The sequence below is a fragment of the Micromonospora inositola genome (genome assembly GCF_900090285.1).
Classification (GTDB): domain Bacteria; phylum Actinomycetota; class Actinomycetes; order Mycobacteriales; family Micromonosporaceae; genus Micromonospora; species Micromonospora inositola.
The window spans coordinates 6,579,497-6,636,237 of record NZ_LT607754.1 but is presented as its reverse complement, the minus strand read 5'-3'; the positions used below and the strand labels follow the sequence as shown (position 1 = coordinate 6,636,237).

General features: G+C 70.4%; 57 protein-coding genes (2 of these 57 running past the window's edge). 43 read left to right on the top strand and 14 right to left on the bottom strand.

Annotated features, from left to right (window positions below; translation table 11 throughout):
- Positions 1–379: the 5' portion of a FadR/GntR family transcriptional regulator gene (locus GA0070613_RS31510; RefSeq protein WP_089015599.1), read on the bottom strand. 317 nt of this gene lie to the left of the window's left edge; only the first 379 of its 696 coding nucleotides appear in the window; the start codon lies at positions 377–379; its stop codon lies beyond the left edge, outside the window.
- Between the two features lie 205 nt (positions 380–584).
- Here GA0070613_RS31510 and GA0070613_RS31505 point away from each other — a divergent pair, with 205 nt between their 5' ends.
- The 3 genes from GA0070613_RS31505 to GA0070613_RS31495 all read left to right on the top strand — a co-directional run bounded on the left by GA0070613_RS31505 (position 585) and on the right by GA0070613_RS31495 (position 4,803).
- On the top strand, positions 585–2,072 hold the full coding sequence (locus tag GA0070613_RS31505) for an acyl-CoA synthetase (protein WP_231929606.1): 1,488 nt from the start codon (positions 585–587) through the stop codon (positions 2,070–2,072).
- The gene (locus tag GA0070613_RS31500; protein WP_172875935.1) at positions 2,065–3,525 is read left to right on the top strand and encodes a carboxyl transferase domain-containing protein; all 1,461 of its coding nucleotides are present in this window, start codon (positions 2,065–2,067) and stop codon (positions 3,523–3,525) included. The genes GA0070613_RS31505 and GA0070613_RS31500 overlap by 8 nt, the downstream gene beginning before the upstream one ends.
- 543 nt (positions 3,526–4,068) lie before the next feature.
- Positions 4,069–4,803, top strand: coding sequence for an IclR family transcriptional regulator (locus GA0070613_RS31495; protein ID WP_172875934.1), 735 nt, complete (start codon positions 4,069–4,071; stop codon positions 4,801–4,803).
- 40 nt (positions 4,804–4,843) lie between these two features.
- On the opposite strand, the gene GA0070613_RS31490 is transcribed toward GA0070613_RS31495, so the two are convergent.
- Positions 4,844–5,863: an LLM class flavin-dependent oxidoreductase gene (locus GA0070613_RS31490; protein WP_157746625.1), complete on the bottom strand. Its 1,020-nt coding sequence runs from the start codon at positions 5,861–5,863 to the stop codon at positions 4,844–4,846.
- Position 5,864: 1 nt separating this feature from the next.
- A complete protein-coding gene (locus GA0070613_RS31485) occupies positions 5,865–6,710 on the bottom strand; it encodes an alpha/beta fold hydrolase (RefSeq protein WP_157746624.1) in 846 nt (281 codons plus the stop codon).
- Positions 6,711–7,138: 428 nt separating this feature from the next.
- Here GA0070613_RS31485 and GA0070613_RS31480 point away from each other — a divergent pair, with 428 nt between their 5' ends.
- The 21 genes from GA0070613_RS31480 to GA0070613_RS32590 all read left to right on the top strand — a co-directional run bounded on the left by GA0070613_RS31480 (position 7,139) and on the right by GA0070613_RS32590 (position 27,802).
- Positions 7,139–8,260 (top strand): ABC transporter ATP-binding protein, encoded by a 1,122-nt coding sequence (locus GA0070613_RS31480; RefSeq protein ID WP_197699024.1) that lies wholly within the window; start codon positions 7,139–7,141, stop codon positions 8,258–8,260.
- Positions 8,261–8,363: 103 nt separating this feature from the next.
- On the top strand, positions 8,364–9,488 hold the full coding sequence (locus GA0070613_RS31475) for an ABC transporter substrate-binding protein (protein WP_089015594.1): 1,125 nt from the start codon (positions 8,364–8,366) through the stop codon (positions 9,486–9,488).
- Between the two features lie 34 nt (positions 9,489–9,522).
- Positions 9,523–10,824: an aromatic ring-hydroxylating oxygenase subunit alpha gene (locus GA0070613_RS31470; protein WP_089015593.1), complete on the top strand. Its 1,302-nt coding sequence runs from the start codon at positions 9,523–9,525 to the stop codon at positions 10,822–10,824.
- Positions 10,821–11,402, top strand: a complete 582-nt coding sequence (locus tag GA0070613_RS31465; protein ID WP_089015592.1) for an aromatic-ring-hydroxylating dioxygenase subunit beta — start codon at positions 10,821–10,823, stop codon at positions 11,400–11,402. The genes GA0070613_RS31470 and GA0070613_RS31465 overlap by 4 nt, the downstream gene beginning before the upstream one ends.
- Before the next feature lie 45 nt (positions 11,403–11,447).
- Positions 11,448–11,732, top strand: coding sequence for a hypothetical protein (locus GA0070613_RS31460; RefSeq protein WP_197699023.1), 285 nt, complete (start codon positions 11,448–11,450; stop codon positions 11,730–11,732).
- Positions 11,733–11,739: 7 nt separating this feature from the next.
- Positions 11,740–13,455 (top strand): ABC transporter permease, encoded by a 1,716-nt coding sequence (locus GA0070613_RS31455; RefSeq protein WP_089015590.1) that lies wholly within the window; start codon positions 11,740–11,742, stop codon positions 13,453–13,455.
- A 16-nt stretch (positions 13,456–13,471) separates the two neighbouring features.
- A complete protein-coding gene (locus GA0070613_RS31450) occupies positions 13,472–14,212 on the top strand; it encodes an SDR family NAD(P)-dependent oxidoreductase (protein ID WP_157746623.1) in 741 nt (246 codons plus the stop codon).
- Between the two features lie 51 nt (positions 14,213–14,263).
- On the top strand, positions 14,264–15,061 hold the full coding sequence (locus GA0070613_RS31445; protein ID WP_331716711.1) for an SDR family NAD(P)-dependent oxidoreductase: 798 nt from the start codon (positions 14,264–14,266) through the stop codon (positions 15,059–15,061).
- A complete protein-coding gene (locus GA0070613_RS31440; protein ID WP_089015587.1) occupies positions 15,061–17,256 on the top strand; it encodes an MFS transporter in 2,196 nt (731 codons plus the stop codon). Before GA0070613_RS31445 ends, GA0070613_RS31440 begins: the two co-directional genes overlap by 1 nt.
- 105 nt (positions 17,257–17,361) lie before the next feature.
- A complete protein-coding gene (locus GA0070613_RS31435) occupies positions 17,362–18,177 on the top strand; it encodes a DODA-type extradiol aromatic ring-opening family dioxygenase (protein WP_157746621.1) in 816 nt (271 codons plus the stop codon).
- A 10-nt stretch (positions 18,178–18,187) separates the two neighbouring features.
- Positions 18,188–18,514, top strand: coding sequence for a hypothetical protein (locus GA0070613_RS31430; RefSeq protein ID WP_157746620.1), 327 nt, complete (start codon positions 18,188–18,190; stop codon positions 18,512–18,514).
- Positions 18,515–18,548: 34 nt separating this feature from the next.
- Positions 18,549–19,385, top strand: a complete 837-nt coding sequence (locus tag GA0070613_RS31425) for a 3-carboxyethylcatechol 2,3-dioxygenase (protein ID WP_089015584.1) — start codon at positions 18,549–18,551, stop codon at positions 19,383–19,385.
- Complete coding sequence (locus GA0070613_RS31420; RefSeq protein ID WP_089015583.1) at positions 19,378–20,580, top strand: CaiB/BaiF CoA transferase family protein; 1,203 nt, start codon at positions 19,378–19,380, stop codon at positions 20,578–20,580. Before GA0070613_RS31425 ends, GA0070613_RS31420 begins: the two co-directional genes overlap by 8 nt.
- Entirely contained in the window at positions 20,577–21,299 is a 723-nt protein-coding gene (locus tag GA0070613_RS31415; RefSeq protein WP_157746618.1) for an enoyl-CoA hydratase/isomerase family protein, read from the top strand. The genes GA0070613_RS31420 and GA0070613_RS31415 overlap by 4 nt, the downstream gene beginning before the upstream one ends.
- A 160-nt stretch (positions 21,300–21,459) precedes the next feature.
- Positions 21,460–22,353: an acetaldehyde dehydrogenase (acetylating) gene (locus GA0070613_RS31410; protein ID WP_089015581.1), complete on the top strand. Its 894-nt coding sequence runs from the start codon at positions 21,460–21,462 to the stop codon at positions 22,351–22,353.
- Positions 22,350–23,363, top strand: coding sequence for a 4-hydroxy-2-oxovalerate aldolase (gene dmpG, locus GA0070613_RS31405; RefSeq protein ID WP_089015580.1), 1,014 nt, complete (start codon positions 22,350–22,352; stop codon positions 23,361–23,363). The genes GA0070613_RS31410 and dmpG overlap by 4 nt, the downstream gene beginning before the upstream one ends.
- A gap of 47 nt (positions 23,364–23,410) precedes the next feature.
- Positions 23,411–24,208 (top strand): 2-keto-4-pentenoate hydratase, encoded by a 798-nt coding sequence (locus GA0070613_RS31400; RefSeq protein WP_089015579.1) that lies wholly within the window; start codon positions 23,411–23,413, stop codon positions 24,206–24,208.
- Positions 24,205–25,560, top strand: coding sequence for an FAD-dependent oxidoreductase (locus GA0070613_RS31395; protein ID WP_231929605.1), 1,356 nt, complete (start codon positions 24,205–24,207; stop codon positions 25,558–25,560). Before GA0070613_RS31400 ends, GA0070613_RS31395 begins: the two co-directional genes overlap by 4 nt.
- A 50-nt stretch (positions 25,561–25,610) precedes the next feature.
- The gene (gene fdxA, locus GA0070613_RS31390; RefSeq protein ID WP_089015578.1) at positions 25,611–25,943 is read left to right on the top strand and encodes a ferredoxin; all 333 of its coding nucleotides are present in this window, start codon (positions 25,611–25,613) and stop codon (positions 25,941–25,943) included.
- A gap of 530 nt (positions 25,944–26,473) precedes the next feature.
- Positions 26,474–26,770: a helix-turn-helix domain-containing protein gene (locus tag GA0070613_RS31385; protein WP_089015577.1), complete on the top strand. Its 297-nt coding sequence runs from the start codon at positions 26,474–26,476 to the stop codon at positions 26,768–26,770.
- Positions 26,771–27,586: 816 nt separating this feature from the next.
- Positions 27,587–27,802 carry a hypothetical protein gene (locus tag GA0070613_RS32590; protein WP_157746617.1) on the top strand — a complete coding sequence of 72 codons (216 nt, stop codon included), beginning with the start codon at positions 27,587–27,589 and terminating at the stop codon, positions 27,800–27,802.
- Positions 27,803–27,842: 40 nt separating this feature from the next.
- Here the strand turns inward: GA0070613_RS32590 and GA0070613_RS31380 are convergent, their stop codons facing one another.
- On the bottom strand, positions 27,843–29,180 hold the full coding sequence (locus GA0070613_RS31380) for an ATP-dependent DNA ligase (RefSeq protein ID WP_231929604.1): 1,338 nt from the start codon (positions 29,178–29,180) through the stop codon (positions 27,843–27,845).
- Between the two features lie 189 nt (positions 29,181–29,369).
- On the opposite strand from GA0070613_RS31380, the gene GA0070613_RS31375 reads away from it, so the two are divergent.
- Positions 29,370–30,044, top strand: a complete 675-nt coding sequence (locus GA0070613_RS31375; protein WP_089015576.1) for an HNH endonuclease family protein — start codon at positions 29,370–29,372, stop codon at positions 30,042–30,044.
- A gap of 72 nt (positions 30,045–30,116) precedes the next feature.
- Here the strand turns inward: GA0070613_RS31375 and GA0070613_RS31370 are convergent, their stop codons facing one another.
- Together GA0070613_RS31370 and recD2 are read right to left on the bottom strand one after the other, a co-directional pair.
- Complete coding sequence (locus tag GA0070613_RS31370; protein WP_157746616.1) at positions 30,117–30,368, bottom strand: hypothetical protein; 252 nt, start codon at positions 30,366–30,368, stop codon at positions 30,117–30,119.
- A gap of 58 nt (positions 30,369–30,426) precedes the next feature.
- On the bottom strand, positions 30,427–32,640 hold the full coding sequence (gene recD2 / locus GA0070613_RS31365) for an SF1B family DNA helicase RecD2 (RefSeq protein WP_089015574.1): 2,214 nt from the start codon (positions 32,638–32,640) through the stop codon (positions 30,427–30,429).
- A gap of 453 nt (positions 32,641–33,093) precedes the next feature.
- Between recD2 and GA0070613_RS31360 the strand changes: the two genes are divergently transcribed.
- Together GA0070613_RS31360 and GA0070613_RS32585 are read left to right on the top strand one after the other, a co-directional pair.
- A complete protein-coding gene (locus GA0070613_RS31360; RefSeq protein WP_157746615.1) occupies positions 33,094–33,717 on the top strand; it encodes a hypothetical protein in 624 nt (207 codons plus the stop codon).
- Between the two features lie 82 nt (positions 33,718–33,799).
- Positions 33,800–34,000 (top strand): hypothetical protein, encoded by a 201-nt coding sequence (locus GA0070613_RS32585; RefSeq protein WP_157746614.1) that lies wholly within the window; start codon positions 33,800–33,802, stop codon positions 33,998–34,000.
- Positions 34,001–34,273: 273 nt separating this feature from the next.
- Here the strand turns inward: GA0070613_RS32585 and GA0070613_RS31350 are convergent, their stop codons facing one another.
- The 3 genes from GA0070613_RS31350 to GA0070613_RS31340 all read right to left on the bottom strand — a co-directional run bounded on the left by GA0070613_RS31350 (position 34,274) and on the right by GA0070613_RS31340 (position 36,177).
- Positions 34,274–35,221, bottom strand: a complete 948-nt coding sequence (locus tag GA0070613_RS31350; protein WP_089016310.1) for an endonuclease/exonuclease/phosphatase family protein — start codon at positions 35,219–35,221, stop codon at positions 34,274–34,276.
- Positions 35,222–35,365: 144 nt separating this feature from the next.
- A complete protein-coding gene (locus GA0070613_RS32580; RefSeq protein WP_157746613.1) occupies positions 35,366–35,767 on the bottom strand; it encodes a DUF6745 domain-containing protein in 402 nt (133 codons plus the stop codon).
- 29 nt (positions 35,768–35,796) lie between these two features.
- Positions 35,797–36,177, bottom strand: coding sequence for a winged helix-turn-helix transcriptional regulator (locus GA0070613_RS31340; RefSeq protein WP_089015570.1), 381 nt, complete (start codon positions 36,175–36,177; stop codon positions 35,797–35,799).
- Between the two features lie 936 nt (positions 36,178–37,113).
- On the opposite strand from GA0070613_RS31340, the gene GA0070613_RS31335 reads away from it, so the two are divergent.
- From GA0070613_RS31335 to GA0070613_RS31280, 12 genes are read left to right on the top strand one after another with little or no spacing between them, the layout of a single operon-like run.
- The gene (locus GA0070613_RS31335; RefSeq protein WP_089015569.1) at positions 37,114–37,482 is read left to right on the top strand and encodes a hypothetical protein; all 369 of its coding nucleotides are present in this window, start codon (positions 37,114–37,116) and stop codon (positions 37,480–37,482) included.
- Positions 37,476–38,336 (top strand): hypothetical protein, encoded by an 861-nt coding sequence (locus GA0070613_RS31330; protein WP_157746612.1) that lies wholly within the window; start codon positions 37,476–37,478, stop codon positions 38,334–38,336. The genes GA0070613_RS31335 and GA0070613_RS31330 overlap by 7 nt, the downstream gene beginning before the upstream one ends.
- Complete coding sequence (locus tag GA0070613_RS31325; RefSeq protein WP_089015567.1) at positions 38,333–39,025, top strand: SAF domain-containing protein; 693 nt, start codon at positions 38,333–38,335, stop codon at positions 39,023–39,025. Before GA0070613_RS31330 ends, GA0070613_RS31325 begins: the two co-directional genes overlap by 4 nt.
- Before the next feature lie 7 nt (positions 39,026–39,032).
- The gene (locus tag GA0070613_RS31320) at positions 39,033–39,776 is read left to right on the top strand and encodes a P-loop NTPase family protein (RefSeq protein WP_089015566.1); all 744 of its coding nucleotides are present in this window, start codon (positions 39,033–39,035) and stop codon (positions 39,774–39,776) included.
- Positions 39,773–41,080: a CpaF family protein gene (locus tag GA0070613_RS31315; protein ID WP_089015565.1), complete on the top strand. Its 1,308-nt coding sequence runs from the start codon at positions 39,773–39,775 to the stop codon at positions 41,078–41,080. Before GA0070613_RS31320 ends, GA0070613_RS31315 begins: the two co-directional genes overlap by 4 nt.
- Positions 41,081–41,082: 2 nt before the next feature.
- Positions 41,083–41,931 (top strand): type II secretion system F family protein, encoded by an 849-nt coding sequence (locus GA0070613_RS31310; RefSeq protein ID WP_089015564.1) that lies wholly within the window; start codon positions 41,083–41,085, stop codon positions 41,929–41,931.
- Entirely contained in the window at positions 41,928–42,800 is an 873-nt protein-coding gene (locus GA0070613_RS31305; RefSeq protein ID WP_089015563.1) for a type II secretion system F family protein, read from the top strand. The genes GA0070613_RS31310 and GA0070613_RS31305 overlap by 4 nt, the downstream gene beginning before the upstream one ends.
- Before the next feature lie 24 nt (positions 42,801–42,824).
- Complete coding sequence (locus GA0070613_RS31300) at positions 42,825–43,025, top strand: hypothetical protein (RefSeq protein ID WP_089015562.1); 201 nt, start codon at positions 42,825–42,827, stop codon at positions 43,023–43,025.
- 7 nt (positions 43,026–43,032) lie between these two features.
- Positions 43,033–43,482 (top strand): TadE/TadG family type IV pilus assembly protein, encoded by a 450-nt coding sequence (locus GA0070613_RS31295; RefSeq protein WP_089015561.1) that lies wholly within the window; start codon positions 43,033–43,035, stop codon positions 43,480–43,482.
- Positions 43,479–43,946, top strand: a complete 468-nt coding sequence (locus tag GA0070613_RS31290) for a hypothetical protein (protein ID WP_089015560.1) — start codon at positions 43,479–43,481, stop codon at positions 43,944–43,946. The genes GA0070613_RS31295 and GA0070613_RS31290 overlap by 4 nt, the downstream gene beginning before the upstream one ends.
- Positions 43,943–44,389: a pilus assembly protein TadG-related protein gene (locus tag GA0070613_RS31285; RefSeq protein WP_089015559.1), complete on the top strand. Its 447-nt coding sequence runs from the start codon at positions 43,943–43,945 to the stop codon at positions 44,387–44,389. The genes GA0070613_RS31290 and GA0070613_RS31285 overlap by 4 nt, the downstream gene beginning before the upstream one ends.
- 31 nt (positions 44,390–44,420) lie before the next feature.
- Entirely contained in the window at positions 44,421–47,627 is a 3,207-nt protein-coding gene (locus GA0070613_RS31280) for a BTAD domain-containing putative transcriptional regulator (RefSeq protein WP_089015558.1), read from the top strand.
- Positions 47,628–47,804: 177 nt separating this feature from the next.
- Here the strand turns inward: GA0070613_RS31280 and GA0070613_RS31275 are convergent, their stop codons facing one another.
- Positions 47,805–48,230, bottom strand: coding sequence for a DUF4262 domain-containing protein (locus tag GA0070613_RS31275; RefSeq protein ID WP_089015557.1), 426 nt, complete (start codon positions 48,228–48,230; stop codon positions 47,805–47,807).
- A 348-nt stretch (positions 48,231–48,578) separates the two neighbouring features.
- On the opposite strand from GA0070613_RS31275, the gene GA0070613_RS31270 reads away from it, so the two are divergent.
- Both GA0070613_RS31270 and GA0070613_RS31265 read left to right on the top strand, forming a co-directional pair.
- Entirely contained in the window at positions 48,579–49,697 is a 1,119-nt protein-coding gene (locus GA0070613_RS31270) for an amidoligase family protein (protein ID WP_157746611.1), read from the top strand.
- 65 nt (positions 49,698–49,762) lie between these two features.
- Positions 49,763–51,157, top strand: coding sequence for a hypothetical protein (locus tag GA0070613_RS31265; RefSeq protein WP_157746610.1), 1,395 nt, complete (start codon positions 49,763–49,765; stop codon positions 51,155–51,157).
- A gap of 265 nt (positions 51,158–51,422) precedes the next feature.
- Here GA0070613_RS31265 and GA0070613_RS31260 read toward each other — a convergent pair whose 3' ends face one another.
- On the bottom strand, positions 51,423–52,364 hold the full coding sequence (locus tag GA0070613_RS31260; protein WP_089015554.1) for a hypothetical protein: 942 nt from the start codon (positions 52,362–52,364) through the stop codon (positions 51,423–51,425).
- A 180-nt stretch (positions 52,365–52,544) separates the two neighbouring features.
- Positions 52,545–53,009 (bottom strand): hypothetical protein, encoded by a 465-nt coding sequence (locus tag GA0070613_RS31255; protein WP_089015553.1) that lies wholly within the window; start codon positions 53,007–53,009, stop codon positions 52,545–52,547.
- Positions 53,010–53,073: 64 nt separating this feature from the next.
- Here GA0070613_RS31255 and GA0070613_RS31250 point away from each other — a divergent pair.
- Together GA0070613_RS31250 and GA0070613_RS32575 are read left to right on the top strand one after the other, a co-directional pair.
- A protein-coding gene (locus tag GA0070613_RS31250) for an IS5 family transposase (RefSeq protein ID WP_172876011.1) occupies positions 53,074–53,873 on the top strand; the annotation gives its coding sequence in 2 pieces (ribosomal slippage) (positions 53,074–53,419 and positions 53,419–53,873; 801 coding nt in all).
- Between the two features lie 251 nt (positions 53,874–54,124).
- Positions 54,125–54,859: a hypothetical protein gene (locus GA0070613_RS32575; RefSeq protein ID WP_157746609.1), complete on the top strand. Its 735-nt coding sequence runs from the start codon at positions 54,125–54,127 to the stop codon at positions 54,857–54,859.
- A 364-nt stretch (positions 54,860–55,223) separates the two neighbouring features.
- Here the strand turns inward: GA0070613_RS32575 and GA0070613_RS31240 are convergent, their stop codons facing one another.
- Complete coding sequence (locus tag GA0070613_RS31240; RefSeq protein WP_172875933.1) at positions 55,224–56,165, bottom strand: phosphotransferase; 942 nt, start codon at positions 56,163–56,165, stop codon at positions 55,224–55,226.
- 64 nt (positions 56,166–56,229) lie between these two features.
- Positions 56,230–56,741, bottom strand: partial view of a Type 1 glutamine amidotransferase-like domain-containing protein gene (locus GA0070613_RS31235; protein WP_231929905.1) — the 3' portion only. It continues 154 nt past the right edge of the window; only the last 512 of its 666 coding nucleotides appear in the window; the start codon falls outside the window, past its right edge; the stop codon is at positions 56,230–56,232.

Here is a 56,741-nt window from a genome sequence, read left to right as displayed (position 1 = left end):
CGATCTCCGCCAGATCGTCCGCGGTGCGCCGCCGCGCCGCGAGTTCGGCCAGCTTGGTCTCGAGCGCCTCCCTCGCTTCCAGCACATCGGGCAACCGGCGCTTGCGGTCCACCAAGGTCTCCACCGGCTCGACCTGCAGACCGTTGCCGCGCAGGTAGGTCCCGCCCCCGTGGCGCACGTCGACCAGCCCTTGCACCTCGAGCACGACGATCGCCTGCTTGATCGACACGCGGCTGACGCCCAGGCGCGCGGCCAACTCACGCTCCGGCGGCAGACGGTTGCCGGCCCCCAGCCCCTGCTCCGTCACGTATTGCCGCAGCTGCTCCACGACCTGCTCGTAGAGCCTCTGCCGGCTGACCGGTCGCAGCACCTCGGACACGCAACCTCCGCTTCGACCGTGGCCTCTCAGCGTACTGATCGGGCGAGCCACCGCGCGTGAGCTCTTGACACCCCACGATCGTAGACGGCAAAGTGGCTAGTCCAGTAGTCCATTATGCCACTCGTCCCCAGCCAGGAGCGTCCGGTGATTCCCGCCAACCGCTCCGCGCCCGGCGCGTCGGCTGATCAACCGTGGAGGCGACCCGGTGAGCGATAGCCCTCCTTACCTGCTGCCGGCCCTGGCGGAATTGGGCGACCGCCCGGCCGTGCTCTTCGGCGACCGCGAGCTGTCCTACCGCGAGTTGGCGGCTGCGGCGCAGGCCGTGTCGACCCGCGTGTCGTCGGCCGAGCGGGTCGCGGTCTGGGCGACATCCACGCTGGAGACCGTCGTCGGTGTGGTGGGGGCGCTCCTCGCCGGCGTCCCGGTCGTGCCGCTGAATCCACGCGCGGGCGAGCGGGAGTTGCTGCACATCCTGGCCGACGCGGACCCGGACCTGGTGTTGCACGGGGCCGGCGACGATCTCCCGGCGGCGGTGCGGGAGCGTCCGGGTTTCCTTGTGGACCCGTCGGTGCGCGACGTTCCCGGCGCGGCGACGCCGATCGCCGAGCCAGCTCCGGAAAGCCCCGCGGTCATCGTCTACACCTCGGGCACGACCGGGCCGCCCAAGGGAGTGGTCCTGCCCCGGCGGGCCATCGCCACCAACCTCGACGCGCTGGCGCAGGCATGGAAATGGACCGGGGACGACGTCGTGGCGCACGCGTTGCCGCTCTTCCACGTACACGGGTTGATCCTCGGCGTCCTCGGTCCGCTGCGGCGCGGCGGCACGGTGTATCACCTCGGCCGGCTCTCGGCGGCCGCGGTCGCCCAGGCGCTGCGCGGCCGGGCCACCGTCCTGTTCGGCGTACCCACCATGTACCACCGGCTGGCCGAGGAGGCGACGGCCGACCCGGCGATCGCCCAGGCGCTCGCCGGCGCCCGCCTGCTGGTGTCCGGCTCGGCCGCGTTGGCCGAGGTCGACCACGAGCGCATCGCGAAAGCGACCGGTCAGCGCGTGGTCGAGCGATACGGCCTGACGGAGACCGTGATGAACTGCGCGGTGCGCGCCGACGGGGAGCGCCGGGCCGGGACGGTCGGGCTGCCGCTGGACGGCGTCGAGATCAAGCTGGTCGACGACGACGGGCAGGCCATCCTCGCGAGCGACGACGAGACCATCGGTGAGATCGCGGTCCGTGGGCCGAACCTGTTCCTGGGTTACCTCAACCGGCCCGACGCGACGGCCGAGGTGATGCGGGACGGCTGGTTCCACACCGGAGACCTGGCGACCAGGGCTGCCGACGGCTACCTGCGCATCGTCGGGCGGCGCGCCACCGATCTCATCAAGAGCGGCGGTTTCAAGATCGGGGCGGGTGAGATCGAAAACGTGCTGCTCGAGCATCCCGGCGTCGCTGAGGCCGCGGTGACCGGCGCACCGGATCCCGACCTGGGCGAGCGGGTGGTGGCCTGGATCGTGCCGGCGGAGGGGCGTCGGCCCGAACCGGACGAGCTGGCCGAGCGCGTCGCGCGCCAGCTGACGCCGCACAAGCGGCCGCGCGAGTTCCACTACCTGGATCGGCTGCCCCGAAACGACATGGGCAAGGTGATGAAGCGGGCGCTGCGCCGGCCGGAGGCGGGCGACGAGGTACGCGGTGGCTAGTGGGCCGGCCGACCACCCTTTCGGGGCGCGCGCCGCGATCTCCCTGGTCGCCGCCGGATTCGAACCCCTACCAGCGGTTGCTGACGCCGCCGACGACGGCGATGGCCCACTGGACTGGCCGGGCTACGCGCGCGACCGCGCTCGGGCGCGCACAGACAGCGGCGAGGACGAATCCGTGCTCTGTGGCACCGCGCGCATCGGCGCGCACGCCGTCGTCGTCATCTCGTTCGACTTCCGCTACATCGGCGGGTCGGTCGGTGAGCGTGCCGGCGCACTGATCTGCCAGGCGCTCGCCGAGGCCCGCCGTCGGCACTGCCCGGTCGTGTCGCTGATCGCCACGGGCGGCAGCCGGATGCAGGAGGGAATGCGTTCGCTGCGGCAACTGCAGCGCATCGCCGCGGAGTGCGCGCGCAACGCCGAGATCGGCGTCCCGCATGTCGCCGTGCTTCGCAACCCCACCGCCGGGGGACTGTGGGCGTCGCTCGGCGCCGGCGCCGACGTCGTCGTCGCGCTCCAGGGCGCCACGGTGGCCTTCGCCGGACGGCGGGTGCGCGGCGACCTCCACGACACCGATGATTTCCGAGCCGAGGGCAAGTACGGTACGGGGCAGGTCGACCTGTTGGTGAGTCCCGCGGATGCGCGTGGCGTCGTGACCGATCTGGTCGACCTGCTCGCTCCGGCGGCCGGCCGGCGCCGTGCCGGCGGCGTTCCGGCCCCGGTCCCGCGCGCGCTGGGCCGCACCGATCTGCCCCCGGACGGCTGGTCGGCGGTGCGGCGTGCACGCGACGCGGACCGGCCACGCGCGCGTGCCTACCTCGACGACTACTTCGACGTACGGGTGGCGATCAGCGGTGACCGTGCCGGTGGCGTGGACACCGGAATGCTGTGCGGCATCGGTCGCCGCGACGGCCGCACGGTGGCGTACGCGGCGCAAACCGGAACGGCCAACACGCCTGCCGGGTTCCGCACCGCGACCCGGCTCGTCCACCTCGCCGACCGGCTCGGCATTCCGGTGCTCACCCTCATCGACACGCCCGGAGCGGCGAACGACGAGTCGGCCGAGCGGGCGGGTGTCGGTCCCGCGATCGCCGGGCTCTTCGCCGCGATCGCCGGTGCCCGGGTGCCGGTGACGACTCTCGTGATCGGAGAGGGCGGGTCGGGCGGAGCGCTCGCGCTCGCCTCTCCCGACCGGCTGTGGATCACCCCGGACGGTTATTTCTCGGTGATCGCGCCGCACGCCGCAGCCGCGATCCTCAAGCGCGCCGAAACCGACGCGCCGGCGCTCGCCGCGCAGTTCCGGCTGCGCCCGCAAGATCTCCTCGAAGACGCACTGGTACGCGGCATCGCCGGCGCAACCGTCGTTTGCCCGACGAGATCGGAGAGTCGGAGCGTCACGGGAACGAGCCACGTCCCCGGCCTCCCCGATAAGACCGTCGTCGCTTCCACGTATTGACCAGGACGTCTCAGAATCCAATTCCCTCAATTGCTTGCCGATAGCGCGCGGCGTTGTCTTGCGCCGCCCGCCCGATATCGACCACCCGACGCTTCGGCGTTCCCGGCCCATTGATCGATGGATCCCGCTGCTGCCGGGAGCCCCTCTCCGCCGCGCTCCTCATTGTGGCCGGTTTGGCGGTCGCATGCCTGCTCCGAAGCGTTGGTCGTGCTCGTGAGCCGCGGCGCGGGCCCCGTTCCACTCAATGGGACGGCCCACCGCTTGTAACCTCCGCGAAACCTTGACGATCTTTGTGGACGCCCCTAGCCTGAGGCTCACCAGTAGCTGCTGGATCGGGTCGTCATCCCGAAATTACCGACAGAGTTGTGCGCACGAGGTGCCGGATCCCAAAGGTGGCCAGCAGATCGCTAGGAGCGCGTTCCGATGTCTCATTCACTGGCACAAACCGAAACGCCGATCCCGCCGTCGCGAGTCTGCAACGGGAGAGGACTGAGTAGCTCGCCGGGGGGCGTCGACGAGCGGCCCAATGAACGGTCCGTTCTGGTGCGAGCCGCGCAGCTGCTCAGCTCCTTCGGCAGTGACCGGCCCGTGATGACGTTGGCCGAGCTCGTGAGCGAGTCCGCGATGCCGAAGTCGACGGTGCATCGGCTCGCGGAGCAGTTGGTGCTGCTGGGTTGGCTGGAGAGGGATCCGAACGGTTACCGGATCGGCATCCGGCTGTTCGAAATCGGTGGCCTGGCCGATCGCTACAAGATTCTGCGCGACTGCGCGATGCCGCATTTGCACGCGCTCAGCGCGCGCACCGGACTCGCGGTTCAGCTCGGTGTGCTACACGAAACAAATGTCGTTTACCTCGAGCGGATCCTCGTTCGCGGGTTCCAACTGCCGACGAGGCAGGGCGGGCGAATGCCGGCGTATTGCACGGCGCTGGGGAAGGCCCTGCTGGCCTTCGGTTCCGCGGCGGACGTCGAGCGACTCATGTCCGTGACCCTGACGGCATTCACGCGGAACACGATGGCGAGTCCGAATGCGCTCCTGCGTGAACTGGCTCAGGCGCGGCAGGCCGGATATGCGCAGGATCGTGAGGAGGCCTACGCCGGCGTCTCCTGCATTTCGGTCCCGCTCAGAGGCTCCGGCCGCGCCGTGGCCGCCTTCTCCCTCTGCGGCAGACCCTCACAGGTCTCGGTCAGCGAGCACCTACCCCAGATGGAGAGAGTGGCCGCCGCCGTCTGGGCCGACGTCATTGGCCACGGCAGTCAGCCCGGTTCGTTCAGCTGACCGTGACGACCCCTCGCTCCACTCCTGCCTCCCGTTGCCGTCAGTCGCGCGGCGTACGCAGATGCGGAAGCACCTCCGAGGTGAGCAGGTCGATGGTCCGCAGTGAGTCCGCCATCGTCATGCCGGCCCAGTTGACGCGGAGGATGAGGTGGTCGGCGCCGACGCGCTCGACGATGCGGCCGAGGTCGTCGAGACACTGGGCGGGGGAGCCCACGACGAAGCGACCCCGTGCCAGCTCCTCGTACGGCGCTTCGAAGTCACGGTCGGTTCGCGGCAGCGCCTTGTCCTGCCCCCACCCGGTGTAGCTCTTGTACTTCTCCCCGAGGTGTGCGGCGGCCAGTCGCGCGGCGGTCGCCGAGTCGGGCGCGCAGATCGCCTCCCGCACGATGGGTGTCGTGGTCGGCGCCGGGAGTCCCGCTTCCTCCCGCGCGTGCAGGAACAGCTCGTGCTGCCGCGCGATCGTCGGCAGCGTCGCGTGCGGGTTGATCAGCCACGCGTCGCCCACCCGGGCAGCGCGTCGCACGGCGGCGTCGCTGTTGGCCGCGATCCACACCGGGGGGTGCGGACGCTGGATCGGCGGAAGCGTCAGCTGCACCTGGTTGATCCGGCACCATGGCAGGTCCACGTCGACGGGGTCGCCGGACCAGAGCTGCTTCACCACCGACAGGTTTTCCTCGAAGCGGCGTACGCCGTCGGATCGATCGAGCCCGAAGGCCTGGTACTCGACATCCCGGTAGCCGAGCCCGGCGCTGTAGACGAACCGGCCACCGCTCAGCACGTCCAGGTTGGCTGTCTCCTCCGCGACGGCGACCGGGTTCTGCAGGGACAGGAGCTGGATGCAGGTGCCGAGCGTCATGCCGTGCGCCTCAGCGGCGAAGCGCGCCAGCAGCGGCACGGGCTGCATGCCGGCGAGCCCCGTCTGCAGGTAGTGCTGACCGGCCCACACGGAGTCCCAGCCGCCGTCGCGGGCGTGCCGGACCATCTCCAGGTGACCGTGCATGATCGCCTGGATGTCCTCGCCGGGGTGGTGCTGCGTGGTGAGCAGTAGTCCGAAGCGCATTCTACACCGTCCCCGCGCTCTGGCGCGCCCGCGCGCTCTCTCCGGCGTCCCCATAGCCGCGGAGAAACGCCGTGAGCTGGCTTTCGAACATGTCGGCCTGCTCGACCTGCACCCAGTGTCCGCACCCGCTGACGACCACCGACACCACGTCCGGGATCAGCGCGGCCATGGCGTACGTGTGGTCGACCGGGATCACCTTGTCCTCGCGTCCGTGGACGATGAGGGTGCGAACCGCCAGGCTCCGGAGGTCGTCGTCGCTGAGCGGGAGATCGTTCGCTCCCGGATAGGAGAACATCCGGCGGTAGTGCTCGTGCTCACCCGGCCGCGTGCTCGCCTCGTAGCGCCGGGTGACCACCTCGTCGGTGACGACGGCGGGGTCGACGACGAAGTAGTCGGTCAGCAGCGAGCGCATGTTCTCCAGCGACGGCTCGTAGCCACGGACCTTCCCCAGCCCGGCGGCCGGCGGCACGGAGGGCGCCCGGACCCCCATGAGCGTCAACGACCGCACCAGGTGGGGCGTCGCTCCGGCGAGGGTCAACGCGATGCGGCCACCCATCGAGTTGCCGACCAGGTGGGCCGAGCCGAGATCGAGTGCCGACATGAACCCACGAATGCTCTCCGCCCAGCCACGGGCGTCGTACTGGAAGCCCTCCGGACGGTCGCTGTCACCGAAACCGACGACGTCCGGCGCGATCGCCCGGAATCCCCGGTCGGCGAGGACGTCGAGCGTCCGCGACCAGTTTTCGGCCGCCGAGACACCTGGCCCGGAGCCGTGCAGCAGGATGACCGGCTCGCCGGTGCCCGCGTCGTGGTAGTTGATCGAGACGCCGTCGACTGAGACCTTCATGCACTCTCCCGGGCTCGTAGGGCTGCGGAGCACGACCGTGCTCACTCCGTTCGTCGCACGAGCGACTATGCGAGTCATCCCGCGCTCGCGGCAATGCGCTCGTTCCACTGAACGGCATCCAGCCGGGGGCGGATCCGGAACGTTCTCCCGCCCGTCCCGTTCATCGGAACGCGGTCGTTGACGGCGCATCTTCCTGCCGAGAGCTTTAGCGGAAGCTACCGACTCGGTCGCATGACCGGGACGGCCAACCGGGTCAGACAATGCGCACCAGGTCAGAGGGAGCTTAGATGGAGACGGCAACCCGCAACGCGACCGACGGCGCCATGCCATCGTTGACCGCCCCCACCGCGCAAGCACCGGGCGCGACGGGCCGGGTCCTGTCCATCTCGCACCTGACCAAGCTCTACCCGGGCACGACGACCCCGGCGATGGACGACGTCAGCTTCGACGTGTCCGACGGCGAGTTCGTGAGCCTGCTGGGCCCGAGCGGGTGCGGCAAGACCACGACGCTGAAAACGATCGCCGGACTGGAGCGCCCCACCTCCGGCTCCATCCGCGTCGGCGACTGGGCCCTCTCCACCGACGATCAGTGGACGCCCGTGCACCGACGTCCGTTCGGGATGGTGTTCCAGAGCTACGCGCTCTGGCCCCACATGACGGTGGCGCAGAACGTCGGCTATCCGCTGAAGGCCAGGCGTGTTTCCAAGGGTGAGATCCGCGACCGCGTCATGCGCGCGCTGGCCCGCGTGCAGATGGAGGACTTCGCGGACCGGTCGCCCACGCGCCTCAGCGGTGGTCAGCAGCAGCGCGTGGCCATCGCCCGCGCCATCGTGCACGAGCCGCGGATCCTGCTGCTGGACGAACCGCTGAGCAACCTCGACGCCGGGCTCCGCAGACAGATGCGGCTCGACCTAAGGCGCCTTCAGCAGGAGCTGCAGATGACCGCCGTGTATGTCACCCACGACCAGGTCGAGGCCTGCGCCCTCTCCGACCGCGTCATCGTGATGAACGCCGGACGGATCGTCGCAGAAGGATCCCCGCAGGACGTGTACGAGCGCCCCCGCAGCGAGTTCGTCGCCTCCTTCATGGGCGCCGCCAACTTCCTCGACGGGCGCGTCGAGCGCGTCACCGACGGGTCGGGTGAGGTCGAGCTCCACGGCGCGCACGGGACCATCGGCCGGCTGCGTGCCACCGCGCCCGGTGACGACGTCGCGCCGGACGACACGTGTCGGGTGCTCGTCCGGCCGGAGCATGTGGCGCTGCAGGTCGACGTCGAACCGGATGCGGCGACGAACGGGTCGCGCGACGTCGACGGGTTGGTCGGCGCGGTCGAGAGCGTGACCTTCCTCGGCGAGCAGTGGGAGATCACGGTCGACGTGGGCGGGGAGAAGCTCACCGTCCACGCCCAGCAGCGGGGTCTCGTCGACGTCGGGTCCCTCGTCAGGATCACGGTGTTGCCCCAGTTCGTCCGGCTGCTGCGGGAAAACCGACCCCCGGCCCAGCCCTCGGGGCCGCAGAGCCAGGGCGGCGTATCCACAAAGGTCGCATGATCCCGGGCCGCTTGCGTCACAAGCGGTCACCCAGGTCCTCGAGCCGCGATGGTCGCGGCTCCCGCCGCACACATCCCCGAGCATTTACGTCCCAGGAGGCACCATGAGCATATTCCCCGTACGGGCCGTGGTCGCGAACCGCAGGCGCGCCGCCGCTCTCGTCCTGGCGGTTGTTCTGGCGGGCGCGCTCGCCGCCTGCGGTGACGACGCCAAGTCCGGTGCGGGCTCGGCGGGCACATCCAGCCAGGCCGACGACTTCGGTCTGGGGGCGGACGTCCTCGCCAAGGCCCGTGACGAGGGGTCGGTGAACCACGTCGGCTCGACGCTGAACCCCGACATCGCCAAGCAGATGCAAAACATCATGAAGGACCGGTACGGCATCAAGCTCAGCATCACGCCGCTGCGCGCCGCCGAGACGCTCGAGCGCCTGCGCGCCGAGCAGCGGGCGGGCAACCGGACGGTCGACACCGTGGGCCTGGGCGTGCAGTACGGCGAGATCATGAAGAAGGAAGGACTCTCGGAGGCGTTCAAGCCGACGGGCTTCCCCGGTTTCCTGACGAAGGCGGCGGAGTTCGACGAGGACGGTTTCTGGTATCCCTTCCAGCTCACCCTGTACGGCGTCGCGGTGAACAAATCCAAGCTCGACCCGAGCAAGGTCTCGGACTGGTGGTCCCTGGCGGACGGGTCGATCACGGAGCCCGTCATCTTCGCGGACCCGTTGCTCGGCAGTGGCGGCTTCACCTGGGCCGTCGCGATGGAGGGCGAGGAGAAGTACGGCGCCTCCTACCTGAACACCCTCGGCGAACGCTCCAACGTGCAGCTGGGGCCGGTACACGCGGACAACGTGGCGCGGCTCGTGCGGGGCGACGTCGCGGCGTACTTCCCGTTCGGGGCGTTCAGCATCGGTGAGATCAAGGGCAGCGGTAGGGACCGGGTTGAGCTCGTCTTCCCCGGCGGAAAGCCGTACATCGGGCCGGCCAACCTCTCGATGACGAAGGGTGCGCCGCACGCGAACGCCGCGAAGGTCTGGATGTCGTTCCTGATGTCCGAAGAGGGCCAGACGCTCGTCGCCAAGGGCGGCCTGACGCCGGCGCGCAGCAACATCAAGGTGCCCGACCCGAAGTCCGACATGGCTCACTACACCGAGGTCATCGAGACGCGGTTGGACAACGTGATCGCCAACCACGAGCAGGTCGAGGCCTTCTCGCAGAAGTACTTCGGCCGGTGAGCCGCCGCAAACGGGTGACAGGAGGGGAACGCGCATGACCGTCTCCGCGGAAACTGGTGTCAACAAGCGGATTGATTTCGAGGACCTGGTCCGCCATGACCGGGTGCACGGCCGGGTCTACTACGACGAGGAGATCTTCCGCCGCGAGGTCGAGCAGATCTGGCGCAAGGAGTGGGTCTTCGCCTGCCACGACAGCGAGATCGCACAGCCGGGCGACTACGTGACGCGGCTGGTCTCTCTCGTCCCGCTCGTGATCACGCGGGACGAGGACGGCGACATCCACGCCATGATCAACCGGTGTCCGCACCGGGGCAACGTCCTGTGCATGCGCGACTCCGGCAGCGCCCAGGTGTTCCGTTGCGCCTACCACGGCTGGACCTTCAACAACGGTGGGAAGCTTCTGGGCCGGACGTTCCGCGCCGGTTACGCCCCGGGATACGGCAAGGAGGGCGAGGAGCTCAACCTCGTCCCGGTGCCGAGGCTAGAGACGTACCGGGGGTTCGTCTTCGTGAATTTCTCGCCCGAGGGGCCGTCGCTGATCGAGACCCTCGGCGCCGCGGTGCCGCACCTGGACCGCTATGTCGACCGCTCCCCGACGGGTGAGATCGACATAGTCGGGGTCGAGAAGATGGTGATCAGAGCCAACTGGAAGATGCCGCTGGAGAACTCGGTCGACGACTACCACGCCGGCTTCGTCCACCGTGGCATCTGGGACATGGACGAGGACCTGCGAAAGGTCTGGTATTCGACGGAGGATGCCGACTCCGAGGCCGTCAACATCGATCTCGGCAACGGGCACACCGCGATGGACTTCGGCAGCGGCATCCGAACCGTCGGAGGCGGTGTCACGGAATCCGTCGTACCGGACGAGGTCCAGCGCGAGTACGAGGACTCGTTGCGGCGCCGGCTTGGGGAGGAAGGCGCGAACGCGGTCCTCAAGCAGGCCGTTCCGCACATGATGGTCTTCCCCAACCTGTTCATGCTCCAGAACGATCTGCGCATCATCACGCCGGTCGGGGTGCGGACGACCCATTACTACCACTACGTCTTCAACCTGCGCGGCGCCGATCCGCTCATCAACCGCGCGCGGCTGCGCCGGCACGAGGTGAGCTACGGGCCGGCCGGGATGGTCCTCCAGGACGACATCGAGGTGTTCGAGCGCAACCAGGCCGGGATCGAGTCCCGGATCGGGTCCGGCGAGGAGTGGCTCGACCTCAGTCGCGGCCTGCACCGGGAGAGCACGAACTCCCTCGGGCAGCCGACCGGACGCACGAAGGACGAGATCGCCCAGCGCGCGATCTGGAAGCACTACAAGGACAGGATGACGCAGTCATGAGCGATGCGGCGACCATGGCAGCAGCCGGCAGCACTATCGGCGTCCGCGCGTCGGGCGGGCGGGCGCCGCGGCGGGACGAGATCGAGGACTTCCTGTACGCCGAGGCGTCGTTGCTCGACACCCACCAGTACCGCGAGTGGTTCTCGCTCTGCACCGACGACGTCGTCTACTGGGTCCCCGCCGGCGGACAGGCCCCGGATCCCGAGGACCAGGTGTCGCTCATCTACGACAGTTGCGTGCGCCTCGACCGTCGGATCGAGCGGCTCGCCGGCGACTGGGTCTTTTCGCAGGACCCCTACACGCAGATGAGCCGGGCCGTGACGAACGTCCAGCCCGGCCTGGGCAGCAGCACATGGGTTCCGGACGCCGCGGCCGGGGACTTTCCGGTGCGGTGCCGGTTCGAGGTCACCGAACTGCGTCGGCACCATCACGTGCAGTGGGTCGGGACGGCCGAGTATCGGCTCCGCGCGAACGACCCCGCCGCTGATGACCCGCTGCGTCGGTTCCGCATCTCCTACAAGAAGGTGACGCTGATCAACCGGAACGAGGAACTCCCCGTCATCGCCTTCATCCTCTAGGTCCGGGTCATGGCGTCGAATGCAGGACCAGAAGGGAGCCGGTTCGTGGAGGACGGCTTTGTCATCGACAACGAGTTCGCTGCCGTGCGCGTGACATGCGACCGGCAGGGCAACTCGCCGCGGTTGAAGATCACCGATCTGCGATCGGGCAAGAGCGGCTGGCTGGACGCCTTGGAGCTGGAGACGCTCGCTTGGCTGCGACACGAGGAGATCGCGCACCTGGTGGACCCGAGCGCTTCCCGGTGGGCGGACGGGCGCGACGAGCACGTCGTGCTCGAACCGGGTCCGCGGGTGCGGTTCGGAGCGCCGCCGGCGGAGCGGGTGAGGTGACGGAGAAATGACGGTCACGGTCGAGCGACCCAGCGACGAGAGCGTCCAGGCGGCCAGGTGGCAGCGCCGTGACAAGGCAACGAAAGCCGTTGTCCTAACCGCGCTGGTGCTCGGGATCGGGATCCTGCTGTACCCGGTGGTGATGGCGCTCGCGGGCAGCGTCCTGGCGGGCGCGCCCGGATCGGACGACGTCGCGTTCTCCCTGCAGGGATGGCGGGCCGCCTACGCCGACGAGCGGACGTATCAGGCGTGGAGCGACAGCCTGCAGATCGGCGGCGCGACGATGGCGATCGCCGCGTCCCTGGGAACACTGCTCGCGTGGCTGGTCAGCCGGACCAACACCCCCGGGCGGGAGTTGTTCCGGACGGCGCTGATGCTGCCGCTCTTCATCCCGACCGTCCTCATCGGCCTGGCGTGGACCATCGGCGTCGGGTCGGTGAAGCGACTCACCGAGAACGTCCCGGTCCTGTCCTCGGTGATCCCGGAGAGCTACTCGTTCACCGGCGTCATCGTGACGCTGTCCATCGTCGTCGTGCCGCTCGTCTACCTCTTGATGCTGCCGGCGTTCGACGCGATGGACTCCACCCTCGAGGACGCGGCGGCGGCGAACGGCATCCCTCCGTGGCGGACGGCGCTGAAGATCACGGTGCCGCTGGCGGCCCCGGCCTTCATCAGCGCCGCGATTCTGGCAGGGGTCCGGGTGCTGGAGACGCTCGACATCCCGTTGATGATCGGCCGGCCGGCCGGCGTCGAGGTCTTCGCGACGCGGATGTACCAGACCCTCTTCAACGCCCCGGTGCCGAACTACGGCAAGGCGACCGCGCTCGGCGTCAGCCTGGCCGCGGTGGCGGCCGTCCTCGTGCTGCTCGGCGGCGTCTACGTCAACCGCCGGTCCTTCGTGACGGTGGCGGGCAAGGGTGCCGCGAGCCGTCTGGTCAACCTGGGCCGATGGCGGTTCCTGGCGGCCGGCGTCTGCTGGCTGTACCTGACGATCGGCTCGATCGTGCCGGTCGCGATCGTGGTCTACGGATCCTTCGAAGGCTACGTGGGCATCTGGGACGGCAGCCTCACGCTGGAGCACTGGCAGACCGCGTTCGAGGACGAGGTGTTCTGGCGGTCGATCGGCAACACGCTGCTCCTCGCTTTCCTCGGGGCGGTGATCATGACGCTCCTCGGCGCGTCGGCCGCCTACGGGATCGTCCGCAGCCAGAGCCGCATGCGCTTCGTCCTGGAAGGCCTGACCTGGGTCCCGTGGGCGATACCCGGGGTGCTGCTCGCGCTCGGCACCCTGTGGGGCTACTCCTTCGTCGGCGGCCTGTACGGCACCCGGTGGTTGCTGCTCGTCGCCTACGTGACGATCTACACGCCGCTCGCGGTCCGGCAGTTCTCCTCGGCGTTCCTCCAGCTGGATCCCGCTCTGGAGTACGCCGGTTGGGTCAGCGGTTCATCGAAGCTCGTCACGTTCTGGCGACTGATCCGGCCCTTGCTCCTGCAGACGACCCTCGCGTCGCTGCTGCTGAGCTTCGTTCTGTGCGTTCGCGAGGTGTCGCTGTCGGCCTTCCTCGTCTCGCCCGGCAACGAGGTGCTCGGCGTACGAACGCTGGAGAGCTGGACCCGCGGCGGCGCGTCCGAAGCGGCCGTCTACGGCGTCTGCATGCTGCTCATCTCGGGTGTCGCGCTGGCCGTGTACGGGCTGCTGTCGCGCCGGACACGACGGTTCTGAGGAGAAGGAGATCCCCGTGAGGCACGTGATCGTGAGCGGTGGGACGTCCGGCATCGGCCTGGCCACCGTGCGGCTGCTGCTCGAGCGCGGGTGGCGTGTGTCGACGTTCGGTGTCCGGGCCGAGTCGGTGGCCGCGGCGCGAAGCACCCTCGGCGCGACCGACCGTTGCCGCGTCGGCCAGGTCGACATGTCCGACGCCGACGCGGTCACGTCGTTCGTCGCGAAGGCCTGCGAACAGTTCGGCACGCCGTGGGGGCTGGTGAACAACGCGGCGGTGCGGCACCACGGCGACTTCTTCGACACGGAGCTGGACGTCTGGGACGCGACCTTCGCCACGAACGTCCGTGGGCTCTTCGTCCTGACCCGGGCGGTGGCCCCGCGGATGCGGGACGCGGGGGGCGGCAGCGTCGTCAACCTCGCCTCGGGCTCGGGCTACGGCAGGCCGAATCTCTTCGCGTACTGCGCGTCCAAGGGCGCCGTGCTGTCGATGACGAAGGCCATGGCGCTCGATGTGGCGGCGGCGAACATCCGGGTGAACGCCGTGCTGCCGGGCTCGACGTACAGCGAGATGGTGAACGGGCTCGAAGGCCGGGCCAAGCTGGAGTTCGAGCAGCGGGCGGCGCGCAACAACGTGATGGGCCGGCCCAATGACCCGCAGGAGGTCGCCGAGGCGATCGCCTGGGTGCTCTCCGACGAGGCGCGGACCGTCTCGGGCACGGTGCTCGAGGTCGGCACGTTGCCCCGCTACTCGAACTGACCGCTCGCACGCGGCGGTCGCCGCGTCGCGAGCCTGGAGAAGAGGTGTCAAGTGGACCTGGGGTTATCTGGCCGGACGGCACTCGTGACCGGCGGAAGCCGCGGCATCGGGATGGCTGTCGCACGGCGGTTCCTCCGCGAGGGCGCCGCAGTGGTGATCTGTGCCCGTGACGCGGGGCGCCTCGCGCAGGCGTCGGCCCGGCTGATCGAGGAGACAGGGGGATCGGTCGAGGCCGTCCCGGCCGACGTCTCGCACGAGGGTGCCCTCGACGCGGTCGTCGAGCGGGCCACGGAGCGCTTCGGTGGCGTCCACATCCTCGTCAACAACGCCGGCCGCACCTCGGGGTCCGATCCCGAGAGCTTCGACGCGGTGGACGAGCGTCTGATCGTCCGCGACTTCGAGGAGAAGCACCTCGGCTACCTGCGGGCCGCGCGGGCGGTGCGGCCGTACATGCAGTCGCAGGGCTGGGGACGGATCGTCAACGTGACCGGCATGGCCGCCCGTCTCGCCGGACCCATCAGCGCCGGCGCGCGGAACGCCGCGGTCGTGCACCTGACCCGGTCGATGGCCTTCGCGCTCGGCCGGTCGGGGGTGACGGTGAACGCGGTGAGCCCGGGGATCACGGCGACCGAGCGGCTCGACGACCTCCTCGGTCTCGACGCGCAGCGGCGGGGTGTCTCCCCGGTGCAGGCTCGGGCCGACATGGAGGCGCAGACCGCGCTCGGCAAGGTCGTCTCGACCGACGAGGTGGCCGACGCGATCGTCTTCCTCTGCTCCGAGCTGGCCTCCGGCATCACCGGAGAGCACCTCGCGGTCAGCGCGGGGCGGGGCCAGGGCGTGCACTACTAGTGGTCTCCCCGTCGAGCGTCGCGTCCAGGCCGTTCGGCTCGACAGGCACGACGTCTTTCGCCCTGTTCCTGCTGACGACCTGCGTCACGCCCTTCCTCTTCGTCGGCAGCCACGGGCCGTCCCTGCGTGCGGAGTTCGGCTGGAGCCTGTCGAGCGTAGGCCTCTCGATCTCCGTCTTCTTCCTCGTCTCGGCCGTGTCCGCGATACCGGCCGGCATGCTGGTCGAGCGGTTCGGGGTCTCGGCCACGGCGCGCATCGCCGTCACCGGCAGCGCGTTGGTCCTGCTGTCGGTCGCGCTCCTGCCCGGCAACGCGCCCTGGTGGGCCCTGACCCTCCTGCTCGGCGCGGCCGGCGTGTTCCTCGCGCTCGGCCAGACGACGTCGAGCGCCCTGCTCGCGTACGGCGTGCGTCCGGTCCGGCAGGGCGTCGCCTTCGGCATCCGGCAGGTCGCGATCCCGTTCGCCACCCTCATCGCCGGCGGCACCGTGGTGTTCGTCGACCGCGGATCGTGGCGAGCCGCGTTCGTGCTCGGCGTGCTGCCGGGCGCAGTCATGCTGGCCTACCTCCAGTGCCGGCGCGACCGGTTGCCGTCGGGGGACCCGGACGCGCGAGCCGGCCGCGAGCATCGCTCGCCGGCGCGGGTCGCCGGGCTCCGCGTGCTGGGCCTCGCCGCGGCCGCCGCCGGGTCGGCCGGTGCGGCGATCGGCGCCTTCTACGTCGAAGCGCTGCGGGCCACCGGCTTCACGGCGGCACAGGCGGGGGCGTGGCTGATCGTCGGCAGCGTGGTGGGGATCCTGGCGCGACCCGCCTGGGGCCTGCTCGCGGACCGGCTCACCGACCACGCGCGGCTGCTCGCCTGGCTCATGGGCCTCGGCGCACTCGGCGTCGTCGCGCTCGGGGTGCAGACGAGCACTCCGGTCCTCGCCGTCGGGACGATGCTGGCGTTCGCGTGCGGCTGGGGGTGGACGGGGACGCTCAACCTGGTCGCGGTCCGGTCCAGCCCGACCGCGCCGGCGGCCGCGAGCGGACTGGTCTCGACCGGCAACTTCGTCGGCAGCGCGATCGGGCCGGTCGTCTTCGCCGCGCTCGCGAGCCGCCACTCGTACCGGGTCGCGTGGCTCGCCTGCGGCGTCCTGCTGGGCGTGGGCGTGGTCCTGGCCGGCGTGTCCCGGCGCATGCTGCGGGCCGTCGGTTCGCCGGAGCCCGCGCCCACCCATCCACCCGACCCTCGCGTCGAGTGCCGACCCGAAGGAGCAGACATGACGTGGAGCATCTGGCTGGAGCACCTGCGGACGGGACAGGTGCGATACCTGTCGGCCGGCGGGGTGCGGACGCGGTGCCTCGAGGCGGGAGACGAGAACGCGCCGGCGGTCGTGTTCCTGCACGGCACGGGCGGGCACGCCGAGGCTTTCGTGCGAAACCTGGAGCCGTTCGCCGAGGCCGGTTACCGTGCGGTCGCGATCGACATGCTCGGGCACGGCCTCACGGACAAGCCCACGGGGTGCGGCTACGACCTCGACGACTACGCGCGGCACCTGCTCGCGCTGATGGACCAGCTCGGACCGCGTCCGGTGCACCTGGTCGGCGAGTCGCTCGGCGGCGGCGTCGCGATGCGGGCGGCGATCCTGGCGCCGCACCGCGTGGCCACCGTCGTCACGGTGGTCGGCGGCGGACTCGGGCCGGTGCCGGCGACGCCCGAGGAGGAGCGCGGCTGGAGCCGGATGCTCGAGCTCTCGGAGAAGGCGTACGACGCGATGGACCACGCGGCGTGGACCGCGCGGATGCAGTGGCTCGTGCACGACCCGGCCGACATGCCCGACGAGATGATCCGGACCAGGATGGTCATCTACGACAACCCCCGGATGCGCGAGGCGGCCGCCGACATCTACCGGGGCGTCGCGAACATGGTCTACCGGAAGCGCCCGGGCATGCTCCTCCCCGGCGACCTGCGGAGCTTCCCGGTCCCGGTCTTCTACTACTGGACCGACCACAACCCGACGACGCCCGCCCGGGTCGCGGCGGCCGCGCACGAACTCACGCCGGTGTCCGAATACGACGTGCTCGACGGCTGTGGCCACTGGCCGCAATTCGAGAAGCCGGACGCGTTCAACGCGCGCGTTCTGCGGTTCCTCCGCGGCCACCCGGCGGATGGGGCGGCGCCGGTGACCCAGGCGTCGGGCGCGGCATCCTGCTGAGCGGGACGACGTGGTTGTCGGCGGTGTCGCGCTCAGCAGATGCTGAGCCTGCCCCCTCGACCCCTGTCACTTCAGGGCCCCGGCTTCATCGACGAAAGGGATCGCATGGCTGAGATCGTCGGCGGATATGCGCTGTCGCACTCGTCGTTCATGGTGAGCAGACCTGACCTCGTCACCGAGGACGTCGCGGCGCGCTGCTACGCGGCCTACGAGCGGGTTCGCGGCGAACTGGCCGAGCTGAGGCCGGATGCCCTCATCCTGATCGGAACCGACCACTTCAACACGTTCTCTTACGACGCGATGCCGCAGTGGTGCGTCGGACGTGGCGACAGCTACGAGGGATGGGCCGACAACATCCCGATGTACAAGGTGCCCGGCGCGCCACTGCTCAGCGCGGACATCATTTCCTCGCTGCTGCGACAGGGGTTCGAGCCGTCCTTCTCGGATGCCATGCGGCTCGACCACTCGTTCATGAGCCCGCTGCACTTCGTCGTGCCGGAGATGAACATCCCGGTCGTACCCATCTTCCAGAACTGCATCACGCGGCCGATGCTGTCCCTGCGGCGCGCCTTAGCCCTGGGCAACGCCCTGCGTGAGGCGGTCGCGTCGAGCCACGTCGACGCGCGGGTCGTCATCATCGGCAGCGGTGGCCTCAGCCATTGGCTGGGGGGTCCCGAGCACGGTCGCGTGAGCTCGGAGTTCGACCGCGAGTTCCTCGACCGCTTCGTCGCGGGGGACGAGGAGTGGCTCACCGGCTTCACCGACGACGACATCGAGCGGCTGGCCGGCAACGGCGGGCACGAGATCCGAAACTGGCTCACGGTGCGCGGCTGCCTGCCGTCGGGCCCGGTGGAGGTTCTCTACTACGAGACCATCCCGTCGTGGTTCGTCGGCGCGGGCGTCGCCCGGTTACAGCGGTAGAGGTGAATCGATGAGCTCATACGGAGTGATGAAGCATCTGCGGCAGTGGTACGCCGACCGTGACACCACGGGGTGGCTGCCGACGGCGACGGCGCAGGATCTGCTGGCGGTCTGCGACCACCTGTCCGAGGAGGAGGCCCGCGCGCTGGTCGACCGCCGCGTCGACGTGCTGTACGAGCAGGGTGTGCACCCCATGTCCCTGATCCAGATGTCGCGGCTGTTCGGGTTCGACATCGCGCAGCGTTGGCAGGAGCTGCGGCCGGGTGCTGGCGCGGCGGGGGAAGGGCCGGCGTCGGCGAGCGGGACGGTCGCGACGGCGACGCCGTCCGCCGGATGACGGCGGCCCACCGGTGAGCCACACTCCTGGGCGCATGGTGGTCTGCGCCTCGCACAGCCCGTTGATGCACGGGCGATCCGACGTCGGGCAGGTCTTCCGCGCGGGCCTCGACCGGGTGCGCGAGGACGTGCGCCGGTTCGGTCCGGAACTCGTCGTGTTCTTCGGGCCCGATCACCGGCGCGCGTTCACCGACACCGTGCCGGCCATCACGGTCGTCGAGAGCGCGCACGGGTACGGCGACTGGGGAACCGTGGAGGAGGCCTACCGTGTGCCCTCCGATCACGCGCGGTCCCTCGCCACCGCGTTGATGGCGGCCCGGTTCGACGTGGCGGTGGCCAACCGCCTGCCGCTGGACCATGGCTTCGGCCAGACGGCGACGCAGCTGTTCGGGTCGCTGTCGGCGGTGCCGATCCTCCCGGTGGTCATCAACTGCGTCGCCCGGCCGCTGCCGGGCCTGGCCCGCGTCGCGGACCTCGGCCGCGCCGTCGACGCGCACGTCCGGACCATCGGGTGCCGCGTGCTCTACGTGGCCTCGGGCGGTCTCTCGCACGCGCCGCCCAGTCTCGCGCCGACGGTGCAGACACTCTCCGAGGAGCAGCGGCGCCGGCTCATCGAGACCGGGCTCGCGGCGGCGGCCGAGCGCATCGCCCCGGACTGGGACGAGCGCTTCCTCCGTCTGCTGGGCACGGGTGACCTGGACCAACTGGCTCGGATGGACGACGACGACATCGAGGTCGCGGGGAACGGGGCGCACGAGGTGCGCACGTGGGTCGCGGCGGCCGCAGCCGGCGGTGTCCCGGTGCCGACGGTGGCCTACGAGCCGGTGCCCGAATGGATCACGGGCATGGCGGTGGCGAGCGCGCATGGCTGACCACGAAGAGCGCTGCGCCGTCGGGCCGTTGACCGGGATCCGCGTGCTCGAGTTCGCGCACGTGGTCTCCGCGCCCCTCTGTGGGATGTTGCTGGCCGACCTCGGCGCGGACGTGGTGAAGGTGGAGTCACCGCACCGGCCGGACATGTTGCGCGGGTCGGGTGCCCGTGGGCCCGACGGCGACTCCATGGCGTTCCGGACGGTCAACCGCAACAAGCGCGCGGTCAGCCTGGACCTCGCCGACGAGGCGTCAACGCAGATGCGGGACGACCTGATCCGGTCGGCGGACGTGCTCCTCGAGAACTACAGCCCCGGCGTGCCGGTGCGGCTCGGCATCGACTACGAGCGGGTGCGGGACATCAACCCTCGCCTGGTCTACGCGTCGATCAGCGGCTTCGGGGACGAGGGACCGCTGCGTGAGCTGGGCGGCTACGACTTCGTGGCGCAGGCCATGTCCGGGCTGATGAGCGTGACGGGGCCGAGCCGTGGTGTGCCGTACAAGATCGGCGTACCCGTCTCCGACATCGCGTCCGCGCTGTACCTCACGATCGGGGTGCTGGCGGCGCTGAGAGCCAGGGACGAGTGTGGCCACGGGCAGCGGGTGAGCTGCTCGCTGCTGGCGGCGGGGGTGTCCCTCGGCGTCTGGGAGGCCAGCCACCTGTGGGCGACCGGAGAGGTGCCGGGCCGGCTGGGCAACGCGCACCGAGCGCTCGCGCCCTACGAGGCGGTGCGGGCGAGCGACGGCTGGTTCGTGATCGCGGCCAACACCGACGCGATGTTCCGTCGCGCTGCCACCGCGTTCGGGCGCGAGGAGTGGCTGGACGATCCGCGTTTCGCGACCAACGCGACGCGGCTCGCGCACCGTGATGCGTTGTCCCGGGAGCTGAGGTCGGCGGCTTCGGCGGGCCCGGCCGACCTGTGGGTGCGTCTCCTGCGCGAGGCCGGGGTGCCGGCGGGGGAGCTGCTCGACGTCGCGCAGGCGCTCGACCATCCCCAGGTGACGGCGAACGGCATGGTCGCGCACGTCACCGACGAGCGGACCGGCCGGTCCACGAAGGTGCTGGGCAACCCGCTGCGCCTCTCCCATACCCCGGTCTCATACCGCAGGTCGGCGCCGGGCGTGGGGGAGCACGACGACGCGCTCTTCGGTGTCGACCCGGGTACGGCGGCGACGGCCCCGGCGGTGGACCCGTGATCTCCGTGTCGCTGGAGGACCACGTCGCCTGGGTGGTGCTGGACCGTCCGGAACGGGCCAATGCGCTCGTCGTCGAGGACTGGCGCCTGCTCACGTCCGCGGTCGAGGACGCGGGCGCCAGCCCGCAGACGCGTGCGCTGGTCATCCGGGGCGCCGGCTCCCGCCACTTCTCCGCGGGGATGGACCTCGACGAGCTCGGACGGGCGTTCGAGGACGCCGACGCGGCGGACGCGCTGTGCGCGGCGGTGACCGGCGCGCTGGCGGCGATCACCTTCTGTCCGAAGCCGACGGTGGCGATGGTCAACGGCGCCGCGGTGGGCGGCGGCGCGGAGATCGTCCTGGCGAGTGACGTGCGGATCGCCGCCGCCAACGCCTCCTTCGGCCTTCCGATGTCGAGGGTGGGGGTGGCGATCGACAGCGGAAGCCTGCACAACCTGCTCGCGTCCGTCGGACGCGGTCCGCCTGCCCGCCTCCTGTTCACGGGCGACCGCCTGACCGCACGCGAGGCCGCCGCGGCCGGGCTCTTTCACGAGGTCGTGGCGGGCGAGGAGCTGCAGCCGGCGGTCGCCAGGCTCACCGGCCGGATCGCGGCCGGCGACGCGGACACCGTCCTCGCGATGAAGCGGATGATCCTGGACGCGGCGCCACCGCCACGTCCGGACCTCTGGGCCACGCAGATGCGTGCGTCCTTCGACAGGAGAGCGCGTTCGAGGACGTGACGGTGTCCCGATAGCCGGAACGGTTCCCTTTCGCGCGCTGCGCCTCACACATCAGGATTTCCCACGTTGACCGGCGTCACGGGTGCTTCTCGAACCGAGAGCGATCGAGCGGCGAGGCGAGGTCGCGGAACTGCGAGTCGTGTCACGGGAAGGGACGGAAATGGCAAGTATCAAATGCGCAATCGTCGGCTCGGGCAACATCGGCACCGACCTGATGGAGAAGCTCCTCCGGTCGTCTGCGCTGGAACTCGTCGCGATGGTCGGCATCGATCCCGCGTCTGACGGGTTGGCGCGGGCCCGCGCACGGGGGCTCACCACGTCACACCAGGGTGTCTCGTGGCTGGTCGAGGAGGGTCCGCAGCTCGGCGTGAGCCTGGTGTTCGATGCGACGTCCGCGGCGGCGCACCGGGCGAGTTGGCCGCTGCTGCGCGGCGCGGGCATGCGGTGCGTCGACCTGACGCCGGCGAAGCTCGGGCCGGGTGTGGTGCCGGTCGTCAACCTGTCGGAGCACGAGGACGCCGACAACGTCAACCTGATCACCTGCGGCGGTCAGGCGACCGTCCCGATGGTCGCCGCCGTCAGCTCCGTCACCCCGGTCGCATACGCCGAGACCGTCTCGAGCATCGCGAGCCTCTCGGCAGGACCGGGGACGAGGCAGAACATCGACGAATTCACCCACGTCACCTCCCGGGCGCTGGAGGACATCGGACGCGCGACGAAGGGCAAGGCAATCATCGTCCTCAATCCGGCGGACCCGCCGGTGCTGATGCGCAACACGGTGTTCTGCCAGGTCGACCGGGACGCGGACCGCGACGGTGTCGCCGCCGCGGTCCTGGGCATGGTCGCGAGGGTCCAGGAGTACGTGCCGGGCTACCGGCTCCGCTCCGACCCGCTCTTCGACGACGGCCGGGTGACGATCCTGACGGAGGTGGAGGGCGCCGGCGACTACCTGCCGCCGTACGCGGGGAACCTCGACATCATGACCGCCGCGGCCGTCCGGGTCGGCGCGGAGCTGGCCGCGAGCACCGCCGGGCGCGAGGTGATGGCCCCATGAGCCCGATCACGGTCTGCGACTCCACCCTGCGGGACGGGAGCCACGCCAAGTCCCACAAGTTCGTCGGCCAGGAGGTGCGGGACGTCGTCGCCGCGCTCGACGAGGCACACGTCCCGGTCATCGAGGTGAGCCACGGCGACGGCCTTGGCGGATCCTCGTTCAATTACGGCTTCTCCGAGCAGTCGGAGTTCGACCTGCTCAAGGTCGCGGTCGAGGCAGCGAAGACCGCGAAGATCGCGGTGCTCCTCGTCCCCGGCATCGGCGTCAAGGCCGACCTGCAGCGCGCCGCGGACATCGGTGTCTCGGTGGCCCGGGTGGCGACCCACTGCACCGAGGCCGACATTTCGCTCCAGCATCTCGGTCTGGCCCGGGACCTCGGGATGACGGCCGTCGGGTTCCTGATGCTGGCGCACATGGCCCGTCCGGAGGAGCTGGCGAAACAGGCCACCATCATGGCGGACGCGGGCGCCGAGATCGTCTACGTGACCGACTCCGCGGGCGCGCTCACCCCCAGCGGCGTGCGCGACCGTGTCCGGCTGCTGCGCGAGACGCTGCCCGCCTCCGTCGAGGTCGGCGTCCACGCGCACGAGAACCTCAGCCTGTCGGTGGCCAACTCGATCGCGGCCGTCGAGAGCGGCGCGACCTGGATCGACGGTTGCAGCTGCGGTCTCGGCGCCGGCGCCGGCAACACGCCGACCGAGATCTTCGCCGCCGTCTGCGAGCAGCTCGACATCGAGACCGGCATCGACTCGTTCCAGCTCATGGACGCGGCCGAGGAGGTCGTCCGGCCGGTCATGCCGCGCGCCCAGGTGGTGGACAGGGCGGCGCTGCTGCTCGGCCGTACGGGTCTCTACTCCTCCTTCCTCCTCCATGCCGAGCGCGCCTCGGACCGGTTCGGCGTCCCGCTCAAGGACCTCCTGATCGAGGTGAGCAAGGCCAAGCCGGTCGGTGGCCAGGAGGACCTGATCGTCGACGTGGCCGCCCGGATGGCGTCGGGTCGGGTCGGCTGACGACGATGCTGCCGAGGCGGGCCGACACAGCGGTGAGGACGGGACGGATGAGTGGAGAAGAGCGCTCCCGCGAGCGCATCCAGGCATTGGCCGACCGGCTCTGGGAGGCCGAGACGACGACGCGTCCCGTGCCGCCCCTGACCGAGGCGGAACCGCCGTTGCGGCCCGAGGACGCCTATGCGGTCCAACTGGCCGTCGCGGACATGCGACGCGGGGCGGGACACCGGGTCGTGGGGAAGAAGATCGGGCTCACCAGCGCCGCCATGCAGCAGTTGATCGGCGTCGACGAGCCCGACTACGGGCACCTGTTCGATGTGATGTCGGTTGCCGACGGGGGCACGATCCGCCGTGCCGAACTCATCGCGCCGAAGGTTGAGCCGGAGATCGCCTTCGTCCTCGCCGCGCCGCTGCCCGGCCGCGCCACGACACCGGAGGACGTGCTGCGGTGCACGGCGTCGATCCACCCGGCCCTCGAGGTGGTCGACAGCCGGGTCCGTGACTGGCGGATCCGCTGGGCGGACACGGTCGCCGACAACGGCTCGTCGGCCCGGTTCGTGCTCGGCGAGTCCGCTGTGGAGCCGCGGGACCTGGACCTCACCGCGCTGGAGGTCGTGCTGTCCCGCAACTGCCGAGCGGAGGCCTCGGGGACCATGGACGCGGTGCTGGGCGGCCCGGTGCTGTCCATCTGCTGGCTGGCGCACAAGCTCGAGGAGTTCGACATCGCCCTCGCCGAGGGAGACGTGATCCTCCCCGGCTCCCCCTGCAAGGCGCTGGACGCCGGATCGGGCGACACGTTCCACGCCTCTTTCGCGGGCCTTGGCTCGGTGGCGGTGTCGTTCGCGTGACGGCACACCTGGGGACCGGAGCGCCACCGCCGCGCGTCGCCGTCGTTGGCGCGGGACCGTCGGGCCTGTACGCCGCACAGGCGCTGGTCGAGCAGGACCGGTTGCCGGTGCTCGTCGACGTGCTCGACCGGCTTCCCACGCCGTACGGACTGATCCGCTACGGCGTCGCGCCCGACCACGTGCGGATGAAGGCCGTGGCGAACACGTTGCGGCGCACGCTCGAGGACCCGAGGGTCCGGTTCCTGGGCGACGTGGAGGTCGGCCGCGACGTGTCCGCCGAGGAACTGAGGGCGCACTACGACGCGGTGGTCTACTGCACGGGCGCCGCCGCGGAGCGCACGCTCGGGATCCCCGGCGAGGACCTGCCCGGCAGCATGTCCGCCGGAGAGCTGGTCTCCTGGTACAGCGGTCACCCCGACGCGGTCGCGCTGGACGCTCTCCGGGCGCGGACCGCCGTCGTCGTCGGCGCGGGGAACGTGGCCCTCGACGTCGCCCGCATGCTGCTGCAGTCACCGGAGGTCCTGCGCCCCACCGACGTCCCCCTCGACGTGCTGCGGGTGTTCGAGGCGAGCGCCGTGCGCGACGTGCACATCCTGGTGCGGCGCGGCCCGGAGCACGTCAGGTTCACGCCGAAGGAGCTGCGGGACCTCGGCCGTGTCGAGGACGTGGACTGGTTCGTGGACCCCTCGGACCTCGACCGGCTCCGAGGCGCGGCACACCCGTCGCTGAGCACGGCGGCTGTCCTGTGCGAGCTGGCGGCGAGGGAGCCGACCGGTGCCAGCCGCCGCGCCTTCCTGCATTTCTGGACGTCTCCGGTCGAGCTGTCGGGGACCGGCAAGGTTGACGCCGTCACCGTGGCACGCACCCGTCCCGGCGCCCCGGCCGGCGGCGACGGACGGCCCGACCTGCTGCCGGCCGGGCTGGTTGTGCGCTGCGTCGGGTATGTCGCCGCTCCGCCGGTGGGCCTGCCGTTCGATCCTCTCCGGGCGTGCGTGCCCAACGACGCGGGCCGGGTGATCGGGCCGGCCGTCGGGATCCGCCCGGGTGAGTACGTCGCCGGCTGGCTGAAGCGCGGACCCTCCGGCGTGATCGGCACGAACAAGCCCGACGCGGAGGAAACGGTCGAGTCGGTTCTCGACGATCTTTCCCGGCGGGCCGCCGCGTCCCCGACCCGACGCCTGGACGATCTGCTCCGCGAGCGCGGGGTGAACGCGGTCACGTACGCGGGATGGCTGGCCATCGACGGTGCGGAGGCCGTGGAGGGGCGGCCGGACGGCCGCGGCCGGGTCAAGATCCCCGACTGGCGGCGCCTGCGCGAGAACGCCGCGTCCACCACCGCGGCGGCCCGTTGACCCCGCCGCCGCTCACCACCTTTATCGCCTAGCCCGACGGGAGACCGCCGATGCCATACGTCGTCACCGACGCCTGTGTGGACGTCAACGACAAGTCCTGCCGCAAGCAGTGCCCGGTCGACTGCATCTACGAGGGGGACCGGATGCTCTACATCCACCCCGACGAGTGCGTCGACTGCGGCGCCTGCCTGCCGGCCTGCCCTGTCCAGGCGATCTTCTACGACGAGGACCTGCCGGCCCAGAGCCGGCACTTCGCCGAGGTCAACGCCGAGTTCTTCACGGGGCTGGGCTCGCCCGGCGGCGCCAAGCGCGTCGGGCCGCTGGGCCGCGACCATGCGCTGGTCGCGGCCCTTCCCGCAACGGCCGCGCACGACGCATCCTGAGCCCGGTTCGGGTGCACCCTGTTGTCGCGACCGCAGCAACAGGTGCACCCGCACTATTGGCGCGGCGCCGACTCCTCCTCGGCGCGGTCCTCGCTGCGTATTCCAGGCCCAACGGCCGATCGCCCCGCGGCGGACACGCTCCCTTCCGCATGGGCGAAGAACGACTCGAGTTCGGCTCCGGACATGCCCTCGGCTCCAGCTGATGTTCGCCGTGTAGGGGCCATGAAGTCGCGTGGGTTCCGACACAGGTGGACCGTACGTCAGTAAGGGAAAGAAGTAGCAGAGGAAAGGGAGGGCCGTACACCGCTGGATCGCCCGCCGTTGGCCGTCTTGTCAGGCCGGGCGGACACCGCAGTTTCCATCGAACGAGAGGTGGTCTCCGGTCACGCATATGCGATCCTCGCACCCGAAGCCTTCTCTGGCGGCTGGTGCGGATACGAGAAGCCGACGTTCCTGTCGGCAGATGGTGTTCTGACCCGTAACCCTGGGCCCCGGCGCGTAAGCGCCGGGGCCCTCGACGTGGAGGTGACATGGGGCGAAACCCCGATGACATGTTCGGCGACGAGGACTACCCCGCCTACACCATCGGCCAGGCCGCGGAGATGCTCGGCACCTCGCAGGACTTCCTGCGTCGCCTGGACGAGGCCAAATGGATCGACCCGCACCGCTCCAGCGGCGGGCACCGCCGCTACTCGCGCTACCAGTTGCGCCTGGCCGCCCGGGCCCGCGAGATGGTCGACCAGGGCACCGCCCTGGAGGCGGCCTGCCGGATCATCATCTTGGAAGACCAACTCGAGGAAGCCCTTCGGCAGAACGAGAAGCAGTAGCGTGGGCCGCGGCGGCAGGACTGGCCGGCCCGCTCTCGTGTGAGGTCGTCGGCGGGCGGTGAGCCGGCCGGCCCCGCCAGAGCGAAGATTCCCGCCCCCGCCTCGGTCCTGGCAGCCTGGGCCTGACCCGGTTTGACTGACATCCGAGATCTGTGGGGGCTGTGAGCCCCTGGGAGGATGTTCATCATGGAAGGCATGGGAAAGAAGCCGCGCCGGCCTCGCAGGGCGTTCACGCCGGAGTTCGTCGAGGTATGCCGGCGTGGAGAGACCGGACGGGCGATTTCCTCGTTGTCTGGCAACACTGCGTAAAGGGCTCGCGCTGGTTGGCCATCGCCGTCAGCCCACAGCCGTCAGTTTTCGCGGCGCTGTCGGCCGCGCTCATCAGCGTGCCGTCCAAGTTGGAGACCAGCAGCCCGCGCCCGGACGGTGCCCTGGTCGCGGTCGTTGCGGCAGGGCCAGGCAGCAGGCCTGACATCAGCTGCCCCAGCGCCCGGCCGCTGACCACACCACCTGCGGCATGTACGAAGACCCGCCCCAGGGCTTGAGGCGGCGTGACGGCCAGCATCAGCCCCGGCGACCCGCGTGTGTACGGGCAGGCTGACCTCACCGTCGACTGAGGGGGATGCATGGCAGGAGGTCCGGCTCGGAGGCCACGGGGGCAACCGCCGAGCCGGACAACGCCAAATTACCGTCAGCCCCACACGTTCCACGTCCGCCTACTGGGCGGCGGATGCGCCTGCGAGGCTGACCCTCACGGGCCCGTCGGATGGTCGGCAAGGGCCGGAGGTAGGCATCGTCCTTGCGGAATGCTTCGCCGTGGTGTTTGCCGGCGGATTCGTGGTTGCCGGGACACATCCCTGCCTGTCGGGCGAGGCGGTCCGGATAGTGAACCGGCTCCTGTCGATGCAGATCTCGGCGATGTTGATTGCGCTGCACCTGCCAATTGCCGATGTTCGACATGAGCCCATAGGCGGTCGTCGTGTAGATGCGCGCCGGACACCGGACGGGGCAAAGGCATGGGACCTGCGCTGAGACCTGCATGAGGGCCTCACGGGCTCCGGCTGCTGCCGGGTCAAGGACGCAAGCCGGTCCCCGTGCCGTCTGACCGGCGCGGGGACCGGCTGGTCGGTGGCCTGCGGCTGGGGCTGCTCCACCTGCATGTGGCCGTGGCCAGCAGCCGGGCGGCGGCCTCGCCGACCAGTTCAGTTTCATCGTCGAGCCCGCTGCCGCGCCATGGGGAGGCCGCGAGCTGTGGACGACGTCGGGGGCTGTGGATAACGCCCTGATCATGCTCCGGGTGTGCTAGAGGCCGGCGCGAGGCGTTCTGTGAGTCGCGGACCGGCCGCCTTGGCTGGATGGCGGTGCCGGTGGGCGTCAGGGTTGGCCGTCGAGTCGGGGGACGTCGGCGATGGCGAGGTCGAGGCGTGGGCGTCGGTAGCGGACGAGGTGGTGCTCGTAGGCGGTGTCGACCTCGATCTCCGCGGCGATGGCCGGCACGACCGGGGTGTAGGGGAGGGGTTGCGGCCGGTCGAGCTGCCCCGTCCAGGAGGCGGGCAGCGGCTGCGGCCACGGGTGGGCGGGCTTGCCTGGTCCGGTCGGGTGAGGGGTGAGGGGTGAGCAGGGTGGCCAGCTCGGCGCGCTGATCCGGTCGCAGGGCGTGGGTGCGGCCGGTGTAGCGGAGTCGTCCGCCCTCGTCGAGGCGGCCGAGCAGGAGGATTTCCGGGTTGGTGAGGTGGGGGTTGACGCCGCCGATGATGGCTTCGGTGGTGTGGTAGGCGCGGTACTTCTGCCAGGCTCGCCTACCGGGCTCGTAGCGTCCGTCGAGCCGCTTGATCATGACCCCTTCGATGCCGGCGGCGGTCCAGGTGTGCAGCCACTCGGTGGCGTGGCCGACGTCGGTGCTCTGCGGTGACAGGGTGAGCTGTGCTGGTGCGTCGGCGAGCAGCGACGTCAGCAGGGCGCGTCGCTCGGCGAGGGGCTTGTCCAGCAGAGGCAGGCCCGGTGGGGCGCTGAGGAGGTCGAAGACCACGTAGTGGGCCGGGTGGCGCCTCGCCAGGGTCGCGCGCTGGGCGCCGGCGGTGACCCGCCGCTGCAGGAGGGAGAAGTCGGTCCGGTCTGCCTCCCAGACCACGAGCTCACCGTCGAGCACCGCGCCGGGTGCCACCGCTGCGGTGACGGCGTCGATGACGTCGGGGAAGTAGGCGCCGAGGTCGCGGCCGGCTCGGGACTGCAGGCACACCCCCTCGTGGTGGCGGAACGCGATGGCGCGCCAGCCGTCCCACTTCGGCTCGTAGGCCAGCCCTCGCCCTCGCGGCACGGTGTCGACGGATTTCGCCAGCATCGGCTCCACCGGTGGCCGCACCATGCCACCGGTGGCCGGGGCGCTGGCGCGCCGGCGGCCAGGGCTCACTGCGGAGCACGCCTTCGGCGAACCTGAATAGTCCTCACCCCCTTCTCCATGGTTGGGCCGAGCAAGGGTCCGCAACAGAAATATGCCGAATGCTCAATGGCTGTATGGCACCTCTTTACAGGCATGCCTTTCGATCGACATGATCGTCAGAGACGGTTGCCGTCCACCCCCTGACGAGGAGGCCCCCTCATGTGGAGCACCCGATCCTTCCCCCGTTTCCCGCGCGCCAGGCGGCAGGCCGCCGCGGTCGCCGTCGCGGCGCTCGCGGGGGCCTGCCTGGCCGTCGTAAACGCCCAGCCCGCCTCGGCCACGCCTCCCGGCATCCCGTCGAAGGCGACCGCCCAGTCGCAGCTCAACGCCCTGACCGTGGCGGCACAGGGCTCCACGAGCGGCTACTCGCGGGACCTGTTCCCGCACTGGATCACCATCAGCGGCAGCTGCGACACCCGCGAGACCGTCCTCAAGCGCGACGGCACCTCCGTCGTGGTCAACAGCTCCTGCGCTGCCACATCCGGCCGCTGGTACAGCCCCTATGACGGCGCGACCTGGACCGCGGCCTCGGACGTCGACATCGACCACGTCGTGCCCCTGGCCGAGGCGTGGCGCTCCGGGGCCAGCTCCTGGACGACCAGCAAGCGGCAGAGCTTCGCCAACGACCTCACCCGCCCGCAGCTGATCGCCGTCACCGACAACGTCAACCAGTCCAAGGGTGACCAGGACCCGTCGACCTGGCAGCCGCCCCTGTCGTCGTACCGGTGCACCTACAGCAAGATGTGGATCACCGTGAAGTACAGCTGGGGCCTGAAGCTGCAGTCCTCGGAGAAGTCCGCGCTGCAGAGCATGCTCAACACCTGCAGCTCCTGACCCCCTGCAGACCGCCCGGCTGGCGGCTGCGACCCCGCGTGTGGCGTGGGTCGCCGGCCGGGCGGCGTGCCGTCAGCGAGGCGGGGGTGAGGCGGCGTCACCGGCCTGCTGGCGCCAGGTGCCCCCGGCGTCGGCCGTGAGGAGACGTTCGACCATGGCGCGGGCCTCGGCTTCGGTGTCGAACTCCCACCGCAGCACTCGGCCGGTCTCGCTGTCCCCGGCGCGGGCGACGACCTTCCACCGGACTTCGCGGGTCAGCCACACGTCGCGGCGGGCCAGGCGTCCCCAGATTCCGTTCCACCACCTTCCGGCCACGTCTTCCACTACGGCATCGTACAAGCGTTCGATTGGTCGGTGTCGGCGGCTGACCCGACAGCTCCCATCAGGTGAGGCGGTGGTCGAGGGCGGTGTGGCGGCGGCCGGCGCCGACGGTGCGCACGGCGGCGGCGAGGGCGCGGCGGGAGCCGACGAGGACGACGAGTTTCTTGGCGCGGGTGACGGCGGTGTAGAGCAGGTTGCGCTGCAGCATCATCCACGCGCTCGTGGTCAGGGGGATGACGACGGCCGGGTATTCGGAGCCTTGGGAGCGGTGGATGGTCATGGCGTAGGCGTGGGCGAGTTCGTCGAGTTCGTCGAAGTCGTAGTCGATGCTTTCGTCCTCGTCGGTGCGTACCGTGAGGGTCTGTTCCTCGGGGGAGAGGGCGGTGACGATGCCGAGGGTGCCGTTGAAGACGCCGGCTTGGCCCTTGTCGTAGTTGTTGCGGATCTGGGTGACCTTGTCGCCGATCCGGAACACCCGCCCACCCATGCGCCGCTCCGGCTGGCCCTCCCGCTGCGGGGTGAGCCGCTGCTGGAGCAGGGTGTTGAGGGCGCCGGCGCCGGCGGGGCCGCGGTGCATGGGGGTGAGGACCTGCACGTCCCGGCGCGGGTCGAGCCCGTAGCGCGCCGGGATGCGGGTGCAGGCGACGTCGACGGTCAGAGCGGCGGTGGCGTCTGTGTCGTCGCAGGCGAACAGGAAGAAGTCCGACAGGCCTTCCAGGAGGGGTGGCCGGCCGGCGTTGATGCGGTGGGCGTTGGTGACGACACCGGACTGGGCGGCCTGGCGGAAGATCTGCGTCAACCGCACCCGCGGGATCGCGGGGGCGGCGAGCAGGTCGCGGAGGACTTCGCCGGCGCCGACGGAGGGGAGTTGGTCGACGTCGCCGACCAGCAGCAGGTGCGCGCCGGGTGGGACGGCTTTGACGAGTTTGTTGGCCAGGATCAGGTCGAGCATGGAGGCCTCGTCCACCACGAGCAGGTCCACGTCGAGGGGGTTGTCCCGGTCGTAGGAGGCGTCCCCGCCGGGGCGCAGCTGCAGCAGCCGGTGCACCGTGGCCGCGGGGTGGCCGGTCAGCTCGGACAGGCGCTTGGCGGCGCGGCCGGTCGGAGCGACGAGGGTGACCTTGGCTTTCTTGGCGGCGGCGAGTTCGACGATGGAGCGGACGGTGAAGCTCTTGCCGCAGCCCGGGCCGCCCGTCAGCACCGCCACCTTCGACGTCAGCGCCAGGCGGACGGCCTGCTCCTGCTCTCGAGCCAGGTCGGCGCCGGTGCGCGCCTTCAACCACGCGAGAGCCTTGCCCCAGTCGACTCCGGCGAAATGGGGCAGCCGGTCGGCCCGGTCGTTGAGCAGGCGCAACAGGGACCCGGCGAGGGACTGCTCGGCGCGGTGGAACGGCACCAGGTACACCGCCTGCACCGGCTCACCGTCGCCGCCGGGCAGCGTCTCGTGGACGACGCCTTCGTCGGCGGCGAGGTCGTCGAGGCAGCGGGTGACGAGGTCGCCGGGCACGTCGAGGATCTTCGTGGCGTCGGCGACGAGCTCGGGTGCGGGCAGGTAGCAGTGGCCGCGGTCGGTGGCCTCGGACAGGGTGTACTGCAGGCCGGCCATGACCCGCTGGGGGCTGTCGTGGGGGATGCCGACGGCTTGGGCGATGGTGTCGGCGGTCTTGAACCCGATGCCCCACACGTCCGCGGCCAGCCGGTAGGGCTCCTTAACGACCACGTCGATGGACGCGTCGCCGTACTGCTTGAAGATCCGCACCGCCAGGGAGGTGGACACCCCGACGCCTTGCAGGAAGACCATCACCTCCTTGATGGCCTTCTGCTCCTCCCACGCCGCCGTGATCTTCGCCGTGCGCTTCGGCCCCAGCCCCGGCACCTCCACCAGCCGGGAGCGTTCCTCCTCGATGACCCGCAGGGTGTCCAGGCCGAAATGCGCCACGATCCGCTCGGCGAACACCGGCCCGATGCCTTTGACCAGGCCCGAGCCGAGGTAGCGCTGGATGCCCTGGATCGTGGCCGGCAGGACCGTGGTGTAGGAGTCGAGCTCGAACTGCCGGCCGTACTTCGGATGCGACGACCACCGCCCCGACAACCGCAGGCTCTCCCCAGGCTGCGCCCCCAACAACGACCCCACCACGGTCAACAGGTCCGCGCTGCGGTCGGTAGCCACCCGGGCGACGGTGTAGCCCGTCTCCTCGTTGACATACGTCAGCCGTTCCAGCACCGCGTCCAGCGTGGCAAGCGGCACACGGGCGGCGGCGGTCACGGCAACCATCGTGCAGGCTGCCCGATCCGCCCCGCCACCCGCCCCGGCGACGGCACCGCCTGCGGCGGTCAATCCGCTCGCCAGACGCGGCGGGCGAGGTACCGCAACAGGTCCAGGATGTGGCGCCAATCCTCCGCAGGCACAGAATCGTCGGCCACCGGGTCGCCCTGCTGTCGGCCTCGACCTCACCCGCGCCGCGACCGGGCGCCTGGCTTCCGGAAGGTCCCCGGGCAAGCGACCCTGCGGCAGTGTGGCTCACGGTAGACCTGCGACCACTTGGTGATCAACTCTCACATCAGCGATGCCTGCGATCACCGCTGGCACTGGCCTTGACCGCACGCGACCAGGCCGCGGCGGTCGCCGGACGTTTGGTAATGCCATCCGGACGCCGCGACTTCACGGCCGGACTACCTCGCAAGCGCATGGGCTCCGGCCTGCTCCGACGGCGGCGACCGTCAGGAGGTGACCGGCGTCGTACCTGTGGGACTTGCCGATGGCGACGCCGGGTTGGTGGAAGCGGAGCCGCTGGGCGCTGGGCTGCTCGGCGTCGGCGTGCCGCCCGACGGGGTCGGGCCAGGTGTGGACGGGGCCGGGGTGGGGCTGCCGGACGGGCTGGGAGTGGCGGTGGGCGGCGGCAACGAGGGGGCGCCGGTCGATCCGGGCGTCGGACGCACCGTCGGCTTCGCGGTCGGTGGCCTGGTGGCCGGGCTCGTGGCCGTCGGCTCCGGGGCGCCGGTCGCCGAGCGCGGAGTCACCGGGTCGGCGGTCGGCTGGCGCAGCGACTCGGTCTGGGCCACCGGAACGGTCGGTGGGGCGACGTCGGCGGGAGACGGACCGGAGACGACGTCCCCACTGGGCGTCGCCGGGAGATCCGGCGTGGGGGTGGCCGGTGCCGGCCGGAGGTCCGGCGCGCCGGCGGCCCGCGCCGACACGGCACCGCCGGAGTCAGCCTCGGCGTCTCCGATCAGCGCGAAGCCGAGACCCGCTCCGCCGACCAGCAGGGCGGCGAGGGCTCCGGTCGCGACGGGCAGCGCGGCCGAACGGGGTGGGCGGGGACGCCGGTGGGCGGGCAACGAACGCTCCTGACCTGCTGGGACGACTGACCTGGCGCGACGACGCCGACCCCCGACCCTGCCGCCCGCCATGCGCGACCGACAATGGCCGAACGGTGGAGGTGACCGGGATCACCACCAATCAGGCATGCGGCGGCCGAAGCAGCCACCAGACCGACATGTCGGATGAGCGCGCCGATGCGGCGGGGATTCAACGCCCTGTTGCCCGGCTCGCCGAGCCGGAAGTGCTGACCGGCATGGAGAAGCGCGGGCGGTCGGCGGCGTGGACCTGGCCACCGACCCGCCCGCCTGGCTGACCGGCCCGGCCGGAGACCGGCGCATCGCGCTGGACGCCGGGCAGCCGGGTCGGCCTGGTCGGAGCGACCGGGCAGGCCTGCGACCCGCTCACCGTCAAGAAGGTGTTCACCGCCGAGGCGGCGAACCGGCTGTGGCTGACCGAGATCACCGAATACGCCACCGCCGATGGGCCTACGCCACCGAGTTACCGGCGTCGGCGCGTTGCCGCATCCTTTTGCGTCCGTGTGTCGAGCGTGGCTCGGTCCAAGGGCGACCAGAGGGCGCTGGTCGGCCTACCGACCGGCGAAGCGAGCGACGACTGGGGCGTGGTCCGGAACGATGGCGGCTTCGCGGTTGCGGGTGGACGCGCCGATGGAGGTGATGTCGTCGACGAGGGAGTCGATGCTGGCCAGGCGCAGCTGGAGGTCGCGGGTGGCGAGGATGTGGTCGATGAGTTCTCCGCGTCCTTGGTAGATGCGGGAGTAGGCGCGGGCCGGGGGTAGGCGGCGTCCGGGGTTGTACATCCGGACCGCGTCACCCTTGTCAGGTCGGTGCACGTCCCCGTCGGCGGGTCCTTCGAGCAAGACGGTGGTGACGGCGTCGGGCCCGTCGTTGAGATCCCCGCACAGGATCGTCGGCATGCCCGGCTGTCCGTTCAAGGCGGCGTCGGCCAGGACGTCGTTGAGGTGGACGCGCAGGGCGACGGCTTCGGCGGTGCGGCGCAGCAGAGCGTAGCCGGCCCCCCGGGCGCGCTCGTCTTCGTTGTGCGGGAAGCGTCGCCCGCCCGGGTAGGTGAGCAACTTGCTCTTGAGGTGAGCGGTGAGTAGCCGCAGGCCGGGACCGCCGCAGTCGACGTGGACTTGAACGGCGCCGCGGCCCAGGTGGGTGAGGCTGCCGCCGTCGACGTCGGGGACGGCGGGGAGGCCGGCCTGCGGCAGGGCGGTGATCTGCGCTTCCTCGGTGAGGGGGTGCCGGGCGACGACGGCGACGCGGATGCCACGGCCGTCGGGGTGCGCGGACACGACCGCCTGCCACGCCTCGCCGAGGGCCGCGCGGAGGTCCTCGGCCGCTGCCGGGGAGCCGATCTCTTGGAGGGCGACGACGTCGGCTCCGGTGCCGGATATGAGCCCGGCGAGGTAGGTGAGCTTCGCGGCGTAGGTCTCAGCCGCCGCGGTGTCGGTGTCGTCGGGGCGGAACAGGTTCTCCACGTTCCAGGTCATGACGACCAGGTCGTTGGCCACCGCCGCTCCCTGCATCAGGTGTGCTACCAGCCTCAGAGTCGTACTGTAGGACGCCGCGAGAGCCGCGACTGCCGCTACGTCGCCATGTCGACACCCCGCATGCAGGCCGCCCACCGTCAGACCTGTCGCCTGCTGCGGTTGAGGTCAGCTTGCCTCGATGGCCACCCCATCCCGCGCCCACATCAGGCTGCCGTCGGGCCAGGTAGCAGTAGGTTCATCGTCGGCGTGCAGTTGGCCAAGCGCGTTCACGCGCAGGAGGGTGGGCCGTTCGCTCATGACGGCGATGTCCGCGAACGGCCACCACGGCCCGGCCGCCAACGCCACATCCCTGCATAGTCCCGCGCCGAGTGCCAGCTGGACTCGGACCCGGGGGCGGCATAGCTTGTCGCGGCTTGTCCTGAACCGCCTCCCGCTTCTGGAAGGATTGAGGATCAGGCGTTGGCCTGGCCGGAATGGCGAGGTGTCGAACCAGTGATGGGAGTGACGCTCCTGCGCCACGACGGCCGCAGCGCTCGCGGCGAGGACGGCTGCTGCGATGCTCGTCATCAGTCTGTCGGCCTGGGCGCGTCCCCGGGTTACCGCGCGTCGGTGTCGCGGTCGACGCGCCGGCCGGCGCCATCGCGGTAGGTGTGTGTCCACTGCTGGAGCTGGTCCATGAAGGTCAGCAGGAGTGGCAGGAGGTGCTGCCCTGCGGCAGTGAGCTGGTAGGGGCTGGCGTCGGCGCGTGTGGAACGGTCGACCAAGCCCTGGTCTTGCAGTCGGCGCAGTGCGTCGATGAGGGACTTTGAACTGGGTGTCGGTCGAATTGTCTGCTGCAGGTCGGTGAATCGCATCTGTCGCTGGCGATCCAGGACGGTCAGGATTTCCAGGCTCCACCGGTACCCGCACAGCCTGACGGCGTCGTAGACAGTTTCAAGGCGCTGCACCTCCCTCCCCTCCCCGTCAAGGTCGGCCACTCGGCGAGTGTAATCGCACGAATGCAAACCGTGAACCACGATCGGCTATGAGATCGACTGCCATCCTTGCGACGGGGGGCGTCAGATGGTCGGGTGCTCTTCGTACCTGCCCAGTTTGTCGCACCCTTCAGCGAGCTCCGCTAGTGACCTGGCTAGGGCGGGCCTGGGCCCGGAGAGTCGATAGATCGCGGCGGGGTCGCCGACATCCCAGCTGCCGGATGCTGACTCGCGACGCACCAGTCCGATAGCCACCAGCCACCGTAGGTCCTGTTCCAGTCGATGCCCGGTCGGGCAATGCGTTGCCTGATGAAGTTCGTCGAGGGGTGGCGCCTTCCGATGTGCACAGAGTAACGAGCGTCGTGATCGCGTTCGATCTCCGGGCCAATTTCCGTCGCAAGATCGTGAAGGCGTCGACCCTCGCCATCGCTCCTCATATCCGAACTCCCCAGCGATGGTTATGCGATCTACGATTTTTTCGATCCCTGCGGGCATAGTGTCACGAACCCGGCAACTCGACGCCCGGTTTTCACCCATTCATGTACATCGGTAGTTACCAAGAGGTGCTTACCGATCGGTAGTCACTGGCCGGTAAGCACCTTGCGGTAACCGCGGGTGTTGGGTGTAGACGTGATTTCAGACCGTGATTGGTGCTACTTCTCCGGGGGTGTCATGGTGCGGCGGACGCGCGTCCGGCCGAACGTGAAGAACGTGACGGACGGTGACCAGAGGATCAAGTTTGGTCCCGGGGTCCTCTCTGCGCCCTGGACTCGACGGCTTCGCGTTACCGCTGTCGCCGTTGTGCTCCTGGGGTCGGTTGGAGCTTGCCGCAGCACCGATACTCCCAAGACGAACGAGAGCGCTGCGCCATCGGTGTCTGCACCAGCTCCGGATGCCCGAGACGCCGCGGAGCAGGCGGCGCTTGCTGCGTACCGCGGCATGTGGCAGGCGTACGCGAAGGCGGGCCTCACGGCCAACCCAAACGAGCCCAACCTGCCGAAGTTCGCCGGTGGGAACGCCTTGCAGTACCTGCGGAACGGCCTGACGGCCTACCGGCGCAAGGGACAGATCCTCAAGGGTGAATACATTTCGAACCCGCAGGTCGCCAACGTCTCGCTCGCCGCCACGCCGCGGACGGTGGCTCTCACCGACTGCGTTGACGACACCAAGTTCCTCGTCTACACCGCCTCCGGCCAGCCGATCAACGACACGACTGGTGGACGCCGAGCTACTCGGGCCACGGCGACCGACCTCGCGGAGGGCTGGAGGGTGACCAGCTTCGGAGTACAGGAAGTGGGGACATGCTGAGGCGCAACCTTCTACGAGCAACCATCGCCTCTGCCCTCGCCGCTGCCCTGTTCGTTCCTGCCACCGGTGCCATGGCCGACGGCGGCATGGGCGGCGTCACCTGCGACCAGACCCCCACAGCCCCTGAATGCCAGGTCACGGCAGGCACCCCGGGCTCGCCGGGTGGCGCTGGGTCCGGCGGCGATGGCAACGGCGGATCAGGTGACGGATCCGGCGGGGGCAGCGATTCTCCTTGCACTTACATGAAGTTGCCCCAGCAGCAGGCGCCGCCGCCGGGTGCGGGGCCGGGCGCCTGGTACGAGCAGTCGTGCCTGCAGGACGGTATCGGCTCGCAGCAGGTGGTGTGGTTGGCCGACGGGCAGGTCGCTGACCCAGAGGCGCTGGCACGGGTTGCGGTGTCGCGGCTGCGGCTGCCAGCCCCCGCGATCCGAAGGAACCCCAGCGCCGCGGCGGGTGTGCTGGCGCAGGTCCCGGTGTGGTGGTGGGTGGATCCCTCCACGTGGGGGCAGCGTTCGGCGACAGCGTCGGTGCCGGGGATGTCGGTGACGGCCACGGCGACGCCGGTGCGGGTGGTGTGGCGTCCGGGTGACGGCACCGGCGACGTGGTGTGCCAGGGGCCGGGAACTCCGTGGCGCCCCGGAAGCGACCCGAGAGCGGCGTCGTCGTGCGGCCACACCTACCGGGTCAGCTCGGCGGGCGCGCCGGGCAACGCGTTCACGTTGACCGCGACGGTGACCTGGTCGGTGTCCTGGGCCGGTGGTGGGCGTAGCGCGGTTGTGCCGCCGTTGACGACGACTGGGTCGGTGCGGCTGCCGGTGGCGGAGTCGCAGGCGACGGTGACGGGGCGGCGATGAGCGTGACGGTGAACCGGCCGGGGTCGGCGGAAGCGGACCGGGCTGCGCGGGCGGTGGCGGCGCAGTCTGCTGGGCGGCGGGTGGGGCGGCGCAGCGGCCGTCGGGTCGGGGTGGGGGCGCTGCTGGTGGTGCTGAGCGTGGTCGTGTTCTGGCAGGTCGATCTGCGGCGGCACGCGGATGAGTCGTTCCTGGCTGTTGCGCGGCCGGTCGCGGCCGGGCAGGTGATCATTGACGCGGACGTCGAGGTGGTGCGGGTGGCGAACTCCTCGGGGTTGGCGTTGCTGCCGGCGGGGCAGCGAGCTGATGTGGTGGGTCGGACCGCGGCGGTGCCGTTGGCCGCGGGCAGCCTGCTCACGGTCGGGCAAGTGGGGCCGGCGGCGTGGCCTCCGGCGGGGCAGGCGGTGATCGCGCTGCCGGTGAAGCCGGGCCGGGCGCCGGCAGGTCTGGCGGCGGGCGCGCGGGTGGTGGTGCTGGTCGCGCCGCCGGCCGGCGCGGGCCAGAGCGTGCCGCAGGGCGCCCCGGGTGGGGCGGGGGCGCGGCGGGCGGTGGCCACGGTGGTGTCGGTCGAGGCGGGAGCGGAGCAGGTCGGCACGCAGTTGGTGACGGTGCTGCTCGCCGCGGACGCGGCGGAGGCGGTCGCGTCGGCGACGGGGGACGTGTCGGTGGTGCAGCTCGGGCCGGACCGGTGAGGACCGCATGTTGATCGTGTGCGGGTCCCTGTCGGGCGCTCCTGGTGTGTCGACGACGGCTGTGGGGCTGGCGGCGCAGTGGCCGGGAGGGCGGGCGCTGCTGGTGGAGGCGGACCCGTCGGGTGGGGTGGTCGCGGCACGGTTCGGGCTGGCGCAGCAGCCGGGCCTGACCTCGCTGGCGGCTTCGACGCGCCACGGCGGCGGGGTGGAGTCGATAGCCGAGCACCTTCAGGGGCTGCCGCTGGGCATCGAGGTGGTCGTCGCGCCGGGGTCGGCGGACACCGCCGCCGGGTCGGTGACGGTGCTGGGCCGAAATTCGGCCACCGTGCTGCGGGGCGTCGCGGGCGTGGTGGTCGCGGACGTGGGCCGGCTCTACCCGGCCACCCCCGCCGCGGGACTGCTGCCCGCCGCCGACGCGGTGCTGCTCCTGGCAGCGCCAGCCACGGAGTGCCTGGATCATGTGGACGCGCGGATGCCCTGGCTGCGAGAGGTGACCCGGCCCGGTGTGCTGGGACTGGCGCTCGCCGGGCCGGGCTCCTACCCGGCCGGTGAGATCGCCGCGCGGCTGGGAGCACCTGTCTGGGCGGTGTTGCCGCGCGACCGGTGGGGAGCCGGTGTCCTGACCGGCCGCCTGGCGGGCCGGGCGTGGCAGCGCACCCGCCTGGTGCGGGCCCTGCGCGACCTCGCCGCGACCCTGCACCAGCAGGTCACCCACCGGAACGAGGCGGAGTCGGGGGTGGTGTCGCGGTGACCGGGCCGGACCCTGCTGGCGGGTCGGCGGCGCCGCCGGAGGTGGTGGCACGCCTGCGGGCGCGGGTCAGCGACCGGCTCGCCGAACGGGGCGCCGGGCTGCCCGACGCCGAGCGGGACGCCCTGATCGCGGGGCTTATCGCCGAGGAGTTGGTGCGCAGCGCGGAGGCGGACATCGCCGCGGGCCGTACCCCGCCGTCGCCGCAGGCGGAGGCGGCGGTCGCCCGCGCGTTGCGGGACTCGTTCACCGGGCTGGGCGGGTTGCAGCGGCTGCTGGACGACCCTCAGGTCGAGGACATCTTCGTCAACGGCTGCGACAACGTGTGGATCCGCACCACCGGGGGCCGGGTGATGCGGGTGCCGGCGGTGGCCGCGTCCGACGCCGACCTGGTCGACCTCGTCCGCGTCGCGGCGGCCCGCAGCGGGCAGGAGGAGCGGCGCTTCGACCGCGGGTCGCCGGGATTGTCGCTGCGCCTGCCGGGCGGGCAGCGGCTCTTCGCGGTCATGGCCGTGGCGAAGCGACCCAGCCTGTCGATCCGCCGCAACGTGCTGCAGAAGGTCACCCTGGATGACCTGCAGCAGCGCGGGGAGATCACCCTGGGGCTGCGGGAGCTGATCGCGGCGATGGTCCGCGCCCGCAAGAACCTGATCATCTCCGGTGGCACCGGCGCCGGGAAGACCACCCTGCTGCGGGCGGCGGCCGGGGCGATGAGCCCACTGGAGCGCATCGTCACCGTCGAGGACGCCTACGAACTCGGCCTGGACGAGGACACCGACGCCCACCCGAACACCGCCGCGCTGCAGCAGCGTGAACCGAACTTGGAGGGCGTCGGCGGGATCGACATGTCCACGATGGTGCGGTGGGGGCTGCGGATGCGCCCGGACCGGGTCATCGTCGGCGAGTCCCGCGGCGCCGAAGCCGTACCCATGCTCCTGGCCATGTCGCAGGGCAATGACGGGTCGATGTGCACCCTGCATGCCTCCTCGTCGAAGCAGGCCCTGTCCCGGCTGGCCACCTACGTCATGCAGGCACCGGAGCGGTTCCCGTTCGACGCGGCGAACATGCTCATCGGCCAGGCCGTCGACTTCGTCATCCACCTGGACACCGCGACCGACGGCACCCGGGTGGTCTCCTCCATCCGGCAGGTACTGGAGACCGACGGCACGCAGGTGCCCAGCAACGAGATCTACCGGCCCGGCCCGGACCGGCGCGCCCTGCCCGCGGCGCCGATGCGCGCGGACACCCTCGACCAGCTCGCCGCCGCCGGCCTCGACCCCGACCTGCTCGACAAGGACCGGTGGTAGCGATGAACCTCCTGCCGATCCTGCTCGGCCTGGTGTGCGCGGCCGGGCTCACCCTGCTCATCGACGGCCTGCGCCGCCGCCCGCCCGGCCCGGCGCCGTCCTCCCGGCGGCGGGCGTTCACGGCGGCGGACCGCACCCGCATGGCGGTGGCGGTGGCGGCGGGGTTCGCCGCCGCCGTGCTGACCCGCTGGCCGGTCGCGGCGCTGCTGACCGCAGCAGGGGTGTGGACCCTGCCGCAGGTTCTCGAGCCGGACCGGGAGCACCAGCGGTCACTGGGGCGCATCGAGGCGATCGCGACGTGGGCGGAACTGCTGCGCGACACCCTGTCCTCGGCGGCCGGGCTGGAGCAGGCGATCACCGCGACCGCCGCGGTCACCCCCGCGCCGATCCGCGCCCAAGTCCAGGCTTTGGCCGATGGCGTCCGGTCGGGGGCGCGGCTGCCGGACGCGCTGAGAGTCTTCGCCGCCGAGCTGGCCGACCCGACCGCCGACCTGGTGGTGCGGGCGTTGCAGCAGGCCGCCGGCTACCACGGCGGGCAGCTGACCGACAGCCTGACCAGCCTCGCCGCCACCGCCCGGGAGCAGGCCTCGATCCGGATGCGCGTGGCCACCACCCGGGCCACCACCCGCACCGCCGCGCGGGTCATCACCGGCACCTCGGTGGTGATGGTCGCCGGGCTGATCGTGCTCAACCGCGGCTTCCTCGCCCCCTACGGCACCCTCACCGGGCAGATGGTCCTTCTCCTCGTCGGCGCGGTGTTCGCCGGCGGGTTCTGGTGGCTGGCCCGCGCCTCCCGCATCCCCGCCCCACCCCGCATCCTCTCCGAGGCCGGCGAACGGATACCGGCATGAGCCCCCTGGTCCTCGCCGCCGGCGTCGCAGCCGGTATCGGCGCGCTCCTCGCCGTGTCCGCTCTGGTGCCCGCCCGCCCCAGCCTGGCCCAGGTCCTCGACGGGCTGCGCCGGGCACCCGAACCGGTGGGCGAGCCGCTGCCGTGGCGCGTGCGGCTGCTGGCCGGGCCGTGGCAGACGGTCAACCTGCCGGGCGCCCGCACCCGCGCCGACCTGGCCGTGCTGGAGCGGCCCGTCGCGGCGCACCTGGCCGACCAGACCCTCGCCGTGATCGCCGGCCTGCTGCTGCCGCCCCTGGTCGTCGCGCTACTGGCCGCCGGTGGCACCACCTTCGCCGCCGGTGTGCCACTGTGGGCGTCCCTCGCCGGCGGCGTCGGCGGGTGGTGGCTCGCCGAAACCACGGTGCACGCCGAGGCGCAACGCCGCCGCGACGAGCTGCGCTACGCCCTGTCCGCCGTGCTCGACCTGGTCGTCATCTCCCTGGCCGGCGGCGCCGGACTCGAACAGGCCTTGGACGACGCCTGCGCCGACACCTCCGGCTGGGCCACCGGCCGGCTCAACCGAGCCGTGGCCACCGCACGGCTGCTGCGCATCCCACCCTGGCAGGCCCTCGGCCAGCTCGGCGAGGACACCGGCGTCATCGAACTGCAGGAACTGGCCGCCACCATGAGCCTCGCCGGCGCCGAAGGCGCCCGGATCCGCACCTCCCTGGGCATCCGCGCCGCCACCATGCGCGCCCACCAGGCCAACGCCCTCGAGGCCAAGGCCAACTCCGCCACCGAACGCATGTCGATGCCCGTGATGCTGCTCGCCGTCGCCTACATGATCTTCCTGCTCTACCCGGCCGTCGCCGCCATCGACACCTTCTAACCCCTCTCGCAAGGAGTAGACATCGTGTCCCGACTGCACGCCGCACTGACCCTGCTCGGACTCACCCTGACCGACCGGACGCGCCGCCTGCGAGACTCCGGCGACCGGGGCAGCGAGACCACCGAGAAGGTCCTGTGGATCGCGTTCCTCGTCATCCTCGTCGCCGCCGTCTACGCCATCTTCAACGCCAAGATCATCGCGAAGATGACCGGCATCAACCTCTAGGCACCCGGTGACTACGGTGCGCCGCACGCGACGACGACTCGGTGGCGACCGGGGCTCGGTCACGACCGAGGTCGTCCTCTACGCCCCCCTGCTGATGCTGCTCGTCCTGCTCGGCGTGCAGTTCGCCACCTGGGGACTGGCCCACCTCGCGGTGCAGCACGCCGCCAACCACGCCGTGCAGACCACCCGCGTCTACCAGGGCACCACGACAGCCGGACAGGCCGACGCGAACACGGTGCTCACCCAACTCGCCGGCAGCCTCGTCAACGACCGGCAGGTCAGCGTGACCCGCACCCAGGAGCGCACCACGGTGCGGATCAGCGGCACCGCTCCCCGCGTCGTGCCCTTCCTGCGCCTGCGGGTCGCCACCACCGCCGCCGCCCCGACCGAACGATTCCGACCCCAAGCCATGCCACGACAGGAGCAGACCGAGACGGCGAAGGAGGGCCGAGCATGACCATCCACCGGCAAGCCGGGCCTGGATCGGCACGCCGCCGGGCGAGGTGGCGCGACGACACAGGCTCCGTCAGTACCGAGATCGTGCTCAGCTACGTGCCGCTGATGGTCCTCGCCACCGTCGCGATCGTCGCCTGCCTGCGCCTGGTCTCCGCCGACAGCGACGTCAACGCCGCGGCCGCGGCCGCCGCCCGGCAAGCATCCCTGGCCCGCAGCCCGGCCGCCGCGGTCGCCGGCGGGCAGGACGCCGCCGCCGCGACCCTGCAGGGCCGCGACATCACCTGCTCACCGCGCACCGTCACCGTCGACGCCGGTGGCCTCGCCCCTGGCGGGCAGGTCGCCGTCACGGTCACCTGCACCGTCGCGCTGCAGGACCTCTACGGGCTCGGCCTGCCCGGCACGGTCCGCGTCACCGGCACCGCCCGCCAGCCCGTCGACACCTACATCGGGGAACAACAGCCATGACCCACCACCAGCCTCGCCGCCTGCTGCGGCGGCTGCGTGACGACGACCGCGGCCAGGTCACCCCCTGGACAGTCGTCGGCGTGCTCATCGTGCTCATCCTCGCCGGCCTCGTCCTGGACCTCGGCCTCGGCATGTCCGACAAGGTCCGCGTCCTCGACCTCGCACAGGCCGCCGCCCGCGCCGGCGCCCGCGAGATCGACCTGGACACCTACCGCCGCACCGGCACCGTGCAGCTCGACCCCGCCCAGGCCGCCACCGCCGCCCGCGCCTTCCTCGCCCAGGCCGGCGTCCCGGGCACCGCCACCGCCTCAACCACCACGGTCACCGTCACCATCACGACCCGCCGGCCCACCCAACTGCTCACCCTCGTCGGCATCACCAGCCTGCCGGTCTCCGCCACCGCGACCGCCACACCACTCACCGGCGTCACCGCCCCCACCTGACCACCCCCGACTCCTCCCGGGAGCTGCCACCGTGCTCGCCCTGCTCACCTCCACCGCCCGCCGCGTCGCCGGCGTCGCGATGCTGGCGCTGCTGCTCGCCGGGGTTCCCTGGGCCCTGCTGCGCTACCTCCACCCGCCGCTGCCGTACAGCCTGCCGTCCTGGCACGACATCGCGGCGACCCTGACCACCCCCCTGACCGACCAGACCCTCGGCGCCCTCCTCGTCGGACTGCTCTGGCTGGCCTGGACGTCGTTCGCCTGGTCGGTCATCGCCGAGTTCGCCGCCGCCCTCACCGGCGTGCGGCTACCCCAACCGCGCGCCCTCGCGCCTGCGCGTGGCCTCGCCGCGCTCCTCGTCGCCACGATCACCGGAGGCGTCCTCGCCACCGCCGCCCAGGCCGCCACACCGCCCCTGTCCGCGCCCGCACAGGCCAGCCCCGGCGCCACGGTCATGATCACGGCAGCTTCCGACACGTCGCACCCTGGGAGCGGACGGGCCGCCACCGCGGCCGGCACGGACACACCGTCGGCCGCTGCGGCACCTGCCCGCAAGACCGAAACCACAGGGGACCTGATCCTCGTCGCCGCTGGCCGCGAATACACCTACACCGTCAAGCGCGGCGACACCCTGTCCGAGATAGCCGAGCAGTGGCTCGGCGACCCTCACCGCTGGCCGGAAGTCTTCGCCCTCAACCGCGGCACCCACTTCACCGACGTCGGCGGAACCCTGCGCAACCCGAACATCATCTACCCCGGCTGGACCCTCGACCTGCCCGCAGACGCCACCGCACCCGCCGGCCACCACCCCCGACCCGCGCCGCCCGAGCCACCCGCAGAGCGTCCGGACATTGAGGCACCGACACCCCCGACGGCCACCGACGTCACCCCCACGGCCGGACCGACCGCCACCAGAGCGCCGGCATCCACCCCCACCCCGAGCGCTACGGCCACCACCCCAACGCCCACCAGCAGCGGCACCACTGCGCCCGCACCCACCACTGCCACCACCGGCACGAGCGACGCGGCCGGCGCCAGCCCAACCCACACCAGCCGCCCCAACGGCGAGCGGGACAACCGCGGCGTGTCACTTCCCACCGGAAGCTGGGTCGACCTCGGCCTCGCCCTGGCAATCGCCGCCGCCGTCGCGCTGGTGTGGGCACACCGCCAACGCCGCTACACCCCCCGCAAGCCCTCGGCTCTGCCGCGCCTGGGCGACCCGAACCTCGCGCCCATGCCCCCCGTTGTCAGCCAGATCCGCCGCGCCCTGCGCCGCGCCCTGCGCCGCACCACTGCCGGGCAGCCGGACACGCCCGACCACCACGAGTACGACACCGCCGACAGGCACACCGACGAGTTCGACGGCAGCGACGACCACCCCACCGCCGGAACCCAGCGCGACCCCGACGACACCGACGCCCAGGCCACCCACGGCGGCACCGGCGACTCCGACACCACCCCCGCAGTCGCCCAGGACGCCGGCGAACAAGGCAGCGGCGAGCCCACACCGGTGTCGCCGGCCCTCGCCCACCCGCTGTCGACGGTATGGCCGCCCGCCGGGCTCGGCCTGACCGGCCCCGGCGCGGAGGCCGCCGCCCGCGGATTCCTCACCGCCACCCTGGCCGCAGGCGGACCGGACCACCCCGAAGCCCGCGCCCAGGTGGTGATGCCCTCAGCGACCGCGGCGACGCTGCTCGGCGCCGCCGCAGTCACCCTGCCCCGCACGCCCCGGCTGACCATCACCGCCGGTCTCAACGACGCCCTGGAGATCCTGGAAGCGCAGACACTGCACCGCACCCGGCTGGTCTACCAACACGAGGTCGACACCGTCACCGACCTGCGCGCCGCCGACCCCTACGAAGAACCCCTGCCACCGATCATCCTGCTGGCCGACGCCACCGGTCGCCACGAACGCGCCCGCATCGCCGCCCTGCTCACGCAAGGCCAACGCCTGGACATTCACGGCGTGCTGCTCGGAACATGGCCCGACGGGAACACCGTCGACGTCGCCGATGACGGCACCACCACCCCCGCCGACGGCGTCACCACCCGCCACGGCTCCCACCCGGCAGACGTGGGCCGGCTCGCCGTCATCAACCCCGACGAAACCGCCGCCCTCCTCGCGACCCTGGCGGAATCCCACACCGGCCAGCTTCCCGCGCCCGCCCCCGCCGAAGCCGCACCCCCTCCTGAGCAGGACCCCGAGCCGCTGCCGCCAGCCCGCCCGGCGACCCAACCTGATGATGCGCAGCCACCGACGGAAGCAGCCACCGAAGCTCCCGCCCGCCCGGTCGACAGCGGCACCGCGGGTTCTTCAGGCGGCACGGCATCGGCCACTGATTCCACGGCCCGCGGCGGCCCTGCTGCTGCAGCGGACACCGACGACCCCGGCGAAGGCCACGCTTCGGCCACCGCCGCCCCGACGCCACCTCGCACGGAGACGACCGCAGGCATGCCCGGCCCGGTCGAGGTCGCCGTGCTCGGCGCGCCGGGCATCGTCGGCGCCGACCCGCAACGCAGCCTGCGCGCGAAGTCCCTCGAACTACTCGTGTACCTGGCGGTCCGGGACGGCAGCGCCTCCGCAGAGGCCATCCTGGACGACCTGCTCCCCGACGCCCCAGCGAGCAAGGCCATGCACCGGCTGCACACCTACGTCTCAGACCTGCGCAGCGTCCTGCGCCACAACGCCGGCCCCGGCAGCTACCTCACCCACCCGCACCACCGCTACCAGCTCAACGCCCAACGCATCGACATCGACCTGTGGAGGATGCGCGCCGCAATCCGCGCCGCCGACGCCGCCACCAGCAAACCTGAGCGGGTCGCGGCGCTGCGCCGCGCCGTCGACACCTACCGCCAGCCACTGGCGCAGGGCTGCGAGTACGAATGGCTCGAGCCCTACCGGGAGGCGATACGCCAAGAGGCCCTCGACGCCACCGCCGCCCTCGCCGAGGAACTCACCGGCCACCCAGCCGAGCAGCTTGCCGTACTGGACGCGGCGATCCCACAACACCCCTACGTCGAAGCGCTCTACCAGACAGCGATGCGCGCCCGCGCACAGCTCGGCGACCTCGACGCCGTGCGGGCGCTGCGCCGGACCCTGACCCGCCAGCTCGCCGAGATCGATGCCGAGCCCAGCGACGACACCCTCACACTGGCCGACCGCCTCATGGCAGACCTGCGCCGCACCGGCCACGACTCCCACGTACGCCGTCCACCCGATGAGGACGGGAGGCCCGTCTGAGGCCCTTGCTCGGCCGCATCTGCCGGACGGTGCACGACAAAAGGCCGCCTCCTTCCTCGCCCGGGAACCCCACCGGGAGCGTGGGCACGCGAGCCGTCGGCGGCAGGGCCCGCTGGAGGCTGGGCCAACGCACGTAGAGCGCCGGCCCAGCCTCCAGCCCGCGGTGACAGGGTGGGACTACAGCCGTCCGATGATCGGCTGCAGCCCTTGGGGGTAGGCGTAGCCGCTGTCCCAGGGGAAGCGGCCCTGCGGATCTGGCCAGACGATCTGCTGCAGGCGCACACGGTCGCGCCAATACTGGCCATGGGCGGTGCCGGGATGCAACTCCGGCGTGGCGTCGCCGCCCACGATGACGGCGTCGTAGCCGGCGATGAGGTCGCTGATGCGCTGGCCGTGGTGCAACCGTTCGGCCCTGTCGTACACCCTGCCGGCGAGGTCGTTGAGCAGCGCCTTCGATTTGGCGGGGTCCAGTCCTGCGATCAGTAGCTTGGGGTAGTCGTGAGCTTTACCGACCTGGTTTGCCTTCGTATTGGCGCGGAGCTGCGCATACGGGCGCGGATGTGTCCGTGACGTCCGTCGCCTGCTTGCTGGCCGTGCCCTCAATCGGGTGTCGCTACTAAGCGTACGAAGCCGACATCGACCGCCGCGCACACATCGCGGCAGATCAGTACGCTGGGCGCCAGCACCAGTTAGTGGCACCGACAGGGCGGGGCGAGCGCAGCGAGCCCGCCCGCAGGGCGGACATCGCGTGCTGTCCGCGACAGGTGCGCGTGCCAACCAGGCACCCGAGACGCAGCTTTGCACGTTCCGAGGCCGCACTCCTTACAAATGACAACACGGCCGCTCTGTCCCTCCTTTGCGGAGTCTCCGCGCTCCCGAACCAGAACGGTTACCCAGGTCCATACGTCCGATGGGGGCACCTTCCGCCCCCGCCCGCCTATCATCTACCGCGTGCTGAGCGAGCGTTTCGGGGTCGAGGTCGAGTTGGCCGGCCTGTCCCTGGACGCTGCTCGCGAGGCTGTCCACACTCGGCTGGCCGGCGGATACGACCGGCTGGGCCGAGTCTGGCGGGTCGAACTCGATGGCTCCGTTCCGGACGGCTTCGAACTCATCTCTCCGCCGCTGCATTTCGACGACTTACCGCTGCTCCAGGAGATCTTCCGACGACTTCGCCAGGCAGGCGCACATTCGGCGTCGGGAGCCGGCGTACATGTGCATGTGGATGCCGGCACACTCAGCGCCGCCCAGATCACGTCGCTGATCAACCTCTACTCGAGCCACTCCCGACTCCTGCTCCAGATGCTTGATGTGGATAGCGGCCGCCGACTGCTCTACTGCCAGCCAATCGAGCGGTTCGCCGAAACCCTGGCCACTCGCAAGCCGACTACCATGGAACAGTTGAAGCACATCTGGTACCAGGTCGCCGACGCCCTAGACGAGGAGGTTACGCGTTTCAACTCGTCCCGCTATACCGAACTCAACCTGAATAGCCTATTTGTTCGGAACACGGTTGAGTTCCGGGCATTCCGGTCCACCAACCACGCAGGCAAGTTGAAGTCCTTCGCCATTCTTGCACTCGCATTCGTCGCGCACGCTAGGTCATACGCGGGTGTGTATCCGCTCCAGCCTGTGGTGATTGCCGATGAGACGTCCGCGCGACAGGCAGCAGCAGACCTGTTCGAGTTGCTGGGGCTATCTGGATCTGACTTTAAGAACACGCGCCAGCATTTCCTGTCAGCTATCGCCCAACACCATCACCGACGTTCCGAGCGCGGATCCTCTCGCCTGTCATTCGCGGCCTTGGGGATGTCATTCGAGGGCGGATCATACGCCGATTTGCTGGACGAGATCTGGGACAGCGGATTCTTCAACAACGGCCAGCTCGACGACTTTCTGACACGCATTCGAAAGCGCAGATGGTCCTTGACCGAAAAACCGTGGATCGCACAAACGTCGATGCCGGTGGACGACTACGACCGGTATTCGAAAAGGGTACTGCAGTTGTTCGAGCGCTACGGCATCGGCCAGATAACGTACGAAACCCCTGAGGCGTCCGCGACGGCGCCGTAGCCCAGCTTATGATTGTTCAAACGCATCACCGGCCAAGCCCCCATCGGTCAAGGAGGTAACGGAGGTTGCGCAATAGTCCCAGCCGCGACGACAGCCTGCTGGTCAGCGGGAAGCACGGCGAAGTGGACCAGGCGATCCAGTCACAACTGGCCACCGCGAGCCTCGTCCTAGAGGATCCGGTCGGTGGGCCGGTCGCCGGGCGCCAGTACTTCACCAACGAGGAGTTCTGGCAATCCGTCCTCGACGATCGTCTGCGCAGCCGGGCCATAGTCTATCTACGAGGCTTCACGGTCATGGAGTGGTTTCCGCGGTCGCCCGGCCTATTCCATACACACGCGGCTTGGCAGAGTCGCACGAGCTCCGAGCGGATGCGCCTGCGGCTGACCGACGAGCAACAACGGCAGTACGAGTCGCTCGGCGGCGAGGATCCGATCATCCGGACTGTCGACGGCAAACGCGCCATGCTTGCGGGTGGGATCGGTTGCCTCCGGCTACGGGACAAGCGAACCGAAGCCGGCGACCTATGGTTTATGTCGGCCTCCGCCTCATCTGTCGCGCACGAGGGCATCCCGATCGGCCTGCCAAACAACGTCTACGATCGACTCATCGACCAACTGGCCGAGGAGGGCGCGGTAGTGGGCGACCTAATCGGACGCTTGACGTTCGTCCCGCGCGCTTTGACCGGCACTTACAGTCATTACTCAAACGTACCGATGCTTTACCTGTTGGTTGAGGAATTCCGACGGACGGGTGAGGCCCTTCAGAATACTCCTAAGGCGAGCGCTGCGGTGGTATTCGAATCCCAGACGCAGGCCTCGGCGCAGTCGCCATATGCCGCCGCCTATGTTGATTTCACCCCGGGATCCCGGGGCAACTTGGCCCGTCGACAGGAATGGCTCGTTCGATACGTCGAGGATCTCCACGATGGCACCATCGTCACCGACTTCGACGAGCAGATGTCCCGATTCCCGAACGCCATCTTCGCCCTAGAGAAAGTCTCCGCCGGCAGGCTCGACAGGACCGAGTTGTCTACTCTGGCCGACCGATGGGGGTCATCGGTAACCTCACTCTTCATCGACACGCTCATCATCCAACAGAGCCGACTTGAAGTACAGAAGGCAAGAATAGGAGAACTCGTCTTGGGTGACAGATTTCAGAACATCGGCTCGGGCGCGACGATCATCAACCGCTCATTGATCTCGAACGCTCTGAACAGAGTCGTCACCACTGCCGGCAACGACGCCGCCGAAGCACTCAAGGTTGTCACCGAGCACGTCCAGCAGAGTGGAAACACCGAGGCCGCCGAAAACCTGGAGGGGCTGCTGGAGGAGGTGGAGCGCGACCAGCCGCGTCGCTCGCGTATGAGCGCATTTTGGGACGCCATCATCAAGGCCCTCCCGAGCGTCGCCCAACTAGGCGAAGCCAGCGCAAAGATCGTCGAACTCATCGCCCAGCACTGATGCACCAAAAGCAAGCCAGGTGGCTGAGATGAACCTGCCGCTGATCGGCTGGGCAATCTCGCTGACCGTCTGCCGCCGGGACAAGGAGGTAGGGCGGGTCCGAGAGTTGCACATTCCCCTCAGCGCGACTTCAGAGTGGAGGTGCGCACTACTTTCGGCAGTTCAGGATGCCCGCTCGACTCAGAAGGCCAGCTACCGAGCGTGATTGCCTCGATCGGCCAGCACGCACGGACGGCGGCAGAAGCGGACGTTCATGTCGGCGTTCTCAGGCTGCGGGGTGGAAGTCGTCGAGGCTTGCGCGGTACCACGAGCCATTGATCAGGACGTGCAGCTCTGGACCGCGGCAGGTCCAGCGCGCGTTCCGTATCTCCATACCGTCGGGCAGAACCAGGCGGGATTGCCCGCCGGCCACCTGTACACCCTCGGCATCGATGCATACAGGCGTGACGAGGTCGTAGTCAGCCCCATAGCCTCCGATCAGCGCCGCCCGCTCACCGTCGACGAGCACTGCCACGACTCCGCCCTTCGGCGCCCTGCCGTGGTCAACGCCGCGCCTACCGCGCGCACTCACGAGGTGATGAGCGTTGTACACAAGCGCGTAGGCGGTCTCCCCCTGGACGTTCAGTGCTTCGCAATCGTCAATGCGAGGCAGGTCGGCGTTGAATGGGTAGCACCATCGGGGCTGCAGGTCGGAGTCAAAGCGGACCAGACCGTGCCCGCCGAGGCCTCGGCCAGACGCCGCAGCCTCGTCGAAGTAGCCGACCCAGATGTCGCCGCTCGCTGTGGCCAGGACATGCTCCACGGCATCGCCGAGATGCCCGCTGCCTTCCCAGCCACCGGCGCTGTTCCACACCTCCGCACTCTCGGCCGTACCCCTGGTGCGGGCGTCAACGAGTAAGACTCGGCCATCCGGAAGAGGCTGGATGAAGTCGGCCCGACGCGCTCCGCCCAGGATTACCGCGTCGTGGTCTTCAGCCCCGACTCCATGGCGAGTCAACAGGCGCGCACGGGCAGCGTGGTGATCCCACAGCGCGATTGCCTGACCATCGGCCCCGATACCAACCGCACGCGGCTCGCGATGCCAGCAGTGGTCGGTCGATGGCGGGCTTAGGTACGCATGGTGGCGCAACGCGATCATGGGCAAGCCGACCACCTCCTGGCGTCGACTCAACTGCTTAAGGTGCGACTGGCGCTGGCGGTCGTTCACGCTGCCATGATCCCTTACCGTCAACCGACCGAACGCTCTTGACCGCATCCGCTCCTCGGCATGTGCGTATGCCGGCCGAGTCAGCACTTCGTGACGCCGCGTAGCGCGCGGATCGCGGCATGTCCGTGCGTCGGGGAAACCGAAGTGTCGATCACCGCTAGGTGATCACGTATTGCGAGGCTACGGGATGACGTAGTCCCAGGAGCCCGACGTCAGGCCTTGCTCGCCGGCACGCCGAAGAACACTTTCCTCGCCGAGCACTGAGAACCCGTCATTGCCCCCGGGCCAGAACAAAGCCAAGCGACGGCTACTCCCGGCCACCTCAAGGAGTCGGTTGACTTCAGCGGCAGGGTAGATGGAACAGTCCATCCAGGGATCCTCTGTCGCGGGCACCTTAGGCTCATCCGCGGCAAACCTGTAGAGACAGAGGACCGCCCGGTTCACCGCCACTGAATAACCGGCCGAGCACTCGTCGAAGGGCCCGGTGACCGTAGCCAGATGCAGCTCAACGCCGCAGTCATCGAGTGCGGCCGCCATGCCGCCTAGCCACGCCTCCACCTCCCCTTCGGCAAGGTCCTCACCATCCGCTCGCCACGCACCCCCAGCGGTCCACATCACGTCTTCGTCGGAGAACAGGGCCTGCATTAAGGGCGCGTCTCATTTGGATGGTCGTTGGCCTGGGGCATGATTTGCTTCCGTGGACGAGGCCATGATCCGTACCTGGGCGCCGGATGATCTGTGGGAGATAGCGGCGCCGTTGATCCCGCCCGCGCCGGTTCGTCGGCAGGGTGGTGGTCGCCGGCGGGTGGATGACCGGGCGGTGTTGGCCGCGATCGTGTACGTGACCCAGGCGGGTTGTTCCTGGTGGAAGCTGCCGGAGGCGTCGTTCGGGGTTACCCGGGCCACCGCGCACCGCAGGTTCACCGAGTGGACCGCGGCCGGGTTCTGGCTCCGGCTGCACGAGGCGACCCTGGACCGGCTCGGCGCCGACCGGCGGATCGACTGGTCGAGGGCGGTGGTCGACTCGATCAGTGTGCGGGCGGAAAAAGGGGCGATCTGACTGGCCCAAACCCGGTCGACCGCGGCAAACCAGGCAGCAAACTCCACGTCATCTGCGACCGGAAGGGGCTGCCCCTGGCTGTGCTGGTCACCGCCGCGAACGTCCACGACAGCCAACTGCTGCTGCCCATGCTCGACAGCGTCCCGGCGATCCGCACACCCAACGGGCGCCGCCGGTGGCGGCCAGACAAGTTGCACGCCGACAAGGCGTACGACGCCCGCGAGCTGCGCCGCGAGGTCCGGCGACGGGGGATCAAGGTACGCATCGCCCGTAAGGGCATCGAGTCCTCCACGCGTCTGGGCCGGCACCGCTGGGTCGTTGAAGCCTGCATGTCCTGGCTGATGCGCTACCGGCGCCTCGTTCGCCGCTATGACCGCAAGGGCGATCACTTCGAAGCCTTTGCCACGATCGCCAGCACCCTGATCTGCTACCGCCGCCTCACCAAATGAGACGCGCCCTAAGGCGCGCTTGTGATCCTCAGCGATGTCCGACCACAGCCCCGCATCTTCCAAGATGGCGATGAGTTCCTCGAAGGGAGTCACGGCGACCATGATGCCGCAAGCAGCGGTCTACCGTCGGCCGCCCCAACGTCCTGTCCTCGGCACGTCCGGACGCCGGCAACCGGCGCCGACGTTACCTTCGGTGAGGAGCGCTCGCGGCTACAGATCAGCGCAGCTGACCTTGGACGACGGTTGCGTGAGTGGAGACCAACTACAGCGGCGTCGGACTCGGTGAATGGTCTTGGCTAACGCACCAGGCGACTTTGCGCACCGGAAGATCGCGGCAGCATGTGCCACGTTCGCGGTCGCTTTATGGCAGCATGCCGGGCTATGCGGATAGCCGGAGTCATCACCCAGGGTGGCATCGCGGCGGTGCGGCGGCCATGTCTACCGTAGCGTCGTTCTATCTGCTGGACCGGTCCGCCGTACCCGGGCTCGTGCGGGCCGCGAAAGCCAAGCCGGTAATGACCCCAGCCGCGACCCATCGCTGGCCCGCGATCGGGAAGTTCTGGAGCCGAATCGGCTGGAGGAATCCAACCCCGTTGATTATGCCGTCGCCCGTATACGACTACCTCGAGGAAAACGACCTTGGCGTACTCGGGTGGTACGACTGGTCCGGGTACGTGCTGATGCACCTGATGCTCCTTCTCGAGGACACGGGCACCCCGCTTGGGGCGGCCGAATACCGTGCCGAGACGGAGGTCCTGAATGCGGGGAACGGCCTGACATACCTGATTACCTCGGCCGACAAGCGTCACCTGCCCGCGTTGGACCCGGCACGGCTGGACCGTGCGGCGGCCGAACGGTACTTCGACAGCGTCGGCGACGGTGGCTTCGAGGAAATCCGGCAGGCCATCGATGACGGGCTCATCCTGCTGCGCGAGCTCATCGCGGCGTTGGACGAAAACGAAGTGTTGGTGATCCGCATCGGATAGTCCCGGTGGCTGCGTGGTGCCAACGCCTGCCGCCCCAACACACTTGCCGCGCAACGCCAACAACGGTTTTCGCCCTCGATCGAGGGGCGGCAGGAACCAAACCGGCAAACGTTCGTGGTCGACGCAGCGGCTGCCCGTCTGTCCAGGCAATATCGAGACTCGGTTGGTGACTCTCCGTTTGACGCCGAGTTGATCGCCTTCGTGCGGCGGCCAATTGGGACGAGACGTGGAAGCGTCCCGCCTCACCCGGCACAGGGCCAGGCTGACGCAAGCGCACTCACATCGGCATGTGCGTATGCCGGCCGAGTCGGCACTTCGTGACGCCGCGTAGCGCGCGGATCGCGGTAGATGAGTGCGTTCACACTCACCGAACTCGGTCAGACTCTAGGAGGGGAATCGTCCTCGCTCGGGCGGCCCAGGCATCGACGATGCGGTCCAGGGTGCGCCTGCCCCACCGGCTCATCGTCGGGTTGGAGTCGAGGTAGTACCAGACCAGCCCCATCGCCTGCTGGAACGCCCAAGCCATCCCGCGCCGCCACTGGACGTCGCCGCATCCGAGCTCACTGCGGAGGATGCCGCGCTGGGTCTCGTCGAGGAGGTGCCAGGCCGCCACGAGGTCGAGCGCCGGGTCCGCCGGGCCGAAGCCGCCGCCGTCCAGGACGCCGACGAGCCGGCCGTCTTCGACGAGGACGTTGGGCGGGATGAGGTCGCGGTGGCACATCGCGTCCTCGTCGACCTCGGGCAGCGTCCGAAGCTCCGCCCAGATCCGCCGCAGGAGGGGTACGTCGAGCAGGTCCTCGCTCTGCCGGAAGCATGTCTCGAGCCACTCGTCGTGGTCCGGGAGGTGCCCGCCGCGACCGACGCCGTCGAAGCGTCGCCCACGGGTGTCGTCGGCGCGCATCCCGGCGATGAGCTCGGCCAGGTCATGGGCGAACGCGTTCGACCCTGCGGGGTCCTCGACCGTCGCGTCGTGGCCGGACAGCCAGGTCTGGACGCTCCACGGCAGCGGATAGCCCGCGCCCGGCTCCCCGATCGCCACCGGCTCCGGGGTGGGCACGGTGGCGGCGTCGGCCAGTTCACGCGCGGCCTCGGCCTCGGCCGCCAGCGACGCGCGGGCCTGCGCCGGGTCGTGACCGACCAGCGGGAAGCGGGCGGCCAGGTCGTCGCCGATCCGGAAGATCGCGTTCACGGTCCCGGGCGTGCGCAGCTCGGTGACCGGCAGTCCGCGCCACTGAGGGAACTGCACCTCGACCAGCCGGCGGACGGTCTGCGCGTCTACGTGGAGCTGGTCGGCGTGCATCGTCATGCCGCCATCCTCCCGTCGGCGACCGCGGGTGTCCTCCGACTTTCGCGCGGCAGGCTCGGCGCCGTCATTGCCCGACCAGCCGCCAGCGCCCGGTCGAGACGACGTCCACCTTGTCGCCGCGGACCCGGATCGCGGAGTCGTCGTCGAGCAGGTAGGGCGGGAAGTCCACGCTCGTCGCCAGCCGGTCCGCCCATGCCTCGTCGCGGTTGCGGAAGGACGGGGAGTCGAGGTGCGGCTTGACGTACCAGTCGAACAGCGGGCAGGCCGGCTTGATCCGCTCCTCGCCGAGGAGGTGGAGGTCGGCTAGGTCACCGAGCAGGTCGGCCGCCCGCTCGTCGAAGCGCCGGCTGAAGATCATCGAGCCAGCGCTGGTGCCGACGTACACCTTCTCGCGCAGCAGCCTCGGGAACGCCTGGGACAGGCCGGCGCGGGCGATGCTCTGAGCGAGATGGAACTGGTTGTCGCCGGTGACCCACCAGACGTCGGCCCGGCCCAGACGTCCCTCCAGCACGTCCCGCGTCAGGCCGTTGAGGTCGAGCACGTCGAGCTCGCCCCAGCCCATGCCGTGCAGGTCGG

Excerpts from the sequence above, each read along its gene's own strand:
- GA0070613_RS31470 (WP_089015593.1), top strand. The coding sequence starts at position 9,523 with ATGACCGTCTCCGCGGAAACTGGTGTCAACAAGCGGATTGATTTCGAG.
- GA0070613_RS31480 (WP_197699024.1), top strand. The coding sequence starts at position 7,139 with ATGGACGACGTCAGCTTCGACGTGTCCGACGGCGAGTTCGTGAGCCTG.
- GA0070613_RS31425 (WP_089015584.1), top strand. The coding sequence starts at position 18,549 with ATGGTGGTCTGCGCCTCGCACAGCCCGTTGATGCACGGGCGATCCGAC.
- GA0070613_RS31465 (WP_089015592.1), top strand. The coding sequence starts at position 10,821 with ATGAGCGATGCGGCGACCATGGCAGCAGCCGGCAGCACTATCGGCGTC.
- GA0070613_RS31435 (WP_157746621.1), top strand. The coding sequence starts at position 17,362 with ATGGCTGAGATCGTCGGCGGATATGCGCTGTCGCACTCGTCGTTCATG.
- GA0070613_RS31420 (WP_089015583.1), top strand. The coding sequence starts at position 19,378 with ATGGCTGACCACGAAGAGCGCTGCGCCGTCGGGCCGTTGACCGGGATC.
- GA0070613_RS31490 (WP_157746625.1), bottom strand. The coding sequence starts at position 5,863 with ATGCGCTTCGGACTACTGCTCACCACGCAGCACCACCCCGGCGAGGAC.
- GA0070613_RS31330 (WP_157746612.1), top strand. The coding sequence starts at position 37,476 with ATGCTGAGGCGCAACCTTCTACGAGCAACCATCGCCTCTGCCCTCGCC.
- GA0070613_RS31335 (WP_089015569.1), top strand. The coding sequence starts at position 37,114 with ATGTGGCAGGCGTACGCGAAGGCGGGCCTCACGGCCAACCCAAACGAG.
- GA0070613_RS31255 (WP_089015553.1), bottom strand. The coding sequence starts at position 53,009 with ATGCAGGCCCTGTTCTCCGACGAAGACGTGATGTGGACCGCTGGGGGT.
- GA0070613_RS31400 (WP_089015579.1), top strand. The coding sequence starts at position 23,411 with ATGAGTGGAGAAGAGCGCTCCCGCGAGCGCATCCAGGCATTGGCCGAC.
- GA0070613_RS31240 (WP_172875933.1), bottom strand. The coding sequence starts at position 56,165 with ATGACGATGCACGCCGACCAGCTCCACGTAGACGCGCAGACCGTCCGC.
- GA0070613_RS31455 (WP_089015590.1), top strand. The coding sequence starts at position 11,740 with ATGACGGTCACGGTCGAGCGACCCAGCGACGAGAGCGTCCAGGCGGCC.
- GA0070613_RS31430 (WP_157746620.1), top strand. The coding sequence starts at position 18,188 with ATGAGCTCATACGGAGTGATGAAGCATCTGCGGCAGTGGTACGCCGAC.
- GA0070613_RS31305 (WP_089015563.1), top strand. The coding sequence starts at position 41,928 with ATGAGCCCCCTGGTCCTCGCCGCCGGCGTCGCAGCCGGTATCGGCGCG.
- GA0070613_RS31320 (WP_089015566.1), top strand. The coding sequence starts at position 39,033 with ATGTTGATCGTGTGCGGGTCCCTGTCGGGCGCTCCTGGTGTGTCGACG.
- GA0070613_RS31475 (WP_089015594.1), top strand. The coding sequence starts at position 8,364 with ATGAGCATATTCCCCGTACGGGCCGTGGTCGCGAACCGCAGGCGCGCC.
- GA0070613_RS31325 (WP_089015567.1), top strand. The coding sequence starts at position 38,333 with ATGAGCGTGACGGTGAACCGGCCGGGGTCGGCGGAAGCGGACCGGGCT.
- recD2 (WP_089015574.1), bottom strand. The coding sequence starts at position 32,640 with ATGGTTGCCGTGACCGCCGCCGCCCGTGTGCCGCTTGCCACGCTGGAC.
- GA0070613_RS32580 (WP_157746613.1), bottom strand. The coding sequence starts at position 35,767 with ATGACGAGCATCGCAGCAGCCGTCCTCGCCGCGAGCGCTGCGGCCGTC.
- GA0070613_RS31375 (WP_089015576.1), top strand. The coding sequence starts at position 29,370 with ATGTGGAGCACCCGATCCTTCCCCCGTTTCCCGCGCGCCAGGCGGCAG.
- GA0070613_RS31290 (WP_089015560.1), top strand. The coding sequence starts at position 43,479 with ATGACCATCCACCGGCAAGCCGGGCCTGGATCGGCACGCCGCCGGGCG.
- GA0070613_RS31285 (WP_089015559.1), top strand. The coding sequence starts at position 43,943 with ATGACCCACCACCAGCCTCGCCGCCTGCTGCGGCGGCTGCGTGACGAC.
- GA0070613_RS31410 (WP_089015581.1), top strand. The coding sequence starts at position 21,460 with ATGGCAAGTATCAAATGCGCAATCGTCGGCTCGGGCAACATCGGCACC.
- GA0070613_RS31485 (WP_157746624.1), bottom strand. The coding sequence starts at position 6,710 with ATGAAGGTCTCAGTCGACGGCGTCTCGATCAACTACCACGACGCGGGC.
- GA0070613_RS31310 (WP_089015564.1), top strand. The coding sequence starts at position 41,083 with ATGAACCTCCTGCCGATCCTGCTCGGCCTGGTGTGCGCGGCCGGGCTC.
- dmpG (WP_089015580.1), top strand. The coding sequence starts at position 22,350 with ATGAGCCCGATCACGGTCTGCGACTCCACCCTGCGGGACGGGAGCCAC.
- GA0070613_RS31385 (WP_089015577.1), top strand. The coding sequence starts at position 26,474 with ATGGGGCGAAACCCCGATGACATGTTCGGCGACGAGGACTACCCCGCC.
- fdxA (WP_089015578.1), top strand. The coding sequence starts at position 25,611 with ATGCCATACGTCGTCACCGACGCCTGTGTGGACGTCAACGACAAGTCC.